Genomic DNA, 55,187 nt, shown 5'->3' with positions numbered 1-55,187 from the left:
ATCGACACGACCGGCTGGCGCTGACCGTCTACCTGGCGACCCTTTACGCCGAGGCCGGCGAACACCTCACCGACGTCGACCCGGCCCGCCTGACCGAACGCTTCCTCTCCTGGGCGCGCGCCCGCGCCTGATCGGCTTGCCGTGCTCGCGCGGGGTCGGGCTGGCGTGCCGGTGCCTGGCCGGGCTGCCGTGCCCGCGCCTGATTGGGCTGGCGTGCCCGCGCCTGATTGGGCCGGCGTGCCCGCGCCTGATTGGGCCGGCGTGCCCGCGCCTGATTGGGCCGGCGTGCCGGTGCCTGGCCGGGCTGCCGCGCCGGATGGTGCTGCCGCGCCCGCGCGGGATCGGGCTGCCGCCCGTGCCTGATCGGGCTGCGGCGCTCGCACCGGATGGGGCTGCTTCGCCTGGGTCCGCGCCTACCCTGTAGAGCTGCCCCATTTGTGGGGCTGCCCCAATTTTGGGGCAGCTCTACAGGCTGCACATCCTGGGCATGCTCCCTGCGGCCTGTGCGGCCTGTGCGGCCTGTGCGGCCTGTGCGGCGACTGCGGCGACCCCGCTGACCACGGCGACCGCGGCCACCGCAGATGTCAGGGTCGCCAGATTGCCACCTCGATGTCCCCTTGCCGCTCGGCGAAGCGGCCGTCTCGTGCTGCCTTCGTCAAGAGCTGGCGCAGATCCGCCGAGAAGGCCGGGAGCCGGTCGCCGAAAAGGTGCGGTGCCGAACTGGACAGCGAGAACACCGCCGAGGTGACCTCGTCCACGGAGCGTTCCACGACGGTCCCCTGTTCGACAGTGATCCGGGTGGGGCCGCTGAAGCCCGCCGCGCGCATGATTTCGGCCTCTCCGGAGGGGGTGCCCGCCGGCAACAACCCCTGGCCGGCCCGACGGATCGGCCCCAGGTAGCTCGCTACCAGGTCGTTGATCTGCTGCCAGGGTGCTCGGGGGTACGGCAGGGGGTCGTCTCCGGTCGCGCCCTGATGCGTGTTGGCGCCCACGTGGACCCAGGCCCCGTCGGGCGTGAGCATGTCGCGGACGCGACGAGCCACGAGCGGACGGTCCATCCAGTGGAACGACTGGGCGAACGTGGCCACCCGGAAGGTGCCCAGGTCGGCCGGCAGGGCCTCGGCGCGTAGGTGCCGCCACTCGACGCTGATCACACCGACCCCGACCCCGCCCCCGACACCGACCCCGACCCCGACAGCTCTGCGCCGCCCCTCCGCGAGCATGTCCTGGTCGGCGTCGACGCCCACCGCCGCCTCGAACAGCGGCGCGAGCAGCAGCGTCAACGATCCGGGTCCGCAGCCCACGTCCAGGAGTCGACCGGTGCCGTCGAGGTCGAGCGCGGTACGGATGGCATCGGCGAGGGCAGCCGGGTAGGGCCGCCGTCCGACGCTGTAGTGGCGGGCGCTGCCCGCGTACAAGGTCTCGTCCCACTGCCATGCCGCCTCGGTCACGAGGTCGATGAGACCACGGGACGGCGTCTGGCGTGGACCGTGACGTACGCCGGCGCATGTTAATCTCCCTCAGCTCACATGATCACGTTGAGCGACCGAGGGGACACCTGGCTGCCGAGGTCCCGTGCGCGGTGGGCGGCCCGGACGAGTAGCGCGGCCGGTGGTGAGCGTTTGATGAGCAGATACAAACGGACCGGCGGTGACGTCGTTCGGTGGCCGGACAACTCCGACGCTCGGGCAGCGCTCGCGGAGTGGCTCGCCGGCTCGGCGGCGTACCTCTCGGGTGATTCTCTTGATTTTCGCGGCGCGGACCTCAGCCGTCTCGATCTCCTTGACGCCTATCTCGCCGATTCCCAGCTGGTCGGCGTCCGGTTCGAGGAGGCCAACCTCGGTGCCGCCAACCTGGCAAATGCCGAGGCGCGGGGCGCGGATTTCTCCTCCGCCGACCTGGCCAAGGCGGACCTGGTCGGCTGCGCGGGGGGTGCGGCGCGGTTCCGTTCGGCCCGGTTGTTCGCGGTGCAACTCGATGACGCTGTGCTGGACGGTGCCGATTTCGGTCACGCGATCCTCAATTCCGCCACGCTCTACAAGACGGATCTGCGCGGCGCCAACCTGGAGTACGCCAGCCTGCGCTGGTGCAAGCTGGGCGGCACGAGCATGCCGACGGTGCTGAGCGGCGCGCGGATGTTCGGCTGCCAGCTCGACGGCGCGAAGGGGGCCGTCGTCGGCCCGGTCTTCGTCGACGAGGGCGCGACCCGGTCCCTCGGCGGCGGCGACCTCGAAGCGTGGCTCTCGGCGCAGGGCGCGGAGAGTGTTCGGGTGGTGGGCTGACGCCGAGACGAGTCAGGGCCGGTCCCCGTGAGGGCCGGCCCTGTCGTTGGTGCAGCTCAGGCGAGCGGAGGATACGAGATTCGAACTCGTGAGGGTGTAAACCCAACACGCTTTCCAAGCGTGCGCCCTAGGCCTCTAGGCGAATCCTCCGCGAGCCAGGATACAGGCCCCCGCCGGCCGGGCCACCCCACCACCCCCTGAAGATCGACGGGCGGTCGGGTAGGCTTGGCGGCACCTCCCGTGCGGCGGTATCTCGTGAACCTCCCCAGGGCCGGAAGGCAGCAAGGATAAGCGAGCTCTGCCGGGTGCACGGGAGGCCTTTTTGTCTGTGGGCCGGTTGATCCACTCGACATCCCTGATGTCGGGGCATCCCGGGGCTGCGGACACCCCGATTTCCAGGAAGCCGAGTCGATCAAGCGCGGCGGCCAGGTCGATCAAGCCCGAGAGCCCAGGTGCCCCGGCGGGGTGGGTGGTCACCCGCGCCCGACCGGCGCAGAATGGCTCGGTCGAGAGGAGGCGGGACGAGTGACGCTGGCGCTCTACCGCAAGTACCGGCCGCGTACCTTCGCTGAGGTCATCGGCCAGGAGCACGTGACCGAGCCGCTGTCGCAGGCGTTGCGCAGCGGGCGGCTCAACCACGCCTACCTCTTCTCCGGCCCTCGTGGCTGCGGCAAGACCACCAGCGCCCGGATCATGGCCCGCTCGCTCAACTGTGAGCAGGGCCCCACCCCCGAGCCGTGCGGCAAGTGTGCGTCCTGCCGCTCGCTGGCCACCGACGGTGCCGGCTCGATCGACGTGATCGAGATCGACGCGGCCAGCCACGGTGGTGTCGACGACGCCCGTGAGCTGCGCGAGCGTGCCTTCTTCGCGCCGGCCAACAGCCGCTTCAAGATCTATATCATCGACGAGGCGCACATGGTCTCGACCCAGGGCTTCAACGCCCTGCTCAAGCTGGTCGAGGAGCCCCCGGAGTACGTCAAGTTCATCTTCGCCACCACCGAGCCGGAGAAGGTCCTCGGCACGATCCGGTCGCGGACCCACCACTACCCGTTCCGGCTGTTTCCGCCGAAGGTGGTCCGCCCGTACCTGGAGCAACTCACCCAGGCCGAGGGCGTCGCCGTCGAGCCGGCGGTCTTTCCGCTGGTGGTCCGCGCCGGTGGCGGCAGCATGCGGGACAGCCTCTCCGTGCTCGACCAGCTCATCGCCGGCGCCGGCCCGGAGGGGGTCAGCTACGCCCGGGCCGTCGCGCTGCTCGGGGTCACCGACTCCGCGCTGATCGACGAGATGTGCGACGCGCTGGCCGCCGGTGACGGCGCGGCCGCGTACGCCACCGTCGACCGGGTCGCCGAGGCCGGCCACGACCTGCGCCGGTTCGCCGCGGACCTGCTCGAACGGCTCCGCGACCTCATCGTGATCCAGCAGGTGCCGGACGCCGCCGCGAAGGGCCTGATCGACGGCCCCGCCGACCAGATCGAGCGGATGGCCGCCCAGGCCGCGCAACTCGGGCCGGGCACGCTCTCCCGCTGTGCCGACATCGTGCACGACGGTCTGATCGAGATGCGTGGCACCACCGCGCCCCGCCTGCTGCTGGAGCTGATCTGCGCCCGGATGCTGCTGCCCGGCGCGGACGACTCCACAGGTGGCCTGCTCCAACGCCTCGAACGCATGGAACGCCGGCTCACCCTGACCGGCACCGACGCGCCGCCGGCCGCCGCCGGCTCCGCTCCGGCCGCCCACCCGGGAGTACGCCCACAGCCGAGCCCTCCGGTCCCGGCTGCCGCACACCCCGCACCCGTCAACGCCCCGACCTCCGCGCCGCCGTGGGCGGTCGACCCGGCCGCGTACCCGGCACAGAGCGCCGCGGGCCCGGGTGCTCCCGCGTCGGCTGCTGCGGTCTCCGGCGCACCCGCCTCGCACGGCCCGGTCGGTGGCGCATCTGCTCCGACCTCCGGCGCGTCTGCCGCGCATACCCTGACCTCTGGCGCGTCTGCCGCGCATACCCTGACCTCCGGCGCGTCTGCCGCGCATGCCCCGACCTCCGGTGCACCTGCCTCGCACGCTCCGACCTCCGGCGCGTCTGCCGCGCACGTCTCGGCCGCCGACTCGCCGATCCCGGCGTCACCCGGTGCGTCAGCCGTCGCCGGGCCGGCACCCGTTTCGCCCGCCGGGCCGGCCCCGCGTCGTGTGGTGCCACCGTCGGCGGTGCTGCCCGACCCGGCCACGCCCCAGCCGCCCCGACCGGGAGCGCCGGCCGCGGCGCTGGACGCCGTCGCGGTCCGCCGCGTCTGGCCCGATGTGGTGGGCAAGGTCAACCGGACCAACAAGCGGATCGCCGCCCTGATGCGCGACGCCGTGGTGCGTGAACTCGACGGCGACATGCTGGTGCTGACGGTGAAGTCCACCGTGCTGGCCAAGATGATGGCCGACCATGCGGCGGTGCTCACCGACGCGCTCTACGAGGAGTTGGGCGGGCGCTGGCAGATCCGCTGCGAGGTCGCCGGTGAGCGCGGTGGTGTCTCGTTGTCCGGTCCGCAGCGCGCGCAATCCGCCGCGCCGGCCCGACCCGCCGCCCCCGTGGCGAATCCGACCGCCGCGCCGAACGCTCCGAGCGGGAACGCCGTTGCCGGCCCGCCGAGCGGACCGTCCGCCGCGCCGAACCCGTCAGTCGCTGCCGCCCTGCCGGGTGGGCCGTCCAGCGTGCCCTATCCGAGCAGCGCCGCCAGTCCGGCGACTGCACCGGCCGCCGCGCCAAACCCGAGCAGCGCCGCCAGCCCGGCGACTGCACCGGCCGCCGCGCCAAACCCGAGCAGCGCCGCCAGCCCGGCGCCTGCGCCGGCCAGCGCGCCGAACTCGACAAGCGTTGCCGGCTCGGATGCCCGTGGCGGCCTGCCGGGAGGCGCGGTTGCGCGTGCCGGTGGAGGCGGGGAGGGCTACGGCGCGCACGGCTCGGGTCGGCAGGGCGGAGCGCAGCCCGCCGGGCCGGCGGACGCACAAGGCTCGGCCCGGCCGGGCACAGCACAGCCGGGCGCGTCGGCAGACGACGAGGACGACTGGCCGGAGGCGGCCCGTCCTGGCGGTGGCGAACCGGCCGCCGAGGCGACCGATGACGAGGACTGGCCGGAGGCCGCTCGTCCGGGTGGCGCGTCGGCGGGGAACGCCCCAGGCCCGGATGCTGGACCGGGTGGCCCCGGCTCAGCACCAACCCCGACCGGCCCGAACAGCGGCGGCCCGAACAGCAGCGGCGGGAACGGCAGTGGACCAGGCGGCAGCGGACCGGGCGCCGGCCCGAACGGCGGCCGACCAGGCGGTGGCGCGAACGGCGGTGGCGCGAACGGCGCCGGCCCGAACGGCGCCGGCCCGAACGGCGCCGGCCCGAACGGCGGTGGCGCACCGGTGAGCAGCGCCATCGCCGCGGCTCGTGCGGCGGCTGCGGGGCGCGGCGTGCGTACCGGATCGGCGGCCCGGCCCGTCGCGGACGCCGAGTGGGCCGGCGAACCGCCCTACGACCCTGACTTCGACGGCCCGGTGCGGGGTGGTCGACCAGGTGGCGCAGCGCCAGCGGCACCTGTCTACGAGGGGTTCGATCCGGGCGACGAGCCGTTGGACGAGGTCATCGACGAGAAGACCGCCCGGGAGTCCAGCGAGGAGCAGGCGGTACGGCTGCTGCGCGAGACGTTCGGCGCCGAGAAGATCGACGAGGTCGACGCCCGCTGACAACCGCGCCGGCTCGGCGATTCGCGCGGTTGCGGCTGCCGTCTCAGGTCGAGGCGGAATGTGCGAGATCGCGCACGGGACGCGTCTCGGCCAGCAGGACGCCCAGGCAGCAGGCCCAGAGGGGGAAGGGCAGCACGGCTACCCGTTCCATGCCGCCCACCCCGATCCCCATGCCCTGCTGGGCGAAGAACAGCACCGTCCCGACCAGCGCGATGATCCCGGCGGCGAGGGTGATCCGTCGCCACCGGCCGAGCGTCGTGGTGGCCGGTGCGAAGCCGGCGAGGAGCAGACCGACGTTGCCCACTCCCATGATCAGGAACGCGCCGAGGACGTGCAGGTTCTCGTCGACGTCGGCCGGGTAGAGAGCCGCCAGGGCGTACCCGACGGTGGCCAGCAGCAGGAGCGCCTGCGCGCAGCGCACGACGACGCCGCGACCGAGGAGCCGCCAGGTCAGCAGGAGCCCGGCCACGAGCAGCACGGCGGTGGCCAGCATCGCGGCGTTCATCAGCGGATGCCAGGGCGAGCACACGTAGCGGGGTCTGGTGGTGTCCCAGACGCCGCAGTGGGCGTTGCCGAGGTCGCTGATGTTGTGGGTGGCCCAGCTGTAGGCCGGCTGCCGCCAGCGCAGTCCGGTGATCAGGCTGGCGACGAGGAAGGCCGGTGCGGCTGCCACCCAGCACAGCGCGCCGGCCCGGCCGGTGCGGTTGAGATTCATGCCGTTGAGCACACCAGCGTGACGGGTCCCGGCGCACTACTGGTAGATGGCCGTTTCGGGGTAGTGACAGCCGTACCCGGAGGGCTCGCTGTGGGGCACGCACCGGACGGGGGCGTGGTCGGTCCCAGCGGATAGGCTGGGCGGCGGCCGAGCAGACGAGTGCGAGAAGGAGCCATCCGTGCGCCCAGGTGGACAGCCGAACATGCAGCAGATGCTGAAGCAGGCGCAGCAGATGCAGCAGCAGATCGCCGCCGCCCAGGCCGAGCTGGCCGAGGCCGAGCTGACCGGCACCGCCGGCGGTGGGCTGGTCACCGCGACCGTCTCCGGCGCCGGTGAGCTCAAGGCCATCAAGATCGACCCGAAGGCCGTCGACCCGGACGACGTGGAGACGCTTGAGGATCTGGTCGTCGCGGCCGTGCACAACGCCGCCGAGGCGGCACGGGAGCTGACCGAACGCAAGATGGGTCCGGTCGCCGGCGGCATGGGCGGCCTCGGCCTGCCCGGTTTCTGAGCCGGCAGATGTACGAAGGTGCCATCCAGGACCTGATCGACGAGTTGGGCCGGTTGCCGGGCGTGGGTCCGAAGAGCGCTCAGCGGATCGCGTTCCACGTCCTGTCGGCGGATCCGGCCGACGTCAACCGGTTGGCCGGCGCGCTGCGCAAGGTCAAGGAGCTGGTGCGGTTCTGCACGACCTGCTACAACGTGGCCGAGTCCGAACAGTGCCGGATCTGCCGAGACCCGCGACGCACCGACGAGGTGCTGTGCGTGGTGGAGGAGCCCAAGGACGTGGTCGCGATCGAGCGGACCGGTGAGTTCCGCGGTCGCTACCACGTGCTGGGCGGCGCGATCAATCCGCTGGAGGGGATCGGTCCGGACAGCCTGCGCATCCGGGAGCTGATGATCCGGCTCGGTGGTGGCGGCATCCGGGAGTTGATCCTGGCCACCGACCCGAACACCGAGGGCGAGGCGACCGCCACCTATCTGGCGCTGATGGTGAAGCCGATGGGGATCTCGGTGACCCGGCTGGCCAGTGGGTTGCCGGTCGGCGGCGACCTGGAGTACGCCGACGAGATCACCCTGGGCCGGGCCTTCGAGGGGCGCCGGGCCGTCTGAGTCGTACCGCGCGGGGGTGGTGCCGTCGACGACGGCGCCGCCCCCGTTCCGGTGTCCGGCCGAGCACGGATCGATGTGTCGCACCATGTCTGCGTCGTGCCGTTGACTGTCAGACCTTCTCGCAAGGTGTCGGCTTGGTAGCGATTGCCTAACGCCCGTTCCGCTTCACGTGTGACATGTCATAGCCTCCCGCACACGGACCGAGCCACAGCTCGGCGTGGTCATGCGCATGACAGAGGTGAGAGATGCAGGCGAGAAGGCTTAAAACGGCCGTGGCCATCGCGGCCGTTGCCGCTCTGGCGGTCGGCGCGGCCGGCTGCGCGGAGAGCGAGCGCGGCGACAGTGGCGAGGCCAAGACTGGCGGCACCTTCATCTTCGCGGGTGCCGGTGACCCGAAGAACTTCGACCCGATCTTCAACGATGACGGTGAGTCGTTCCGGCCGGTCCGGCAGATGTTCGACACCCTGGTGAGCCACAAGCCGGGCACCGCGGAGCTTCAGGGCGGCCTGGCGGAGAGTTGGGAGCACGACCCGGAGGGCAAGGTCTGGACGTTCAAGCTCCGCCAGGGCGTGAAGTTCCACGACGGTACGCCGTTCAACGCCGCCGCGGTCTGCTTCAACTTCGACCGCTGGTACAACATGAAGGGCGCTGCCGCCCAGTCCCAGATGATCTACTACACGGACGTCTTCGGGGGCTTCGCCAAGAACGAGAGCGAGTCCGCCGGCAAGCCGCTCTACAACAAGTGTGAGGCGCAGGGCGACGGCACCGCGGTCGTCACGCTGAACCAGTACAAGGGCGCCTTCCCGGGGGCCTTCGCGCTGACCTCGCTCTCGATCGCGAGCCCGGAGGCGCTGAAGAAGTACGACGCCAACACGGTGAAGCAGAACGGCGACTCGTTCGAGTACAGCGCCTTCGCGACCACCAACCCGGTCGGCACCGGCCCGTTCACCTTCGGTGGCTGGGACAAGGCCAAGAACGAGATCACCCTGAACCGCAACCCGGACTACTTTGGCGACAAGGCCAAGGTGGACAAGATGATCATCAAGATCATCAAGGACGAGAGCACCCGCAAGCAGGAGCTTCGTGCCGGCACCGTCCAGGGCATCGACTTCCCGGCCCCGGCCGACCGCAAGGCGCTCGAGGGTGAGGGCTTCCAGGTCGTCAACCGCCCGGCGTTCAACATCCTCTACCTCGGCCTCAACCAGAAGAACCCGAAGCTGAAGGACCTGCGGGTGCGCCAGGCGATCGCCTACGCCCTCAACCGCCAGCAGTTGGTGCAGACCAAGGGTCCGGGTGGCGCGAAGGTCGCCGACGAGTTCCTGCCGGACACCGTGCTCGGCTACGCCCCGGACGTGCAGAAGTACGAGTACAACCCGGAGAAGGCCAAGCAGCTCCTCAAGGACGCTGGCGCCGAGGGTCTGACGCTCAACTTCTACTACCCGCCGGACGTCACCCGGCCGTACATGCCGAACCCGCAGGAGATCTTCACCGTCCTCGCCAACGACCTGCAGGCCGTCGGCATCAAGGTCAACGGTGTTCCTCGCCCGTGGAACGGTGGCTTCAAGGACGACGTGCAGCAGTTCGGCAAGCACGACCTGCACATCCTCGGCTGGACGGGTGACTACAACGACCCGGGCAACTTCGTCGGCACGTTCTTCGGACGGGGCAAGATCGAGTTCGGCGACCAGTCGATGACCGAGATGTTCGACGCCATCACCAAGGCTGACGGCATCGTCGACGAGGCGGGCAAGAAGGCGGCCTGGGAGCAGGTCAACCGCGACATCGCCGCCAAGTGGCTGCCGGCCGTTCCGGTCTGGCACGCTCCGCCGGCCATCGTCGTCACCAAGGATGTCAAGGGCCTGGTGGCCAGCCCGTTGACCGACGAGCGATTCAACACGGTCAGCATCAGCAAGTGACGTCCCTCGGCTGAGGCCGTAGGCGTGATCGGCCCGGGTCCGGGGTTCCTCCCGGCCCGGGCCGATCCGCGATCTTTGAGAGTCTGGTGTGTGAGAGATGTTGCGAGTCATAGTTCGCCGCCTGTTGCAGCTGGTGGTGACCCTCATAGCGCTGTCGGCGCTGATCTTCATCTGGCTGCGGAACCTGCCCGGTGGCCCAATCGAGGCACTGCTCGGCGAGCGGGCGACGCCCGAACGTCGCGAGCTGCTGACCAAGGCGCTCGGCTACGACCAGCCGATCCTGGTGCAGTACGGCAAGTTCATGCAGCGGGTGTTGACGGGCGATTTCGGCAACTCGATCCGGACCGGTGACCCGGTCACCGAGGTGATCAGCCGCGCCTTCCCGGCCACCATCGAGCTGGCCGTCGCCGCGATGATCATCGCCGTCGGCCTCGGTGTGCCGCTCGGCTACCTCGCCGCCCGCTGGCGCGGACGGTGGCCGGACAACCTCACCATCGCCGGCACGCTGCTCGGCATCTCCATCCCGATCTTCTTCCTGGGCTACCTGCTCAAGGACGTCTTCACCCAGAACATCCACTGGTTCCCGCCGTCCGGGCGGCTCACCACCGGACTGGAAAACACGAACGTCACCGGGTTCTTCGTGCTCGACGGCCTGTTGACCCGCGAGTTCGACGCCAGCGCGGACGCGCTGTGGCACCTGATCCTGCCGGCGATCACCCTCGCCACCATTCCACTGGCGGTGATCGTGCGGATCACCCGCGCCAGCGTGCTCGACGTCCTGGACGAGGACTACGTACGGACCGCCGAGGCGAAGGGCCTGCGTCACCGGACGATCCGCGGCCGGCACATCCTGCGCAACGCCCTCCTGCCCGTGGTCACGACCATCGGCCTGCAGACCGGTGCGCTGCTCTCCGGCGCGGTGCTCACCGAGAAGGTCTACAACTGGGGCGGCATCGGCACCCTGATCACCGACTCGATCAGCGGCGGCCGCGACTACCCGGTGCTCCAGGCGATCATCCTGCTGGCCGCGCTGGTCTTCGTGGTGGTCAACCTGCTGGTCGACCTCTCCTACGCCTTCATCGACCCGAGGGTGCGTGTGCGATGAGTGACCCGATCACCCAGGCCGGCACTCCGGCTCCCCGTCCCGGGGAAGACAAGCCACGTCCCGGCATGAGCGAGCGCAGCATCGGCCTGCTCGGCGACCGCAAGAAGGCACGGCTCGACGAGCTGGCCCAGGCGAGTGCCTCCGACCGGGGCGGGATCAGTCTCGTCCGCGACGCCCTGCGCCGGCTGCGGCGCAACCCGGTCGCCGTCGTCGGGGCCGTGATCGTGGGGCTGTTCGTCCTGGTGGCGATCTTCGCCCCGCTGATCGCACCGCACGACCCGGTGCAGCGCTTCGACGAGTTGACCAAGGGCCTCACCGTGGACACCATCCCGGGGGCCAGCAGTGGGTTCCCGTTCGGCTCCGACCCGCTCGGCCGGGACTTCCTGTCCCGCATGATCTACGGCGCACGGCAGACGCTCTTCGTGGGCGTACTCGCGACTCTCATCGGTCTCGCGCTCGGGGTCCTGATCGGCGCGATCGCCGGCGCCTTCGGCGGCTGGGTCGACGTGGTCCTGATGCGACTCACCGACGTGATGCTGGCCCTGCCGAGCCTGCTGCTCGCGATCACCCTGGTCGCGATGGCCAGCCGGTCGAGCCAGTGGACTGTCATCTTCGCGGTGGCAATCGTGAGCGTGCCGATCTTCGCGCGGCTGCTGCGCGGCTCGATGCTGGCCCAGCGGGAGAGCGACCACGTGTTGGCCGCCCGCGCGCTCGGCGTCAAGGAGCGCAACATCGTGCTGCGGCACATGTTGCCCAACTCGTTGACCGCCGTGATCGTGCAGGCGACCCTGACCTTCGCGGTGGCCATTCTGGACGCCGCGGCGCTGTCCTTCCTGGGCCTCGGCGACCCGGACATCAACCGGGCCGAGTGGGGCCTGATGCTCGGCGTGGACGGCCAGCGCTACTTCGAGGTCCGCCCGGAGTTGGCGTACTACCCCGCGCTCGCGATCATCGTGGTCGCGCTCGGCTTCACCCTGCTGGGTGAGGCGATGCGCGATGCGATCGACCCGAAGAACCGGCGGTGACCACGGTGAGCGCTGTCAGGGCGCCCGGACCCCGTCTCGGGCGAGCGCGAGGAGTGAGCTTGCGAGCCCCGCAGTCGCGAGTGAAGGACCACAGCAGTGAGGAAGTGACTCGATGAGCCTGCTCGACGTCCGTGACCTGAGCGTCGTGTTCCAGCGGCGCGGCGAGCGGCCCTTCACCGCCGTGGACAAGGTCAGTTTCACGGTGGAGCCGGGGCAGACGGTCGGCCTGGTCGGCGAGTCCGGCTGCGGCAAGAGCGTGACCAGCCTGGCCATCATGGGCCTACTGCCCAAGCGCGGTAACAAGGTCACCGGGGAGGTGCTCTTCGACGGCACCGACCTGCTGAAACTGCGACCGGACGACATGCGCGACCGACGCGGTCGGGAGATCAGCATGATCTTCCAGGACCCGCTCTCCTCGCTGAATCCCGTCATCCCGATCGGGGTCCAGGTGGCCGAGGTGTTGGAGCGCCACCAGGGCCGGGACCGCAAGCAGGCGCTGCGGGAATCGCGGGACCTGCTCGACGCGGTCGGGATCCCCGACCCGCAGCGGCGGCTCAGCGAGTACCCGCACCAGATCTCCGGCGGGATGCGCCAGCGCGCGCTGATCGCCATCGCGCTGGCCTGCAAGCCCCGGCTGCTGATCGCCGACGAGCCGACCACCGCGCTCGACGTGACCATCCAGGCGCAGATCCTCACCCTGCTCAAGCAGTTGGTCGACGAGACCGGCACCGCGCTCGTCATGATCACGCACGATCTGGGCGTGGTGGCCGGGCTCTGCGACACCGTCAACGTCCTCTACGGCGGCAAGGTGGTCGAGCGGCAACAGCGGCACGAGCTGTTCGCGCACGCCCGGCACCCGTACACCCACGGGCTGCTCAATTCGGTGCCCCGGCTGGACTCACCGCGCGGTGAGCGACTGCACGCGATCCGCGGTTCGGTCTCCGACAACATCCCGTGGGTCGAGGGGTGCGCGTTCGCGCCGCGCTGCGACAACGTCGTGGACGCGTGTCTCGAGGGACCGCCGCCGCTCGAACCCACCGCAACCGGCGGCGACCTCCGCTGCAACAACCCCGTCTCCGAGGAGGTGGCGGTCCGATGACCGAACAGACCGGACCCCTGATCGAGCTGCGCGACGTCAAGGTCCACTTCCCGATCAAGAGCGGCCTGCTCTTCGACCGCACCATCGGGTACGTCTACGCGGTGGACGGGGTGTCGCTGAGCATCCGCAAGGGCGAGACGTACGGCCTGGTCGGCGAGTCGGGCTGCGGCAAGTCGACGTTGGGTCGTGGCCTGCTGCGGCTGGTCGAGCCGACCGAGGGCGAGATCGTCTTCGACGGCATCGACGTGCGCTCGCTCAAGGGCGAGGCCATGCGGCAGGCCCGCCGCCGGATGCAGATGATCTTCCAGGATCCGCTCTCCAGCCTCGACCCCCGACAGTCGGTGGAGTCGCTGTTGGTGGAGGGGCTCAAGGCGCACGGGTTGGCCGGCGACAAGGCCGAGACGAACCGGCGGCTGCGCGAGACGCTGGAGGCCGTCGGCCTGCCCGCGTCGGCCCTCGGCAAGTATCCGCACGAGTTCTCCGGCGGCCAGCGCCAGCGGATCGGCATCGCCCGCGCGTTGGTGCTCAACCCGGACCTGATCGTCGCCGACGAGCCGGTCTCCGCGCTCGACGTGTCGATCCAGGCCCAGGTGCTCAACCTGCTGGAGGACCTGCAGAACGAGCGTGGCCTGACGTATCTGATCATCGCGCACGACCTGGCGGTGGTGCGGCACATCGCCGACACGGTGGGCGTCATGTACCTCGGCGGGCTGGTGGAGGAGGCATCCAGCGACGACCTCTACCGCGAGCCGATGCACCCGTACACCCGGGCGCTGATGTCCGCGGTGCCGGTGCCCGACCCGCTGGTGGAGGACCGCCGGGAGCGGATCCTGCTCGCCGGTGACCTGCCGTCGCCGACCAACCCGCCGTCCGGCTGCCGGTTCCACACCCGGTGCCCGTGGGCGCAACCCACCCGGTGCGCCGACGAGCGGCCGGAACTGCGCGACGTCGTCGGCGGACACCGGGTGGCCTGCCACTTCGCCGAGGACATCGCTGCCGGCCGGATCCGGCCGCACGAGGTCGAGGTGGAGCTGGTCCGCCCGAGCGAGGGCACCGGCCCCGTCGACCCGCCGGGTGAGTTGATCCCCACCCCGTGACGCCGCCGGGGGCCGTCCGGGAACGGACGGCCCCCGGACAGCGCGTGCTCCGGGTGGTTCAGACGGACGGGTACGTCGCTCGGGTGGCTCAGCGGACGGTACGTCGCTCGGGTGGCTCAGCCCTCGGGGCGGTGCAGCAGGCCCACCGCGACGCCGTGTACCGCGTCCAGCCCCGCCGGGTCGGCCAACGCGACCGACGTGCCGGTCACCGTGTACCACTCGTCGGCGTCCTTGTACTGCACCCGCAGGGTGACCTTGCCGTCCGCGTACTCGGTGCGCAGCGTCAGGTCACCGGTGACGACGCCCACCTCGTCGGTCATCACGCCGCCGGGGCCGGGCACGATGTCGGTGGTGCGGCTCTGCGGGCCGGCGGCGCCCCCCGAATCCGCGACCATGCCGGCACCCGGCACGGCGGCGGGGGTCTCGGCGGCGCCGTCCGCGGTCATGCCGGCGGCGGCCGGGACGCCCTCCCCGGCGGCGGTCACGTGTCGCTCCCCACTCAACAGCCCTCCAACATGTCGGTCAGGGCGACCTTCTCGGCGCTTGTCACCGTCAGCCGCCAGTAGTGCTTGACCGTCACCCAGTCCTGGGCGTACTTGCACCAGTACGATCGGTTTGCCGGCTTCCACTGGGACGGGTCCTGGTCACCCTTTGCCCGATTGGACGACGCGGAAACCGCGAAGAGCTGCGGACGGGTGGTGTCGTTGGCGAAGTCACCGCGCTTCGCGTCGTCCCACTCGTCGGCACCGGAGCGCCACGCGTTGGCCAACGGCACCATGTGGTCGATGTCCACGTCGGAGGGATCGGAGAAGCTGCGACCGTCGTAAACGCTCTCCCAGCGCCCACCGACCACGTTGCAGCCGGAGAGCTTCACGTCCTTGCCGTCGCGCTGGAGGATGCTGTCCCGCACGTCGCAGTTCTTGCCGGTGTCCCGCCAGTGCGGGAAGTGGTCGCGGCTGTAGCCCTTCATCGAGCCGGCGGTGGCCACGGTGAGCTGGCTCAGCTGCTCTGCCGCGTTGCCGCCGTCGTTCGACGACGGTGGTGTGGTCGGCTCGTCCTGTGGGACACAACCGGCCACGCCGAGTGCCAGCGCCGCGGCGAGCGCGATCACCGCCGCTCGCGGTCCTGATCTGGTACGCACAGACGACACCTCTCCAGCTTGCGGTCTCCCGGCGATTGCGCACAGTACCCGGGAATGGTTTCGGCGTTTCGTGGCGTCTCCCACATGATGCAAGGCACATTGGTGGGATGACCGCACCCGTACCGGCGCCTGCCCTCCGGATGGGCACCACCGCCGGCCGGGGCACGCTGCTCGCCGCCGTGCTCGCCTCTGGCATGGTCTTCCTCGACAGCACCGTCGTCAACGTGGCCCTGCCGAAGCTCGGGCAGGATCTCGGCGCGAACGTGGCCGATCTGCAGTGGACCATCAACGGCTACCTGCTGATGCTGGCGGCGTTCGTGCTTCTCGGCGGCGCGCTCGGGGACCGCTTCGGTCGCCGGCGGATCTTCCTCATCGGGGTGGTCTGGTTCACCGCCGCCTCGGTGCTGTGCGGGCTGGCCCAGGACACCGGCATGCTGATCGCGGCCCGGTTCCTCCAGGGCGCCGGCGGCGCGCTGCTCACGCCCGGGTCGCTGTCGGTGCTCCAGGCCAGCTTCCACCCCGACGACCGGGGCCGGGCGATCGGTGCCTGGGCCGGGCTGTCCGGGGTGTCCACCGCGCTGGGACCGTTCATCGGGGGCTGGCTGATCGACACGCTGTCCTGGCGCTGGATCTTCTTCCTCAACCTGCCGATCGCCGTGCTCGTGGTGCTGGCCGCGCTGCGCTGGGTGCCGGAGAGCCGGGACGAGAGCGCCTCCCGGACCGCGGGGCCGGGTCGGACCCGCCGGCGCTTCGACGTCGGAGGAGCACTGCTCGGCGCGCTCGCGCTGGCCGGCGTCACGTACGCCCTGATCGACGCACCGGCGCGTGGCTTCGACTCCGCCCCGGTGCTGATCGCAGCGCTGGTCGGGGTCCTGTCCGCGGTGGCGTTCGTGCTGCTGGAACGACGGCGGGGCGACGCCGCGATGCTGCCCACCGGGCTGTTCAGCAGCCGGCTCTTCTCGGTGCTGAACATCTTCACCGTGGTCGTCTACGCGGCGCTCGGCGGCTTCACCTTCTTCTTCGCCGTCTACCTGCAGAACGTGGTGGAGTGGTCGGCCTTCCGCACCGGCATCGCGTTGCTGCCGATGACCCTGCTGCTGTTGGTCGGGTCGGCCCGAGCCGGAGCGTTGTCGGCGCGGATCGGACCCCGGCTGCCGTTGGCCATCGGGCCGGTGGTGGCCGCGGTCGGTCTGCTGCTGCTGCGCGGCGTCGGCCCGGGCGCCTCGTACTGGACCGACGTACTGCCCGGGGTGCTGCTCTTCGGCATCGGGCTGACCCTGGTGGTGGCACCGCTCACCGCGTCGGTGCTGGCCGCCGTGCAGGACCGGTTCTCCGGGGTGGCCAGCGGCTTCAACAACGCCGCGTCCCGGGCCGGCGGCCTGCTCGCGGTGGCGGCGCTGCCGCTGCTCGTCGGCCTGTCCGGCAGCGGCTACGCGCAGAAGGCCGAGCTGACCGACGCGTTCCGGGGCGCCATGGTCTGGTGTGCGGGGCTGTTGCTGGCCGGGGCCGTGCTGGCTCTCGTGCTCGTGCACCGGCCGCCCCGCGCGGCCCCACCGTCGCAGCCCTGCCACTCGATGCCCGCGGCCACACCCCCGAGGTAGGCAACCACCTCGGGGGCGCGGCACGGGGTCATCAGCTGCGGGCGCGGTTGACGGCGCTGGTGACCGCCTTGATCGAGGCGGTGACGATGTTGGCGTCGGTGCCGACACCCCAGACCGTCCGACCGTCGACCTCGCACTCCACGTATGCGGCGGCCTGCGCGTCCCCACCCGAGGAGAGCGCGTGCTCGTGGTAGTCGAGCACCCGCACGCCCACTCCGACCGACTGGAGCGCGTTGACGTACGCGTCGATCGGGCCGTTGCCGATCGCGGCCAGGGACCGCTGCTCGCCGCCCACACCGACCTGGGCCTCGATCTCGACCTTGCCGTCGGCGGTGCCGATCGTGTAGCTGCTCAGCCGGACCGCCGGGTCGGGCTGGTGGTCGAGCAGGTAGTGCGTCGCGAAGATCTCCCACATGGCGCTCGGGTCGACCTCGCCGCCGTCGTGGTCGGTGACGTGCTGCACCACCCCGGAGAACTCGATCTGGAGCCGGCGCGGCAGGTCCAGTTGGTGCTCGCTCTTCATGATGTACGCGATGCCACCCTTGCCGGACTGCGAGTTGACCCGGATGACCGCCTCGTAGGTGCGGCCCAGGTCCTTCGGGTCGATCGGCAGGTACGGCACGGCCCAGGTGTGCTCGTCCATCGGCACCCCGGCGGCCTTGGCGTCGGCGGCGAGGGCGTCGAAGCCCTTCTTGATGGCGTCCTGGTGGGAGCCGGAGAAGGCGGTGTAGACCAGGTCGCCCGCGTACGGGTGGCGCTCGTGCACCGGCAACTGGTTGCAGTATTCGACCGCGCGCCGGATCTCGTCGATGTTCGAGAAGTCGATCATCGGGTCGATGCCCTGGGAGAACAGGTTGAGCCCCAGGGTCACCAGGTCCACGTTGCCGGTGCGCTCGCCGTTGCCGAACAGGCAGCCCTCGATGCGGTCCGCGCCGGCGAGCAGGCCCAGCTCGGCGGCGGCGACCCCGGTGCCGCGGTCGTTGTGCGGGTGCAGGCTCAGCACCACGCTGTCGCGGCGCGGCAGGTGTCGGTGCATCCACTCGATCGAGTCGGCGTACACGTTGGGGGTGGCCATCTCGACGGTGGCCGGCAGGTTGATGATCAGCGGCCGGTCCGGCGTCGGGTCGATCACGTCGATCACCCGGGAGCAGACCTCCAGCGCGTACTCCAGCTCGGTGCCCGTGTACGACTCCGGCGAGTACTCGTAGTAGATCTCGGTGTCCGGGGTGTGGATCTCCGCGTACTTCTGGCAGAGCCGCGCGCCGGTCGTGGCGATGTCGGCGATGCCGTCCCGGTCCAGCCCGAAGACCACCCGCCGCTGGAGGGTGGAGGTCGAGTTGTAGAAGTGCACGATGGCCCGCTTCGCGCCGCGCAGCGACTCGAACGTCCGCTCGATCAGGTGCTCCCGGCACTGCGTGAGCACCTGGATCGTGACGTCGTCCGGGATCATGTCCTGCTCGATGAGCTGCCGGACGAAGTCGAAGTCGGTCTGGCTGGCCGACGGGAAGCCGACCTCGATCTCCTTGTAGCCCATCTGGACGAGCAGCTGGAACATCCGCCGCTTGCGCTCGGGCGACATCGGGTCGATCAGTGCCTGGTTGCCGTCGCGCAGGTCCACGGCGCACCAGCGGGGGGCGGCGTCGACGTGCCGGGTGGGCCAGGTGCGATCCGGCAGGTCGATCCGGAACTGCTCCCGGTACGGCTGGTAGCGGTGGTACGGCATCCGGCTCGGGCGTTGCCGAGCGATCGGATCGGTCTCGGCGTCGGTGACAGGTTGAGCCATCTCAGAGTGCTCCCTGGAACATGTGGCGTCAGCAGATCGGAAGGTGTCGGCGGAATGCCGGGCAACGGTGCGCGGCGGTGCCGAGAAGAAAATCGGATGTGCTGGACGGCGCGATGCGACTCCGCGACGAGGTGCCGGCCGGTCAGGCCTCGTCGCGGCGGCTAAGGAGGAGCAGCGCCCGCCACATGACCACGTCACCCTACGTGATGAAACGGAAGGGGGAAAGGCAGGTCCGGACTATGGGACCAGTGTTCCGGCCTGTTCCGGGGCCTCGGCACCCAGTCGTGGAGTCCGTTCGGCCCAGGCCACCACCGGTACGACAGCCAGCCCGACGAGCACGAAGATCGCTGCGGCCGGTAACCAGCCCCACCCGCCGGTGGTCACCCCGAGCGCGGTCAGACCGGCCGGGGCGATCAGGTACTGCACCTGGGAGCCGAGCCGGAACGCCCCCACGTACGCGCCGCGCTGGGCGGCCGGCGGCAGGGTGGCGGTGAGCCCCCAGGCGCCCGCCGACTCGATCAGCTCGGCCAGGATCAGCACCATGGCGGCGGCCACCAGCACCACCACGGTGAGCAGGCCCCGGGTCAGCCCGGAGAGCGGCAGGACCAGACAGAACAGGGCGATCAGCAGGGCACCCCGGCGGGAGGCTCGGGCGGCGCCCGGCGCGGTGTCGGCGCCCCGGCTCAGACGTACCTGGAGCAGCACGACCAGGACCGTGTTGAGCAGCACCAGCCCGGCGATCACCGTCTTCGGGGCATCGGTGTGGGTGAGGATCCAGAGCGGCATCACCGTCAGGTAGAGCGTCTGGTGCGCGGTGAGCAGCCCGGACAGCAGGGACACCGCCACGAACGGGCGGTCGCGGAGCACGGCGAGCCGACCCATCGGCTCCACCGGCCGGGTGACCTGCGGCAGCCGGGGCAGTCGCCGCACGAAGAGAGCCGTCACCAGGAAGACCGTCGCGATGAACCAGACCATTCCCCGGTACGCCGCCATCGTGTCCACCGTCAGCACCACGCCGCTGATCACCGCACCCAGCCCGAAGCCGACGTTCAGCGACGAGCGCTGGTACGCCATCGCGGTGACCCGTTCCGCCGGGGGCAGCGCGTTGATCGAGTAGACCTGCACGGCCACGCCGCTCGCGGCCTCCACGGCGGCCAGAGCCACCACCACGGCGAGGAACCCGGCGAAGCCGCCGACGAACGGGTACGTCGCGAAGAGCGCCGCGTTGAGCACCAGCCCGACCACCCAGACCCGCTGCGGTCCGTACCTGTCGGTGAGTCCGCCCAGCGGCACCGTGCCCAACAGCGACACCCCCGCCGCGATGGACAGCCCCAGCCCCACCTGGGCGGCGCTGAGCCCGAGCGCCCGGGTGAAGAAGACGGCGCTGCCGGCGTGGAACAGCCCGCTGCCGACGGCGTAGACCATGGCCTGCACGGCCAGTGCGCGGGTCAGCCCGGCCGGCGGTACGACGTCTCGGACGGCGGTGCGGATGGATTCTCTGGTCCCCATGGTCGGGAGTGAATCGGGTCCCCAGGACCTCGGTCGAATCTTTTAGGCTGGACCGAATCCTGCTCCTGGGGGGCGTGTGTCCGAGTTGCGGTTCAGTCTGGCCGACGTGGCGGGAGTACGGCTCGCCGTGTCACCGGTCAACGAGACGGTCATGAGCATGTGGGCGCTGGCCAGACCGGTCCGCTACGCGGTGCACCTGCCCTGGATCGACCGGGCCCGGGTGACGTTGCGTCGTCCCGAGGTGACCGACCGGGTCCGACCTCTGGTGGGGTTGGTCGTGCCGGGCCGCTGGCTGCCCGACTTCCTCACCCCGGCGGCCCGACCGAACGTGGAGATGGCCGAGCAGCTCGACCAGATCGCCGCGACGCCGCCGGCCGTGGTGGTCCAGGACCTGCTGGCGACCACCTGGCGAAAACCACTGAGCCCATTCGGGCGGGCGCTGCTCGCCGACCCCGGCGGGCTGCTGCCGCAGGTCGTCGATGCGGTCCGGGTCTGGTACGACGAGGCGATCGCTCCGGACTGGCCGCGGATGCGGGCGCTGCTCGACGCCGACGTGGCGTACCGGGCCGCCCAGCTCGCCGAGAGTGGCGCCGGTCGGTTCTTCGAGCAGCTCCACCCGAGCCTGCGCTGGCACGGCGACCGGGTGATCAGCGACGACACGTTCGAGCGGGACTTCGACCTCCGCGATCGTGGGCTGGCGCTGAACCCGACGGTGTTCACCGAACAGCACGTGCTGTGGAACCTGCTGGAAGATTCGCTGCCGGCCGGCGCGTACCCGGTCCGTGCCGTCGGGACGCTCTGGGAGGCGACCGGGCCAACGCCCGGCGACCCACTGGCCCGGGTGATCGGCCCCGGCCGGGCCGCGCTGCTGCACCTGCTGGTGACGGCGTCGACCACCACCGATCTGGCCCGACTCACCGGGATGTCCGCCGGTAACGTCTCCCAGCACCTGGCCGCGCTGCACGCCGCCGGCCTGGTCTCCCGGTCCCGCCAGGGTCGGCACGTCCTGTACCGCAACACCGAGGTCGCGGCGGTCCTGCTTCGCGCCAGCGGCGGCGAGTAGGCACGCCGACCGGTCAGCCGAGCAGGAGTTCGGCAAGCGGCCGACGGCGGCGCAGACCGGTCTCCTCGGCGACGAGGTCGGCCGGGAGGCTGAGTGGGTCACCGAGTTGCCCCACCGCGAGCGCCGCGTACGGCCGCACGTCGGCGGGGAGGTGCAGGTCGGCGCTGAGTCCGGCGCGATCCACGGTGAGGACCTGACGCACGTGCAGCCCGAGCGCGGTGGCCTGCACCGTGAGATGGGCGACCGCCTGACCCAGGTCGTACGCGATTCCGTCGGCTGGCGCGGCGTCGGGTGTGGTGTCGCCGTCGACGTGCGCGGCGAGCAGCAGGGCGGCGGCACGGTGTGCCCAGCGTTGGTCGCGCTCGGGCAGGTTGACCAGAATCCGCTTCCAGGTCTCGTCGTCGCGGTGGCCGAGGGTGAACCGCCAGGGCTGGCGGTTGCCCAGGGACGGTGCCCAGCGGGCCGCCTCCAGGAGGAGGGACGCGTCCGTGGCGTTCAACTCCTCGGTGGGGTGGAACGCCAGCGGACTCCAACGGTAGGCGAGCAGCGGAGTGAGATCGGCCATACCTAGATCGTCCCGTATGGGCGATTCGCCCCCTCAGGGCGGGGTGACAAATGTGGGCAAGGGCACCCGTAACGGGATGAAGATCAGGGCGTTCCTGCGCTCGGGCTGTCCGACGGATCAGGGGTTGGCGGCGCGGCGGTGTCCAGCGGGTCCCGGTCGACGACCACCGGGCCGGCCAACTGCACAGTGGCCGGCGCCGGGCCCGGCGGCGCGGCCAGCCGCAGCGTCCCCGCCCCGGTCCGCACCCCGGTCGGAGTGCCGTCCCGCTCGTAGCAGTAGATGCCCACCTCCACCGGAGCGTTGAGCGACGCCGAGGTGGAGTCCACCGAGTAGCAGGTACCGGTGAGGCCCTCGGGTGGGCTGGCTGGAGCCACCGCCAGCGGTGCGCGCCGGTCGGTGAGCACGTCCAGCCAGTCGGTGAGCGGATGCTGGACCCGGGGGTCCGACCGGCGGGGGATCGCGTCGTCGCGCTCACCGAGGCGTACGCAGCTCGCCGACTCCGGTCGCCCGGCCGACGGCAGGGCGCACTGGAACAGTCCGTCGCTCGTGGCGGCTATCGAGATGTCGGCGGTGCCACCCCACGCGCCACCCGGCACGTCGACCCGCCAACTGCCGTCGTTCGCGCTGGTGAACGTGATGGTGCGAGCCGGCTGACCGGTCTGGCTGTACGCGTACTGCGCCACCAGGTGGCGATCCTGGGCAGCCGCGGCCAGGGCGGCCAGGTCGTCCCGCGCGGTGTCCACCGCGACCGGCCCCGGATCGGCGGGCGGCGGGGCCGGAGGCCGCGCATCGGCGCAGGCGACCAGGAGAGCCGGCAGGGTGAACACGAGCGACCCGAGCACGCGGACGGCCGGGCGGATGAGGACGGGCACCGGCCCATTCTGGTGGGTGCGGACTGCTGGCGGGCGCCAGCGGGTGAAGGCTCGTGCCGGCGTGTCGGACGGGTCGTCGCCGCGTACCGCCGGGGCTGGTGGGGGCGGCCCGGCCGCCCCGCGCGGGCCGGATGGTGGGATCACCTGACCCGGCATCGTTACCCGCCGGATACCCTCAGGGGGACTGACATGCGCCGCCGGCCCCGGTTCCGGCGGCGTCGGCACGCTCAGGGTCGCTGGGAGGGAGTGCACCGTCGTGGCACTCGTGGTGCAGAAGTACGGCGGGTCCTCCGTCGCCAACGCCGAGCGGATCAAGCGGGTGGCCGAGCGCATCGTCGCCGCCCGCAAGGCCGGCGACGACGTGGTGGTGGTGGTCTCCGCGATGGGCGACACCACCGACGAGCTGCTGGACCTGGCCAACCAGGTCAGCCCGCTGCCTCCGGGCCGCGAGTTGGACATGCTCCTCACCGCCGGGGAGCGGATCTCCATGGCCCTGCTGGCCATGGCCATCCACAACCTGGGGTACGAAGCCCGCTCGTTCACCGGCTCGCAGGCCGGCGTCATCACCACCTCGGTGCACGGCCGCGCCCGGATCATCGACGTCACCCCGGGGCGGCTCAAGGGCGCGCTCGACGAGGGATCGGTGGTCATCGTCGCCGGCTTCCAGGGTGTCTCGCAGGACACCAAGGACGTCACCACGCTGGGCCGCGGCGGTTCGGACACCACCGCCGTGGCGCTCGCCGCCGCCCTGCACGCCGACGTCTGCGAGATCTACACCGACGTGGACGGCATCTTCACCGCAGACCCACGGATCGTGCCCAACGCCCGACACATCCGGCAGATCACCTACGAGGAGACGCTGGAGCTGGCCGCGTGCGGCGCGAAGGTGCTGCACCTGCGTAGCGTGGAGTATGCCCGTCGGGCGGGGTTGCCGATCCACGTCCGTTCGTCATACTCGACCAACACCGGCACGATGGTCACCGGATCGATGGAGGACCCTTCCGTGGAGCAGGCACTGATCACCGGCGTCGCGCACGACCGCAGCGAGGCCAAGATCACGATCGTCGGGGTGCCCGACGAGCCAGGTGCCGCCGCGCGGATCTTCGACACCGTTGCCGGCGCCGAGATCAACATCGACATGATCGTGCAGAACGTCTCCACCGAGGGCACCGGTCGGACGGACATCTCGTTCACCCTGCCCAAGGCCGACGGCCCCACCGCGATGGCCGCGCTCAGCAAGATCCAGGAGCCGGTCAAGTTCAAGGGCCTGCTGTACGACGACCACGTCGGCAAGGTCTCGCTGATCGGTGCCGGCATGCGCTCGCACCCGGGTGTGGCCGCCGGCTTCTTCGCCGCGCTCGGCGCCGCCGGGGTCAACATCGAGATGATCTCCACCTCCGAGATCCGGGTCTCCGTGGTCTGCCGGGACACCGACCTCGACGCCGCCGTCCGCGCCATCCACGACGCGTTCGAGCTGGGCGGCGACACCGAAGCCGTGGTCTACGCGGGGACGGGTAGGTAGCGCCGATGACGGCGCTGCCCACCCTCGCCGTGGTCGGAGCGACAGGTGCCGTCGGCACCGTGATGTGTGAGCTGCTCTCCGGTCGTCGCAACGTCTGGGGTGAGATCCGGCTGCTCGCCTCCGAACGCTCGGTCGGCAAGCGGGTGCGCTGCCGGGGTGAGGACGTCGTCGTCCAGGCGCTGACCCCGGAGGCGTTCGACGGGGTCGACGTGGCGATGTTCGACGTGCCCGACGAGGTCTCCGCCGAGTGGGCGCCGATCGCCGTCGAGCGCGGCGCGATCGCCGTCGACAACTCCGCCGCGTTCCGGATGGACCCTGACGTCCCGCTGGTCGTTCCGGAGATCAACCCCGAGCAGGTCCGCAACCGGCCCCGGGGCATCATCGCCAACGCCAACTGCACCACCCTCGCGATGATCGTCGCGGTCGCGCCCCTGCACCACGAGTACGGCCTGCGGGAGCTGGTGCTCGCCTCCTACCAGGCGGTCTCCGGTGCCGGCCAGGCCGGCGTGGACATCCTGCACGATCAGCTCACCAAGGTCGCCGGCGATCGCGCGCTCGGCTCGCGCACCGGCGACGTCCGCCAGGCCGTCGGCGACGACCTCGGTCCGTTCCCGGCCCCGCTGGCGCTCAACGTGGTGCCCTGGGCGGGTTCGCCCGCCGACGGTGGCTGGTCGTCGGAGGAGATGAAGATCCGCAACGAGTCGCGGAAGATTCTCGGCCTGCCCGACCTCAAGGTGTCCGCCACCTGCGTCCGGGTGCCGGTGGTCACCGCCCACTCGGTGGCCGTGCACGCGGTCTTCGGCACCGAGGTGGATGCCGAGGGCGCCCGCGAGGCGCTGCGCAACGCGCCCGGGGTCATCCTGGTCGACGATCCCGCCGCCGGGGAGTTCCCGATGCCGATCGACGCGGTCGGCACCGACCCGTCCTGGGTCGGCCGGATCCGCCGCGCCCTGGACGACCCACGCGCTCTGGACTTCTTCGTCACCGGCGACAACCTCCGCAAGGGCGCGGCCCTCAACACCGCCCAGATCGCCGAACTCCTGGCCAAGGAGTTCCGCACCCCCTGACCGCTGCCGTTGGCGATCGTGCGTACGGGGGGTTTCTCGTGCCTCTGCGGCCGGTGACTGTCGGTCACCTCCGTCGGGACGGATGCGGTGCTGAGCGGTATACCTCAGAGTCATAAATATGACTCACAGGTATACCGCTCGACAGCACATGGGCATGGCGGGCAGCCAAGGCCTTCGGCTTCTCGCCCGGCAGCAGGACGCCTGGAGCGGATGGCGGAGCGCCCTTCGCTGCGACCCAGCCCCGTCTTGAGGGAGGCCCTGGCCGTCTAGGTCCGAGCCTCGATTCGCGTCGACCAGGGAGGACGGCCCCGGGGAAGGCGCCCCTTGGCTACCGCCGGTTCTAGGCGGCGGAGAGGTGGACGCCGTCTCGGCCTTGGCGCTTCACCGCGTAGAGGGCCTGGTCGGCTCTGCGGAGCGTCCGGTCGGGGGTTTCGCCGGGGCGAGGCAGTGCGACGCCCACGCTGATCGTGCGGCCGATGCGCCGCGCCGCCTCGGCCAGCCGTTCGGCGATCCGGACCGCCTCCTCGGGGCGACTCACCTCGATCACCGCGACGAACTCGTCGCCACCGATCCGGTACAGCTCGTCGCCGTGCCGAAGCGCCTCCTCCAGAGCGCGGGCCAACCCGACGAGCACCCGGTCGCCGGCCTGGTGGCCGTACGTGTCGTTGACGATCTTGAAGCCGTCCACGTCGATCGCCAGCAGGGCCGTACGTCCCGGGGTGGCCGCCGCGATCCGCTGCCCGAACGGGCCGGTGTGCCGCAACCCGGTCAGCGGGTCGGAGCTGGCCTGCTCGCGCAGTCGGGCCAGCGTGCGGAGGCGGTCCAGGTTGGTCCAGGCCTGCCCGGCGAGCAGTTCCATCAGGCTGACCGTGGTCGGGTCCGGGCGCAGGGCGCGTTCGTCGGCGACCAGCAGCATCCCGCCGGCCTCCGGTGACCCGACCGGAACGGCGACCACGGTCTGCACCCCGGCCTGGGTCAGCGGCCGGTAGTCCTCGGTCGGGGGGTGCCCCGCCTCGCCCAGCGTGTACCCGGCGCCGTAGCGGTGTGCCCGGTCGACCATCCGGGCCAGGGCCGCCGGGCCAGCCTCGGTCAGCTCGGCGCGGATCCGGGTCTCCAGGTCGCTCGGCGTCGCCGGGGGAGGGCCGAGCTGGCCGGCGACGAGCAGGAGCGCGGTGGAGAGGGTGGAGACCTCCCGGGCGGCGCGGGCCGCCGCATCCATCAGCTCCGCTTCGGTGAGTGCGGAGGACAGCGCGGCGGTGTGCCGGAGCAGCTTCTCGCTGCGGCTCTCCTCGGGTGGGCCGCCGAGTGCGGCGATCCGCGCGCCGAGCCGGTCGGCCAGCCACTGCGCCGTCTCCCGCCACAGCTCCAGGTCGGCTGGCTCACTCCACTGCAGGTCGAGCACGCCGATCGCCCGTCCGGTCGGGTCCAGCACCGGCACGCACAACTCGGCGGTCACGTCCGGGCGTACCGGAAGGTAGTCCGGGTCGGCGGTGACGTCCGGGACGACGGCGGGGGCGCCGGTGGCGTGGACCCGCCCGACGATGCCGGTGCGCGCCGGCACGGTCGCGAAGACCTGCCAGGCTCCGGTCGCCGCGACGCAGCGCAGACGGTCGTGGGCCGCGAGCAGCACGGAGATCGTCGCGTGGGTGTGCCGGGACAGCGCGGTGACCGTCCACCGACAGGCCTCCGGCACGCTCGACGCCATCGGTAGGCGGGCGATGACGTCACGGCTGACTCGCTGATGATCCACTCGCACGTCGTTCCAGGTAGGGGAGGGGCCGGCCGGCGCCGAGCCGCGCGATCAAGCGTACTCACGGTGGCGGGAACCTCCGGGCTTCGTACACACGTGCTATCCACAGGCTGTGGACACAGCCTGTGGGCGGCGCCACCGGGTGTCGGAGTTGACGATCGCGTTTGCGCCTGCCAATAATAGTTGGCATGAGCCAAGGTGAGCTATGGGAGAGCTGAGCGGCGACCGCCTGGTCGAGGTCCTTGCCACGCTGGCCAGCCCGCACCGACTGCGGGTGCTCGCCGCGCTGACCGGTGGACGCGCGTACGTCTCGCAGCTCGCCCGCGATCTGGGCATCAGCCGCGCGCTGCTGCAGGTGCACCTCAAGAAGTTGGAGAAGGCCGGGCTGGTCACCGCGCATCTGGAGCTGTCCGAGGACGGCAAGGCGCTCAAGTACTACGAGACCGCGCCCTTCTCGTTGCACCTCACGCCCGACGTGGTGGCGGCCGCCGCCACCACCCTGAGCACCGCCGGAGACGGCGATGCCGTACCGAAAGGAACAAGTTAGATGGACGTCACCGCCTCGGTCTTCCTCGTCGTCGTCGCCGCCCTGCTCATCTCGGTCGTCTGGTACGCGGGCGTCCGCACGCGGACGGCGGTCGCCGGCGAACTGCAGCGGCAGTACGCCGAGCAGGCCGCCGAGACCCAGCGCCTGCTCACCGACGTGAGCGCGCAGTTGGCCGACCTGAACCGGCGCACCGCGGACATGCAACGCATCCTCAAGGACGCCGAGTGACAGCCGTCGGCCTCAGTCCGCCGGTCACACTCCTCAACGTCCCCAACGCCATCACCGCCGTACGCACTGCGGGTGCCGTCGGGCTCGCCGTGGCGGCGTTGACCCAGCGCAGCGCGCACCTGCTGGTCGCCGCCTACCTGCTCTACTGGATCGGAGACATCCTTGACGGTGCCGCCGCCCGGAGCCTGGGACAGGAGACGCGTACCGGCGCGGTCTTCGACATCGTCGCGGACCGTGCCTGCACGTCGGCCTGCGCCGCCGCACTCATCGTGCTGCGGCCCGCCACGGCCCTGCCGATCGCGGTGTTCCTGGTCCAGTTCATGGTCATCGACCAGTTGCTGAGCCTGATGTTCCTGCGCTGGCCGCTGCTCAGCCCGAACTACTTCGCCCGCGTCGACAGGCGCATCTACCTGTGGAACTGGTCGCCGCCGGCCAAGGCGCTGAACACCGCCGCGGTGGTGCTGCTGGCGATCTTCGCGCCGACGGCTGTGGCCGTCACGTTCGCCCTCGCGGTCGCCGCGGTGAAGATCGTCTCGTTGGTCTGCGCCGCCAGGCTGCCGGCGGGACTCCCGCCTGCCCGACCATGATCGCCGTTCTGGTGGCCGCCGGCGTCGGGCTGCTGTCGGCCTTCCTGCCGTTCACCCCGGCCGAGCCGTACCTGATCGCGACCGTGGCCACGACAAGCGCGCCGCCCGTGGCGCTCGGCATGGCCGCAGCTGCCGGGCAAACCGTCGGCAAGGTCCTGATCTTCCTCGGCGCGCGCGGCGCGATCCGCTCGACGTGGCTGCAACGGCGGCTCCGCGGACGTCCGCCCGCCGCGCCGGCCCGACCGGGTCGACTGGGCACGATGCTGGCGCGCCCGAAGGCGGCCGGCGCGCGACTCGTCGAGGTGCTGGAACGCCCCCACCAGTCGACCGGGATGCTGCTGGTCAGCGCGGTCAGCGGCCTGCCTCCGCTGCTGGCCGCCAGCGTCTACCTGGGACGCACACCCATGCGTCCGGTCACCTTCGCGGTGACGTGCCTGCTGGGCCGGGCGATCCGTTTCGTGACGGTCGCGCTGGCCCCGCAACTCGCCGGCTACTGAGACGGTGGCCGTCGGCCCCGACCTCGACGGCGGGCCGGAACGCGCCGGACTGCCCACCGGACCGGCCTCGCCAGGCACCTCGTTCAGGCACCTCGCTCAGGCACCCAGGAACACTGCGCCCAGCGATAGCGTGAAGCTCCCGACGCCGAGGAGGCGAGCCCATGCTCATCGCTCAGCTCAGCGACCCGCACCTGACCACCGGCCTGCTCGCCGCCGCACCGGCCGCCGGGCTGCACCGTGCGCTCGGCCGGGTGCTGGCCGTGCGGCCACGGCCGGACTGCGTCGTGATCACCGGCGACCTGGTCGACCACGGCCGACCCGACGAGTACGCGGCGCTGCGCGAGTTGATCGGCCGGTTCCCGGTGCCGGTGCACCTGGCCGCCGGCAACCACGACGACCGCGAGGCGCTGCTCGACGCCTTCGGCGGCACACCGTGGCTCGGGGGCGGGTTCTCGACCCATTACCACGTCGATCACGAGGCGGCGTCGGTCGTGGTGCTCGACTCGCTCGTCCCCGGCAGCAGCGGCGGCCAACTCGGCGAGGAACAACTCGGTTGGCTCGACGGGGTGCTGACCGGGCGTCCCGAGGTGCCCGCCGTGGTCTTTCTGCACCATCCGCCGGTCGCCGTCGGCATCCCCGCAGCCGATTCCCTCCGGCTTGCCGACTCCGACGCGTTCGCCGAGGTGATCCGTCGGCACCCGCACGTCGTCCGGGTCGCCGCCGGCCACCTGCACCGCCCGGTCACCGCGGCCTACGCGGGCACGGTGCTCACCGTGGCACCCAGCACCTGGAAGCAGAGCACGCTCACCATGAGCACCGACGAGCAGATCGGCTGGGTCGACGAGCCAACCGCCTTCCTGCTGCACCTGGTCGAGGCGGGCGGGTGCGTGACGCACACCGTGCAGGTGAGTCACTCGGCCGGTCAGACCTGCACCTCCTGAGGGAGCCCGTCGTGGTGCTCTGGTACGTCGCGTACGGCTCGAACATGCACGCCGCACGCCTCGGGTGGTACATCGGTGGTGGCTGCCCGCCCGGTGGGAGGCGCACGTACCCGGGCTGCCGGGATCGGCGCCCACCGAGCCGGTCGGTCCCGGTGTCGCTGCCCGGCGGGATCTACTTCGCCGGTGAGTCCCGGGCCTGGACCGGGGGCATGGCCTTCTACGACCCGCACCTGCCGGGTGAGGCCGCCGCCCGCGCCTATCTGGTCACCGAGGAGCAGTTCGCCGACATCGCCGCCCAGGAGATGTACCGCCCGGCGGGTGCCGCCGCCGACCTGATCCCCGCAACCGGGGCGGCGATCGAGGCGGCGATCACCGACGGAAGGGCGACGCTCGGCCCCGGCCGGTACGAGACGTTGGTCTGCCCCGGCAGCCGCAGCGGCGTCCCCCTGCTCACCTTCACCGCGCCCGAGGGGGCGTCGGCCACCCGGTGCCGGCCGCCCGCGCCGATCTACCTCGGCATGATCGCCCGCGGCCTGCGTGAGGCACACGGCTGGCCGGCCGAGCGGATCACCAGCTACCTGGCCGCCCGGCCCGGCGTGGCCGACGGATGGCACCCCGACGGCGTCGGCGCCCTGGTCAACGAGGTGCTGGTCGACGTGTGACCGCCGGCCGATCGCGGCCCGTAACTCGGCCCGGCACGTCGCCCGCTGGTGGGCAGGCCGTCAACCGAGCAGGAACTCCCGCAGCGCGGGAGCGAGCGTCGCCGGCGGCACGTCGTGGTAACCACCGTCGAGGCTGATGGATCGGCCACCCGGGACCGCCTCGGCCGCGGCCACACTCGCGTCCCTCAGCCACTGTGGACTGCCGGTGCTGTGCACCCCGAGAGTCGGCACCGTGATGGCCGCCAGCCGGTCGGCGGGCAGTCGCCCTCCGGCGGTGACGATCGAGTCGTACACCAGGGTGTGCGCGATTGCGGTGAGTCCGCCCCACATCGGCTGCGACCGCATCCCGGTGATCTGCTCGGCCGGCAGCCCCACCGAGTCGCTGAGGAAGAGCCCCACCGCGCCGTCCCGGTCGTCGGCGGCGATCAGCTCGATGAGCTGCGGGGTGATGTCCTTGCGGACGCCCACGTGCGGGCCGACCTGGAACGGTGGCTCGAACATGACCAACCTGCTCACCGGCAGGCCCTGCGCGGTGGCGAGCGCGGCCAGGACGGCCCCGGAGGAGATCCCGTAGACGGCGGCGGAACCACCCGCCGCGGCGATCAGGGCGGCCAGGTCGTCGATCTCTCGACCGATCTCGTACGGTGCGGTGTCGCCGCTGAAGCCGCGCCCCCGACGGTCGTAGCTGAAGGTGGTGAAATCCGTCGCCAGTGCCGCACCCAGGTCGCGGGTCGCGTTGCGATCGCTGAACGCGCCACCGACCAGGATGATCGCCGGGCCGGCACCTGACCGTTCAAACGCGATGGGTGTGCCGTCGGCCGACCGCACCTGCTCCGCCACCGGTGTCGTTCCGCTCACGATGTCGCCCCCAGTCCTCATTGGCTGTCCCGTCCTTTCTAGACCCTGCGTACGACGATGTCCGGCAGACCGCGGCAAACGACGCTCGATCCGGGGTGCGCGCATACCCGCAGCTCCGATCCGCCGCCTGGGTCGCCCCGGCGGCGTCCGGATGAGAGGCTGTCGGGGCAGGCGGCCATCCCCAACCGCCGCCAACCGCGACCCTGACGACGGTGACGCTCGACGGCCCGGTCGACCCAGAGGCCGGGCCCCGCGCGGGCGCCGATTCTTCCGAGGAGATCCATGTCCACAACCGGGATGCGACGGGCCGCTGTCGGCCTGACCGCGCTCGCGGTGGCCGCGTTCGGCGCGGTCACCACCAGCCCAGAACAAGCCGACGCGCGACCGAAGCCGGTCGACGTCACGCTGCTGGCCCTCAACGACTTCCACGGCAACCTCGAACCGCCGAGCGGGTCCAGCGGCACCATCGCCGGGCAGACCGCGGGCGGCGTCGAATACCTGGCGACCCACCTGGCCGAGCTGCGCGCCGCCGCCAAGAAGAAGAACACCATCACGGTCGCCGCCGGTGACCTGATCGGCGCGTCCCCGCTGCTCTCCGCCGCGTTCCACGACGAACCGACGATCGAGGCGCTGAGCATGGCCGGGCTGGACTACGCCAGCGTCGGCAACCACGAGTTCGACGAGGGCGCCGCCGAGCTGCTGCGGATCCAGAACGGCGGCTGCCACCCGGTGGACGGCTGCGCCGACGGCACCCCGTACCGGGGCGCCGGCTTCAAGTACCTGTCCGCGAACGCCTTCAAGACCGCGACCGGCAAGCCGCTGCTGGCACCGTACGCGATCCACAAGGTGCAGGGCGTCAAGGTCGGCTTCATCGGGATGACCCTGGAGGGCACCCCGCAGATCGTCAGCCAGCAGGGCGTCGCCGGCCTCACCTTCGCCGACGAGGCGGACACCGCCAACCGGTACGCTCGCGAGCTGCGCCGCAAGGGCGTGGAGACCATCGTCGTGCTGCTGCACGAGGGTGGCACCCAGGCGGCGACCGGTGGCATCAACGACTGCGTCGGCATGACCGGACCCATCGTGGACATCGCCAACCGGATGGACCCGTCGATCGACGTGGTGGTCAGCGGGCACACCCACCAGGCGTACAACTGCGACATCAACGGCAAGCTGGTCACCAGCGCCAGCTCGTTCGGTCGCCTAGTCACCGACATCGACCTGAAGATCGACCGCCGGAGCGGGGACGTCATCTCCGCCGCCGCGAACAACGTCGTGGTCACCCGCGACGTGGCCAAGGACCCGAAGCAGACCGCACTGATCAACCGCTACAAGACGGTGCTCGGCCCGGTCGCCGGCCGCGAGGTCGGCGTGACCAGCCAGGCGATCACCCGGAGCCAGGAAACCCTCTTCGGTACGAGTCTGGGTGAATCCCCGCTGGGCAACCTGATCGCCGACGCCCAGCTCGCCGCCACCGACGACGAAGAGGGCGCGGTCGCCGCCCTCATGAACCCGGGCGGGGTCCGCGCCGACCTCGACGCCGGCCCGGTCACCTACGAGGAGGCGTTCACGGTGCAACCGTTCGCCAACAACCTGGTGACGCTCGACCTGACCGGCGCGCAGCTCTACTGCGTGCTGGAACAGCAGTTCGTCACCAACCGGACGCTGTACCCGTCGGCCACCGTGGGCTATGTGGTCGACCCGAACGGCACCACCGGCACGGTCGCCGACCCGTGCGCCGGCACCCGGGTGGTCCGAGGCAGCCTCACCCTCGGCGGGACCGCCGTCGACACCGCCGCCACCTACCGGGTGACGGTGAACAACTTCCTGGCCGGCGGCGGCGACGGCTTCAGCGCCCTCACCGGCGGGACCAACCAGGTCACCGGCCAGATCGACCTGGACGCGTTCGTGGCGTACCTGACCGCGCAGTCGCCCGTCTCCGCCCCGACACTGGACCGCATCCGCACCACCGCCGAGGTCCCCGCCGCCTGACGGCCGACCTCGCGACATCGGGCCCCGGAGCACCCGCTCCGGGGCCCGACCCGTTCCCGACGTCCCGCGGCTCGCCCGGGTCCGTGCGTGCCCGTTCCCGACGTCCCCTGCGCGTGCCGCGGATCTTGGTGCGGAGAGGGAGAGCGGACGGGGCGGAGCCTCGGGCCTCGGGTCTCATGCCGTGTACCAGGGTGTGCGGGGTCAGGCGGCGACGGAGGCCTTGGCGGGCGACACCGCGACGGCTGTCGCGCGGCCGTCCTGCTCCGCGCTGAGCAGTCGGCGCAGGGAGAGCGCGATCAACGAGGCGACCAGGCAACCGCCGACCACCGTCGCCACCCAGACCCTGCCGTCGGCGGCTCCGATGAGCGGTCCCGCGGTCACCGGGCCGATCACACCACTGATTCCGAAGATCATCGAGCTCATCGCGTTGTACCGACCGCGAAGCTCGTCCGTCGCCAGGGCGTTCGTCAGGGCGGGCATCACCGGCGACAGCATCGTCTCGCCGAAGCCGAAGATCGCCGAGCAGGCGACCACGCAGAGGGCAGCCAGCACGGCGCTCTCCCCGGTGACCAGGCCGGCCGCGCCGAGGACCAACCAGGCTGCGGCGAACACCGCCCCCACCACCGCCAGTGCCCGGGTACGGCTGCGCCCCTCGATCCGGCGGATCACCAGCAGTTGCGCGAGCACGATCATCACGGTGTTGGCCGCGAGCGCCCAGGCCACCACGCGGGGGTTCACCTCGACCACCCGCACGGCGTACGCGGCGAAGCCCACCTCGATCTGCGCGTACCCGCAGGTGGTGAGGACCAGCCCGAAGATCACCAGCCGCCGGAACGGGCGGTCCCGCAGCACGGTCAGGTAGCCGCCGGGCGACGGCTCGTCAACGCCTCGACGGTTGCCGAGTCGGTGGCCCACGCCGGGCAGGGTGAGCAGGATCAGCGCCGGCAGCAGGTACGTCACCGCGTCCAGCAGGTAAATGACCTGGAAGGTGCCGGGTCGGGCGGTGTCGACGATCGCGCCGGAGGTCATGCCGCCGACGCCGATACCGAGGTTGAGCAGGGCGAAGTTCAGCCCGAACACGCGTTGCCGCTCGTCGTCGTCGGTCAACGACGCGAGGATCGTGTTCTGCCCGGACCAGATCGCCGAGCTGCCGATGGCGATCACCGTCATCACCAGCAGAGCCGAACCGGTCGAGTGGACCAGCGCGAGCGAACCCGTGCCGATCGCCTCCAGCACCAGGCAGGGCACCACCACCCAGCGGGCGCCGAACCGGTCGATGAGCGTCCCGCCCAGCGGTGACAGCGCCAGGGTGACCGCGCCGTACCAGCCGATCACGAGCCCGGCGCGGGCGTCGGTGAGCCCGCGTACGTCGGTCAGGTAGATGAACAGGAACGGCAGGGTCAGACCGCGCCCGATCGCCGACAGCAGAGTGCCGAGCATGATCCGGCGGGCGTCCGCTCGGCGGGGCAGGGCACGACGCAGCATGTCCGGCATTCTGATCCCCGGGTGTGACACCGCGCGAACCGTTTTGGCCGCGCTCCGCCGTCGCCGGGGCGCTCGGGTGACCAAGCCCACGATGATCCACTGGTCTCGGTGGCGGTCGGTCGTTGTCCGCCGGGTCTGCGATGCTGGCCCGATGACCGGCACCTGGCGACATCTGCCCGCTACCGCCCGCGCCATCGCGGTGACCGCCACCGCGGCCGTCGCCGCCGCGCAGGCACGCGACGGTCAGGCGTACGACGAGGCCGTCGGTGGCCTCGCCGCCGACGAGCGATCCGGCCTGGTGCTCGGCGCGGTGGTCCGACTGCTGTTGGAGGAGAGCCATCCGGAGGGGCTGACCGGTGACGACATCCGCCAGGTGTTGACCCGATGCGTGCAGAGCGCGACGCGGTGGCGGTCGGACGTGGACCCGCACGTGGTGCTCGTGCTGCTCGCCGGCGCGCTCGGTGTGTACGACCCCGAGGGCGACGAGTCCCGTCCGGACGCGTCGGCGCTGGCCCGGCATGCCCCGCTCCTGGTGGCCGACCTGTTGGCGACGACAGGCGTGTCGTTTGACGACTACCTGGCCGCCGCGTTCGCCGAGATCGAGCGCACCGAACGGCAGGACTGACCGGCGGGGCGGCCACCTCGGTGTGTGATGGCCGCCCCGGTGGCGTACGGCAGGGGCCGGGAACTGTGGGGTCAGTCGGTGAGCCGTTTCGCCACGACCTCCAGGTACTCGGCCGGGATCCGTACCGTGCCGTCGGTGGCCCGGTTGTGCGTACGCGCCAGCTCGACCAGGTCGGCGTGCAGGTGCGGTCGCCGTTCCTCGGGCAGCGCCTCGAACGCCTTGAGCGTGGGCCCGTAGTTGGCCCGGAAGAAGTTGGCAAACTCCTCGGGTGTGCCGAAGCGGAAGACGAACTCCCGGCGTACCGTCCGCAGGTCGCCCACCGCCTCGCCGAGCAACTCGCGGACCCGGGCCTCGTCGCCCCACTCGACGGGCGGGCGCAACCCCGGCGGCGGGGGCACGTGCCGGGCCACCGTGCGGAACAACTCGCCGATGAACCCCTGCGGTGTCCACGAGGCCAGCCCCACCGTGCCGCCGGGGCGGCAGACCCGGACCAGTTCGGCCGCCGCCCGCTGCTGGTCCGGGGCGAACATCACGCCGACGACGGAGAGCACCGCGTCGAAGGACCCGTCGGGGTGCGCCAGGCGCTCCGCGTCCCCGGTCACGAAGGTGACCGCGAGCCGTTCGGCCGCCGCGCGCTGACGGCCCCGTTCCAACAGTTCGGGTACGTAGTCGACGCCGGTCACGACGCAGCCGCAGCGGGCGGCGGCGATGGCGGCGTTGCCGGAGCCGGTCGCGACGTCCAGTACGCGGGCACCGGCCGACAGGTCGGCCGCCGTCACCAGCAACTCGGAGATCGGATGGATGAGTGCGGCGACCGCGCCGTAGTCGCCGCTGGCCCACGTCACCTGCTGGCGTGTCTTCACGGCGTCGAAGTCGAGTGCGGTGCTCATGGGCGTCCCCCTCGGACGGTAGTGGTGCCGTTGACGCTAGGTGACCCACCGCCTCGGGGGATCGGCTGAAGTACCTATGTTGGCGGCGGTTTCCGCAGGCAGCGTCACGATCAGTCCTCGTTCCAGGTGTCCGTCTCAAGTGTCGACGGCGCACCGTCGGTGGCCACCTCACCGGTGGCGAGCGTCCGGCCGGACGCGTCGAGCGCCTCGACGACGAGGTCCGTCATGGCGGGGGGCACGCGCACCACCGCCCCGGAGCCGCTCACCGCAGCCGTCGCCACCTCGCGGCCGTTCTGCGCCACCCGTACCTGGGTGGCTGCCGCAGGCGTCACCACGAGCAGGGACCGTTGGGCTCCTTCGCCGATGACGCCGTTGTCGATCGACACCGCCAGGACGCCTGCGGGGTCGGTCGGGTCCGCTGCGACGCTGAAGGAGGTGCCGGTGCCGACCACGCCGTTGGGCCGTGGTTGATCGAGGTCGATGTTCACCTCGCCGAGCCAGCCGCCGCCGGCTGCGGGAGCAGCCAGGATCATCGTCTTGCCGCTCTCCACCGAGGGCCGGCCGGTGGGCGGCGAGCCGTCGTCGGAACGGACGGGGAGGAGAGCGGAGTGCCCGCCCCACACCACGCTCGGCAGGGCGGTCAGTTGGTATCCCGACGACTGGGCGTACTGCGACACCAACAGTCGGGCACGCGGTTCCGGGACACTGCCGCGTACGCGGGACATCGCGGTCGCGAGCTGCGCGTCGGTGATCGGCTCGGCCGCCAGCGAACCCGGTCCGGCGGTGATCTTGCGCGTCACCCCACCGCAGTCCACCCGCCACCACTCCGGCCGCTGGGTCTTCGGGGTACGAATCAGGTAGGACCCGGTCGGCTCCGGTGCCCACTGGAACGCCCTGCCGTTGGGCAACGGTGATGTGAGGAAGACACACCCGGCGGGTGCGATCGCCACGTGGATGAGCTTTCCCGGGCCGGACGGGTCGTCCACGGCGAGGCTCTCGTAGGGTTCCAGCCCGTCGCCGACGCCCCGGTCGGCGGCGGTGCTGGTCAGCTTCTCGGCGCTGGCACCCTCCTCGGCGGCCAGCCAGATCGCGGCGCTCGGCCAGCCGGTGCCCGGATCGGGCTGGTCGCGGACGAAGGCAGCGAGGGCGATCCGCTGGCCACCGATGTCGTCGACGAACAGCACCTTCACCGCGGTCACCGGCACCCTCAGCCGGGGAAAGTCGCCTCGACGCTGCGCGGCCCACAGGAGGTCGGAGAGCTGGCGGACGTAGCCGCTGTCCTGGCCGACGACGCCGCGCGGTGGCGACTGGAGGAGCTTGTTCGACCAGACCAGCACGGGCGCGATGGACTCCGTCGCGTCCCCGGGTGGTGGTTGGGTGGTCCGGCCCGGGTCGGCGATCGCGAAGGCCGTTCCGCCCAGGGAGAGCACCAGAGCGAGGGCCAGTCCGCCGAGTCGGCGCTGCCGGTCCCGTCGGTAACGCGCCCTGGCCCGACCGTACGGATCCGGCTGTGGAGTCAGGGTCCTGCTCAGCTCGGCCAGCGCCCGACCCACTTCCTCGTCGGCAGTCATGGTTTTACCCCCGTCATCGTCGTCGTCCCGGTCGGTGCTGGATCGGTTGCCGCAGAGGTCGTCGTCGGCAACGGGTTCGCCGTCGGCGCGTCCGACGCCAGCGCCAGACGCAGGCGAGCCAGGCCTCTCGACGCGCGGCTCTTGACCGACCCCACGGAGCAGCCCAGAGCGGCCGCGACCGCCGCCTCCGGCAGGTCGACCACGTACCTGAGCACGATCACGGCCCGGGTTCGGGGCGTCAGCTCCCGCATCGCCTCGTACAGGGCGTGCCGTTCCGTCACCGCCTCCGTCATGTCCCGGCCGGACCGGTCCGGCAGGAACGACGTCACCACCTCGTGCACCCGGTGGCGACGCCAACTGCTGATGTGATGGTTGATCATGACCCGTCGCAGGTACGCCATCGGATCGTCGACCCGACGCCACCGACGCATCACCTTCACCAGCGCCGTCTGCACCAGATCCTCGGCGTCCTGCGCCGACCCGGTGAGGTGGTACGCCACGCGCAAGAGATCCATGTAGCGCGTCTCGACGAACTCGCGAAAATGCTCGTCGTCAACTGCCATAAGCCCCCGCCTCGATTGGTTACCCATCACGACTCTGGCGGGGCGGTGAAGGTTGAAGCCCTGCGTGCGGCAATCCGTACCTGATGCGGGCGACGGCCGTGACCGCCCGCGAACCCGTACCGGGTCGACGCAGAAGGAAGGCCAGGCGGGATATTCTCCCACCTGGCCTTCCTCAGGGAACCCTCGCGATCAGCGGCTTGCCACCCAGCGCACGCGTCGGGTGCGCCACAGCGCCAGGAGACCGCTCAGGATCAGCGCAGCCCCAACCCCGACGATCCCGTAGAGCGGGACTCCGGTGATCGGCAGGCCGCCACCCCCGCCACCCGGGTCACCCGGCTCGGCACCACCGGCGGTGCCGCCCGGCGACGGGCGTGCCGGGGGCTTTATCAGGGCCGGCACCTGGTCGGCGCCGCCGTTGAAGGCGTCCTTGTCGTCAGTCGTTCTGGTCACCTCGGTGAGCGACTTCTCCACGACGGACGGCAGGGCCGGGTACTGCTGCGCGAAGGTGCTGTCGGCGACCTTGTCCACCTTCACCGGCTGGGTGAAGTCCACACCGCCGGCCGTGACCACGAATCCGTCCGGAGTCTCGTAGACGACGCTGTTCAGTTGCTTCAGGTATTTGTTGTAGAGGGCCTTCGGGTCCCACGGCTCGATCGACTCGAGCGTGTCCACGTCGTTGCTGTCGATCCCGAAGTCCTCGGCCGTGCCGGCCTTCGCCAACCGGTTCCGATACCATTCGGCGGCGACCCGGCTGATGTAGACCCGACGCAACTCGGTGTACTCCGGCGAGTCGTTCACGAGGCGGGTGAGTTCCGGTACGACCACCGTCCGGTAGATGTCGGCGGCCGCCTTGGAGTCACCCGGGCAGGTGAAGTCACTGCCGGGCATCTGGAAGTCGGCACCCTCGCTCTTCACCTCGAGCGGCGCTTCCAGGATGTAGAGTTCCGAGCCGGATTCACGGATCGTGGCCTGCTTCGGGACGATCCAGTCCCGTTTGCAGAACTTGCTGAGGCCGGCGGCCCCCATCTTGTCCCAGAACTGCTTGCCCACCGCCGAGTTGGGATCGATCAGTTTGGTACCCGACTCCTTGAGCGTCAGGTCGGACTCCAGGAGCACACGGCCGACATCGGTCTGGGCCAGGTGAGAATCGATGATCCGATCCGGCTCGTCAGGGTTGAGGTTCACCCAGAACTTCGACGGCTGCACGGTCATCCACACGTTGAGAGCCGTGTACGCGTCGTAGATCGCTCCGGTCCCGTCGGTGGACGGTTTGCCGGGGGTGGTCGGCGCCTTGAACGAGTACGTGTTGCCGGAGGTGCCGTCGGACACGTACCTCAACTGCACGGAGGAAAAGTCGATACCGCCGGGCCGCCCCGGGCCGGCCTGACGCTGGGCCGCTCTGTTGATGCCGCTCTGTGCGTCCGGCGGGTCGTCGATCCGGCCCGCGCCGTTGTTGGCCTTCAACTGCCTCAGGGCCAGTGTCTTGAGCCCGGTCGTCCCGTGGTTGGACCGGTCCCGGAGTGCCTTGATGTCCTCTTTGGTCTCGCCGTCGCGGCCGTTCCACCGCCAGGACCAACTGAACCTGTCGCGAACGCCGGCGTCCCGGAGTTTCGGGCCGCACTTGTTGTCGCACGGTTCCAGTTCGGAGAAGCCTTCGGCGATTATCGAGGCCCTGGGCGCCTGGTATGAGACGCGCCCGGTGGCCGGATCGAACGTGATCCGCTGGGACTTGCCGTTCATCTGGTCGAGGAGGCGTTGCTCGGAGTGCAGTTTGTCGTCGCTGTACCCGATGATGTACTTGCCGTCGGCCAACCTCGCGATCGCGTAGTTGGAGCGGCCCGCGTTCTTGAAGAGCTTGTCGGTGGTGCCGGGCGGCGTGTTCTGTTGCAGCCACAGGCGAGCCCGCTGCAGGTTACGGCTCAATTCGTTGCACCCGTAGACCACCTGACCCTCGGCGGTGGCCGGCGGGCAACCTCGGTCGACGGTCGGCAGTGCGGTGACGGCCGGTCCGGCGAATGCCGGGGCGGCGGGCAGTGGGCCGACCATCGAGCAGAGCAGGAGCAGGACCGCCGTCAATCGTCCCCAGCGGGCGGCCCTGGCGTTTCTTTCCATCTATTCCGTCGTCCTTTCCGCTCGCACGACGTGGGATTCCCACTAGCATGGGAATCCCATCCGGTGCGAGTGATCGGCTCTGGAAGCCCTACTCCAAATTCGGGCAACCACAAACGTGACAGTCAATGTCACGGACGGAAGCGATCCTAGGTGCTCGTTATTAACGAGGTGTGCCCCGACGCCTTTTCCGGCATGTCACTCGAAGTCGGCATAGGTCCCGGCGGCCAGCTCGTAGTACAGGCTGTCCCAGTAGGTGTCGGTCTCATCGGCCGCCGCGTCGATCCGCGCGATGCCCGCCCGGATCTGTTCGGCCGCGTCGGCGCACGTATCGGCGTCGCCCTCGGTCAGGTCCCGCTCGTACCGCAACGTCAACCGCACCGACTGGCCGAACTGGCCCAGGGTCGAGTTCACGAAGTTCGGTGGAAGGTCCGAGCGGATCAGGTGGACCGCGCCCGTGGCGAAGGACAGGCAGAACTCACCCTCGAACAGTCCGGTGCCGTACCCGAATCGCAGAAGGTGCCCCAGCGGCGGCACGTCCTGCTCGGTCAGGGTTGGCCCGAGCAGGAAGTTGGCGCGGTCGTCCACCCTGAGCATCGCGGCAGGTAGGTCGGCCGTGCGGAATCGCTCGCGCAACTCTGGCGAGAGAGACTCCCATCCCGGCAGTTCCTCGACAGGCGCAGACATGCCGACCATCCTAGGCGTGCCCGTCGATCTCGTGGCGGCGTTCGGACCGCGGACGACGTGGCGCTTCCCGGAGCTGCGCGGGCGGGTGCCGACGTCGTAAGCTTCAATTTGAGCGACCGCTCAATCCGGCGACGGCGTCTGCCCAAGCGGGTGTTACTCCGGCGTACCAGCGGTGCACCGGAACAGGGAAGGCGGCCAGATGAGAGCCCCCCGATTGGTGAGCGTCGTCCAGCGCCGCCTCCTCGTGAACTACCGCACGGAGCCCGAGGTCACCGCACGGTTGCTGCCCGCCCCGCTGCGACCCCAGGTCGTCAACGGGTGGGCCGTGTCGGGCATCTGCCTGATCCGGTTGAGCGGAGTCCGTCTCCCCTCCGTGCCCGCACCCGTCGGCCTGCGTAGCGAAAATGGCGCGCACCGGATCGCGGTTGAGTGGGACACACCCGACGGCGTCGCACAGGGCGTCTACATCCCACGCCGTGACACCGGCTCCCGGCTCAACTCCTGGGTCGGCGGCAGGCTCTTTCCGGGGCGGCACCACCTCAGCCGCTTCGACGTCAGAGAGAGCGCGGACGAACTGCGGATCGCCCTTGCCGATCCGGTCGACAAGGTACGCGTCGGTGTCCACGTCCGCGTGGCAGCCGCCCTGTCGGGCAGCCACCTCTTCCAGGACGCCGACCAGGCCTCGGAGTTCTTCCGGCGCGGTGCCACCGGCTTCTCGACCACCCCCGATCCGAGCCGCCTCGACGGAGTGGAACTGCTCACCCAGGGCTGGCAGGTCACGCCGGTGGACCTGGCCTCGGTGCAGTCCACGTTCTTCGACGACCCGGCCCGGTTCCCTCCGGGATCCGCGATACCCGACTGCGGGCTGCTGATGCGCAACGTCCCCGCCACGTGGAATCCGCTGCCGCCGATGGCGGTGCGGCCCACCGGCGGCCCGGTCGCCACCCGCAGTCGATGAAGGTCGTCATCGCCGGCGGTTCCGGGGCGCTCGGGCAACGGATCGCCCGCGACCTGACCGCTCGCGGCGACGACGTGGTGGTGCTGAGCCGTTCGGCAACCCAGGTCCGGTGGGGCCGGCAGGTGCACTGGGACGGTCGGACCGTCGGCCCCTGGGCAGCCGAACTGTCCGACGCCGCCCTGGTGAACCTCTGCGGCGAACTGGTGTTCCGGCGGCCGACACCGGCCAACATCGCGTTGCTCACACGTTCCCGGACGGAACCCACCCGGGCGCTCGCCCACGCGTGCACCGGTCTGGACCGGCCGTTGCGGGTGCTCGTACAGATGAGCACACTGGCGATCTACGGCGATGCCGGCGAGGCGGTGCTCGACGAGTCGGCCCCGCCCGCCAGCGATCCACCGCAGATGGCCGGTGTCGCACGGGCGTGGGAAGAGGCCGCGGCGGAGATCACCGCGGCGCGCCACGTCACGCTGCGTACGAGCATCGTGTTCGACCGCGACACCCCGGCCTTCGATCGACTGACCGGATTCGTGCGGTGGGGTCTCGGTGGGCGCATGGGCAGCGGCCGACAGTGGATCAGTTGGTTGCACATCGACGACCTGTGCGCGATCGTGCGCCACTGCACGGACGACCCCATGCTGTCGGGGATCGTGCATGCGACCTCCCCCAACCCGGTACGCAACAGCGATCTCATGGCCGCGCTCCGCCGGACGATGGGTCGTACCGTCGGTGTTCCCACCCCTGCGCCTCTGGTCCGGGTCGGATCGGTGTTCCTGCGCGCCGATCCGCTGTTGGTGTTGACCGGCCGTCGGTGCGTCCCGAAGCGGCTGCGCGATGCCGGCTTCGAGTTCACTCATCCAGAGTTGGGACCCGCGGTCGCCGACCTGCTCAGCGGAGCGGCCCGCCGATGACCGCACCGGTGTGGAGGAACATCACCGGAGCACGACGTCCAGGCCCGCTGGGCACTCGCCCGGTACTATCGCGAGCTTGGTCGCAGCGCAGGGAGCCATGAGTCCGCGTGCGGCCGCCCCGGCAGTTCCACGTTGAGAGTAGGTTCCGTCAATGGCATGTCGTATCGGTGAACTCGTGCTCAAGTGCCGCGACCCCGAGGTGCTGGCCCGGTTCTGGTGCGAGGTCCTGGACTTCGTCGAGCTCGATCGCGAAGAAGGGGTCTACATCGAGGTAGGCCCGCGCGAAGGGTTCGGCGGCCCGCAGCCGACGATCTTCCTCATCCGCGACGACGAGTCGAAGAACGGGCATGCCCGGCTGCACATCGACGTCAACCCCACCGACCGCGATCAGGCCGCCGAACTCGAGCGCCTCCTGGCGGCCGGGGCCAAGCCCGTCGACATCGGTCAGCCCGCGGACGCGTCCTGGCACGTCCTCGCCGATCCGGAAGGCAACGAGTTCTGCCTGCTCAAGGGCCGCCTCGACCCACTCTGACGGCCCTCGCCCAAACGATCGACGCAGCCGCCACCGGCCTTATCTCGTCTAAGGCCTGTTTCTTAAGAACTGGCCGGCCTCCGGCGGGCCCGGACGACGACCGACGGCGTTGCGGTTTCGGTCGGATACAACACCGGTATCCGACCGAAACCGCGCCTTGCCGAATCGCCGCCCGGACTCCGCCTCGGCTCGACCGCCCTTATGAAACAGGCCTTACGGCTGGACGTCGTTGGAAAGGTTGATCCGGATCTCCGTGTTGCGGTAACCGGCGCGACCGAAAGCGGCCGCCATCGGCGCGTTGCCCATGTCGGTGGTGGCGGTGATGCACGACTCCCCGTTGGTCGCGTGAAGGCGGGTGATCTCGGCGAGCACCTCGTCCACGTAACCGCGTCCGCGGAACTCCGGCACCACCCCGAGATAGCCGACGTTCACGTTGTACGGGGTCGCGGAGGGAATCGCCATGCCCGCCACCTCGCCCTCGCGCGTGTAGGCGATCCGCCACCACTCCCGCTTGCCCGGCGCCCTGAGATAGAAGTCCATCTCCTCGCGCGCGGTCGCGTCCATGCCCTTGGCGGCCAGGTCCGCGCGGGTCTGGGCATCCAGGCTGCCCTCGGCGATTCTCCTGAACACCGCGAGGAACTCCTCGTCGGATGCCTCGGCGAATCGCAGCCTGCCGGCCGCGGCGGGCACCCCGTCGGCGGGTGCCCACTCGAACTGCAGCCGCTCCACCTCGCGGGTGAGGCCCGCCGCATGCGCCGCCGCCCGCCGCCACTCCACGGCCGCCAGGGTGGCCGGATCGTCACGCCAGCCGCCGGTGACCTTGATCACGTACTCCACCGGCTCCGGGAACCCGGCCAGCGCCGCCCTGATCAGCTCGGCGGCGACGGCGGCACGGTCGCCCACGGCTGGATCCACGTCGAGGCAGTCGAGCGCGACCGGATGCGGGCTGCCCTTCGGCCCCCACCACAATGCCCGTCCCACGACCTGGCCGTCGTGCTCGGCGATCCATGTCCATTCCGGCCGGTACATGTCCTCGGCCAGATCGGCCAGGTAACGGTCGGCGGGGATCCACCCAACGGGCTCGGTCACGATCCACGGGGTCACGCGGTCGAGGTCGGCGGGGGCGGTAGCACGGTAGGAGATCACGTGCAGAGGCTAGCGAAACTCAGCACCATGAATCGTCCGGGCCGAAGGGCTCCTCGGGGCTCATTCGCTGACTTTCCGAGGCTGATGAGGACGAGAGCGCCGATTAGGTGCGCGGGGGGAATGACAGAAGGCCAGGTGAGAGGCGATCTCACCTGGCCTTCTGGCCTCTGGTCGGGGTGGCCGGATTCGAACCGACGACCTCTTCGTCCCGAAAGAACTTCAAGGACGACGGGACCAGCGCCGACACGGCGGTGAACTGTAGAGACGGTCGACCCGAGCCTCGGACATCAGGGCTGGCTCGCGCGGAGGTACACCGTCACGGTGTCCTCCGCATCGAGGTCCACCAGCAGGCGACGGTAGGTGCCATTGGTTTCCGATGTCTCTTCGTCCAGTCCGGAGATTCGAACCGCCGTCTCGGGGTGCCAGTTGCTTCCTGCGCCGACGTCGTCCTGCTTGGTAACGGCGCGTAGCCCGGGGGTCAACTCGGCGGCGAAATCTCCGTCAGTAATGAAGGTGTTGAGGGCCTCGCGAGGAATCCGGAACCTCGCCGACAGGTGGGTCTCCAGTCCGTTGCTTTGGGCGGCCGAGAGGAACACCGTGCCAGGCGGGAAGGTCACGTGGGCGAAGGCTTCGACCTCCGACGCGCTCGCTGGCTGCGGCGGTGACTGAAGCGAATCATCCAAGTCCTCAAGCCCTGTAACGGCCACGAAGCCACACGAGACCAGGGACAGCACGAGGCTCAGGCTGGCCAGGACGAGAGCGATCGTGGCCCTGCGGCTCGGCTTCGGCGCCGGCTGGTCAGACACGGGCAGCACGATACGCGATTCTGGCGTGGTGTCGATCCAGCCAGTGGAGTCTCGCCATCCCGTCGCCGGAGGCGCAGCGACCACGACCCCACGACCGCCGTCAGCTCGCCGACGCGACCGGCGTCGGTTCTCCTACGCCGCGCGGGCTCGTGGCCGCGCGGTCCCGCCGGCTGCCGGTCCACTACACCACCGGTTAACGGCCTGTCGTTGTGCGGCGGCCTCCGAGCTTCCCGCTGGCCGCGCCAGCCGCCGGGCGTCAGGCCTGAGGTGCGGCACAGCTCGTGTCGCTGCTGTCCGACAGCGGGGTGAGCCTGGAGGACATCGCCGATCTGTGCGGGCACTCTGGCACCACCGGCACCGAACTGGTCTACCGTCACCAGCTCCGGCCGGTGCTGCTCCAGGGCGCAGCGGTCATGGATCGGATCTTCGCACCGACCAGTGAGGCGTAGTCACCCAGGAAGCACTAGAGGGCACATCCATGGATCGGATGTGCCCTCTGACCTGGTCGGGGTGGCCGGATTCGAACCGACGACCTCTTCGTCCCGAACGAAGCGCGCTACCAAGCTGCGCCACACCCCGAGGCGTGCCGACAAATAGTAGCCCACCCGCCCGGATGGTCAAACTCGGTACCCCCGCCGCCCGGCCTCGCTCCGGACCACCCAAGATCTGCACAACTTCCGCGATGGTGCTGCCTCCCGACGCGCTGAGGCAACAGGATCACCGATGTTGTCCAGATCTTGGGCCAGCGCCAGTGGTGGGGCGGCCAAGCGCGGGCGGGGGAGCCGGTCAGCGGGGGATGAGGGTGAGGATGCTGGCCTCCGGGGGGCAGGCGAAGCGGACCGGGGCGGTCGGGTGGGTGCCGAGGCCGGCGGAGACGTGCAGCCAGGAGTCCGAGCCCGGCCAGCGGTGTAGGCCACGCGCCATCGACCGGGGCAGGCCGCAGTTGGTCACCAGCGCTCCGTAGCCCGGTACGCAGACCTGACCGCCGTGGGTGTGCCCGGCGAGCAGCAGCCCGAAGCCGTCCGCGGCCATCTGGTCGAGCACCCGCGGCTCCGGGGAGTGCGTCAGCGCGATGGAGAGGTCCGCCGAGGACGAGACGGCGCCGGCCACCGTGGGGTAGTCGTCCCGCTCGATGTGGGGGTCGTCCACGCCGACCAGGTCGAGCTGCCGGCCGCCGGCCTTCAACGTGGTCCGGGCGTTGTTGAGATCCGCCCAGCCGGCGCCGGTGAACACCTGCCGGAGCTCCTCGTAGGGCAACTCGACGCCCTCGGTGTACTCCCGGTCGGGCAGGAAGTAGGTGAACGGGTTCTTCAGGACCGGCCCGGTGTAGTCGTTGGAGCCGAACACGAACGCCCCCGGGTAGTCCAGCAGCGGCTGCAGGGCCCGCAGCACTCCGGGCACCGCGCCCGGGTGGGCCATGTTGTCGCCGGTCACCACCACCAGGTCGGGGTCGAGAGCGGCCAGCGACCCCACCCACCGCTGCTTGCGCGCCTGGTCGGGCATCATGTGCAGGTCCGACAGGTGCAGGACCCGCAGCGGCTCCGCGTCGGCCGGCAGCACCGGCACGTCGTACCGCCGCAGGGTGAACATGTTGCGCTCGATGAGCGACGCGTACGCGAGGGTGGCCGCGCCGACCGTGGCGGTTCCGGCGGCAAGGCGGAATAGTGTGCGCTTTCGCATGGCGTTCAGGGTAGTTTGACCGTCCATGAGCACGCTGAAGGACCGCCTCACCGCCGACATGCGTTCCGCGCTCAAGGCGCGCGACGAGCTGACCACCTCCACGCTGCGGATGGCCCTGGCCGCCGTCGGCACCGCCGAGGTCGCCGGCAAGGCCAAGCGCGAGCTCACCGACGACGAGGTGCTCGCGGTGTTGACCAGGGAGGCCAAGAAGCGCCGGGAGGCGGCCACCGCCTTCGCCGACGCCGGCCGCGCCGAGCAGGCCGCGAAGGAGACCGCCGAGGGCGAGGTGCTGGACCGCTACCTGCCCCGGCAGCTCTCCGACGCCGACCTGGCCGAGCTGGTGTCGGGGGCGCTCGCCGCGGGCGGCTTCACCGGAAAGGCCCAGATGGGCCCGGCCATGAAGGCGGCCCAGGCCGCGGTGGCGGGCCAGGCCGAGGGTGGTCGGGTGGCCGCCGAGGTACGCCGACAGCTCGGCCTCTGATCCACCGGCATCCCGGTCGGCGCTCCCCGGAGCGTGGACGGGTGGCGGTGGTCCGGACAGACGGAAACGGGCGGGCACCCGTGGTGGGTGCCCGCCCGTCGTGTCCTGATCGTCGGCTCAGCCGCCGGGGCGACCACCGGGTCGACCGGTGTTGCCGGGCTGGCCGCCACCGGGGTTGCCCGGCGTGGCACCGCCGCCACCGTTGCTGACCTGGATGGTGACCACGCCGCCCTTGATGGTGCGCCCGTCCGGGCTGGTGCCGTGCGCGGTGCCCGGAGGACAGGACGACTTCACCTTGGTGTCGGAGACCAACGGCTCGAAGCCCGCATCCTTGAGCCGGGACTTCGCCTGATCCACCGCAATGCAGCTCACGCCCGGGATGCTCTTCTGGTCACCCTCGGAGATCTTCTGGCCCGGCGGCTCGAACTGGATGCGGTCCTTGCCAATCATGGCGTCCCGCAGCGTCTCGTACACCGGCGGGTTGATGCCGTTCTTCTCCTTGTGCAGCATCCTGACGTTGGTCTGCGGCCAGTCCGGGTCGGCCATGATGCCGGCCACCGCGTACTGCTTGGTCATCGCGACCAGGGCGGCGGTCTTCTCCGAGTCGGTGGTGCCGGACTTGCCGGCCACCGGCGCGTCGACGATGCCCTTCACGACGGCGGCGGTGCGGCTGCTGCCGCACTTGCTGGTGCTGGAGTTGTCGCCGACCGGGCAGCGGGCGGCGTCCACGGCGGCTCGGGCAACCTCGGTGCTGAACCGCTTCTCACAGCGCGGGTTGGCGATGTCCAGCTTGTTGCCGTCCGGGTCGCGGATCTCCTGCACCGGGATGGGCTCGCAGTATTTGCCGTCGGCGGCGAGCGTGGCGTACGAGTTGGCCAGGTCAAGCGGGGTGACGGCCGAGACTCCCAGGGTGAATGCCCCCCAGTCGTGGGCGGCTGCCTTGTCATTGGCCCAGTCGTTTTCCTTGCTGACCCGGAAGTTGATGCCGAGCCGCTTGGCGGCGTCCACCACGTTCTCCGCGCCCACCTGTTGCTGGAGCGGGACGAAGTAGGTGTTCACCGACTGGGCGAACGCGCTCCACATGGTCTGCACACCACCAGGCTTCAGGCCGGAGTTGGTCGGGCAGTACTTGTTGGTGCCCGGACAGGCGGCGTCGCTGCCCCGCTCGACGATGTATTCCGACTCGAACTTCTGCGGCGCGTTGATCGTGTAGCTGAGTGGGATGCCCTTCTCCAGCGCCGCCACGATGGTGAAGATCTTGAAGGTCGAGCCGGCCTGGTAGCCGGTGATGCCGTCACCACCGGTGAGCAGCGGGTTGACCGTCGCCGGGTAGTTGCCCCGGATGCCCTTCCTGCTCTTCGCCGGATCGCTGGAGATCTTGTTCTTCCCGTTCTTCGGGTCGTCCAGCTTGAACTGCCTGTTGACCGCGAGGGCCCGGACCCGGCCGGAGCCGGGCTCGACCACCGCGACCATTGCCGCTTCCTTGCTGTTCTCGCTCTTGGCCTTGCGGACCGCCTTGTCCGCGCCGCGCTGCGCCTGCACGTCGATCGAGGTCACCACCGTGTAGCCGCCGCTCTTCAGCCGCCGCTCCCGGTCGTACGTGGTGGAACCGAACGTCTCCTGCTGCATCCACCAGCGGTAGAAGTAGTCGCAGAAGAAGCCCCAGCTGTTGACGTTCGCGGCGACGCAGCCGTTCGGGGTGCGCTTGTCCAGCACCTTGAGCTCGACGGCCTTGGCGGCGTCCGCCTCCTGCTGGGTGATGGCCTTGATCTCGAACATGTTGTTGATGACGTAGTCACGTCGTTCCAGCGCGGCCGGGTAGCCCGACTCGGTGGTCGGGTCGTTAGTGGTGGGCGCCTTGACCATGCCGGCCAGCAGCGCCGCCTCCTCGATCTTGAGCTTGCTCGGCGGCTTACCGAAGTAGACCTGGCTGGCGGCGTAGATGCCGTACGCGCCGTTGCCGAACGCGGCGAGGTTGAGGTAGCGGGTGAGGATCTCGTCCTTGGAGAATTCCTTGTCGACCTGGAGGGCCAGCCGCATCTCGCGAAGCTTGCGTGCGCTGGTGTCCTCGGTGGCCGCGACCACGTCGGCCGGGTGGGTGGCCGAGTAGGCGATGGCCAGCCGGACGTACTGCATGGTCAGCGTCGAGGCGCCCTGCCGGCCGCCGTCGCTCTGGTTGTTGACGAACGCGCGGGCGACACCGTTGATGTCGACGCCGTTGTGCTTGTAGAAGTCGTGGTCCTCGGCCGCGATGATGGCCTTCTGCATGTACGGAGAGATGTCGGCGAGCTTCACGTCGCGCCGGTTCTCGTCGTACATGGTCGCGAGCGGTGTCTTGCCGTCCGACGCCAGTAGATAGCTGATCTGTGGCGCGCGGGCCACCGTCAACTCTGTGGGTAGGGCGCCGAACGTCTCGGCGCCGGCCTTCGCGGCCAGGCCGGACATCGCCACCGCGGGGAAGGCCGCCGCAGCGACCACCACGCCGGCCAGCAGGCCGCACACCAGCAGCGATGCGGCGTTGGTCAGCACATTGTGGTCACGTTTCCGCATCCAGGTCACCTCGGCATGGTACGCGAGTAGGGAACGAGGGGCGCCTGGGCATTCTTTCCCCATTTCCTGCGCGCGCTGCCCTCGTTGTGCTAAACGCACGACCCCCGGTGCTTGGTTGCGTGTGGCCTGGCGCGAGTCTCCTCCAATTTCCGGAGGTGGCGCAGCGTTATCGCCGACCTCGGCGGGGTAACCGGCGGTCGAAGGCCCGGGAAGCCGGGAGTGTCCGGAATGATGGATTTCGCCGACAACGTTGCGTAATCAGTCGACTACAGAGCATGATGGGGGCGGCGACAGCGCCACATGTCGTCCGTGCCGCCTTGGGGAAGGTGAGCCGGGCGATCGGGGGGAATTGCCGGCTGGCGTGCATCGACGAGGTCGGTAGGTACTGCAAGGGGGGACGTGTACACATGGGCATGATCACTGACTGGCCGTCGCTGGCGGCGTGTCAGAACGGGGACCCGGACGCGTTGTTCGTACAGGGCGCCGAACAGAACGTGGCGAAGCGGATCTGCCGGAGCTGCCCAGTTCGGTACGAGTGCCTGGCCGACGCGTTGGACAACCGGATCGAGTTCGGTGTGTGGGGCGGCATGACCGAACGCGAACGGCGGGCACTGCTGCGTCGACACCCGCAGGTGACGAGCTGGCGCAAGATGTTCGAGGCCGCGATGAAGAAGAACAGCAAGGAAAAGGCTGGAAAGGACAAGATCCTCGTCAGTGCGACCAACTGACGACGGTCACGGCCGGCTGATCGCCGCGCCGATCGTCCGCAGCCCGTCGACGTCGTGCACGTCGGCGGGCTGCGCCGTCACCGACACCGCCGGCACCGCCGGGAACGCTTCGGTGAACCGCGCGGCCACCTGCTGCTCGCGTACCGCCTGGCGAGCCAGCGCCGCGTGCGCCCGGAGCACGTCGGCGGTGGCCTCGTGCCCACCCAGGTCGGTCAGCCGCTCGGCGGCGACCCGGCTCTGCTCGGCGTCCAACTCCGGCGCCGCGAGTCGGTGTACCCGGTTGAGCACCAGGCCGGCCAGCGGCATCCGCTCTTCCCGCAGGCGGCCCGCGAAGTAGGCAGCCTCCCGGACCGCGTCCGGCTCTGGCGTCGCGACCAGCAGGAAGGCCGTCTCCCCTGCCTGCAGGATCCGGTACGTCTGCTCGGCTCGCTGCCGAAAACCGCCGAACATCGAGTCCAGTGCGGCCACGAAGCCGGACAGGTCGGTGAGCAGTTGCGCACCGAGGACCTTCTGCACCACCTTCGAGAACATCCCGAACGAGGCGGTGACCAGGCTGAACATGCTCCGTCCGCCGCTGCGCGCCGGGGCCAGCAACAGTCGCAGCATCCGGCCGTCGAGGAAACGGGAGAGCCGGGCCGGTGCGTCCAGGAAATCAAGTGCCGAGCGGGACGGTGGGGTGTCCACCACGATCAGGTCCCATTCGCCCCGGGCGTGCAGCTGGCCGAGCTTCTCCATCGCCATGTATTCCTGCGTGCCGGCGAAGGTCGAACTCATCGCCTGGTAGAACGGGTTCGCGAAGATCTCGGCGGCTTTTGCCGGATCGGTGTGCTGCAACACCACGTCGTCGAAGGTGCGCTTCATGTCCAGCATCATGGCGTGCAGTTCGCCGCCGCTGTCCTCGACGTCGATCCCCTTGACCTGGCGTGGTGTGTTGTCCAGCTCGGTCAGGCCCAGCGACTGGGCCAGCCGGCGGGCCGGGTCGATGGTGAGCACCACCGTGCGCCGGCCGTGGTGCTCGGCGGCCCGCAGCGCCAGCGCCGCGGCCGTGGTCGTCTTTCCCACCCCGCCGGCACCGCAGCACACGACGATCCGTACGCCGGGGTCGGCGAGAATCTGGTCGACGTCCAGCAGTGGCGCCGCGTCTTCGGAAGGCACCAATCGAGCGTATCGGGCTGGTGGGTCCGTGCGCCCGTGCTGCGCTCAGGTGTGAGTCAATCGGCGCGGACGAGGGCCTGGGCCAGCGTCGTGAGCCCCGCCCGGTCCACTCCGTCGGGCAGCAACGGCAGCTCGACCATCGGCAGCCCCAACTCCACCAGGTCGGCGCGGAGCGAATCCTCCAGTTCGCGCCGGATGTGCTGGTCACGTGCCTCGTCGTGCAAACCGGCCACGGTGTCCCGATCGGCCGGCAGCCCGGCGGCGACCAGCCCTCGCCGTAGCTCCCCGGCGGTGACCGGCTGGCCGGCGGGCAGCGCCGGTCGGGTGCCGTTGACGATCACCTTTCCGGTGCCGAAGCCGAGGGCGGTCAGGTCGGCGATGGCGTCCACCGTCTCCTGCACCGGCATCTCCTCCAACAGCGTGACCACGTGGACCGCGGTCATCGGGGAGCGCAGCAAGGCGGCGACCCCCTCGCTCTGGGTCTTGATCGGACCCACCTTGGCCAGCCGCGCCGTCTCCGCCGTGACGTTCAGGAACCGACCGATCCGCCCGGTCGGCGGGGCGTCCAGCACCACCGCGTCGTACGCGCGCCGCTGCCCGGTGGTGCGGGTGGTGGCCTCCTTCACCTTGCCGGTGAGCAGCACGTCCCGTAGGCCCGGTGCGATGGTGGTGGCGAAGTCGATGGCACCGAGCTTGCGCAGCGCCCGGCCCGCAGCGCCCAGCTTGTAGAACATGTCCAGGTATTCGAGCAGCGCCTCTTCGGCGTCCACCGCGAGGGCGCGCACCTCACCGCCGTCCGGCGCGTCGGCGAGGTGTCGCTCCTCGTAGGGCAGCGGGTCGATGCCGAAGAGTTGGGCGATGCCCTGCCGCCCCTCGACCTCGACCAGCAGGGTGCGCCGACCGCCGGCGGCGAGGGCGAGGGCCAGGGCGGCGGCCACGCTCGTCTTGCCGGTGCCACCCTTGCCGGTCACCACGTGGAGGCGGGCCGACCATCCGGTACCGGCCGGGTCGAACGGCCGCTCAGCTGCACACACCCGTCGAGCCTATCCACGCCTGGCGGTCAGGCGACCTCGCAGACCCACCAACCCGTCTTCTGCACCACGGTGAACCGCAGGTCCTGGTCGGCGACCTTCTCGTCAGCGGTGGTCATGGTGACCCGGGTGGAGACGGTGGCCCGGTCACCGGTCTGGTTGTCCACCTTCGGGGTGGTCCACCTGAACCGGGGGTTCTGGTACTCGGACGCGTACTTCTGCACCTCGGCCACCTTCGCGGCGATCTTTCCGTCGTCGCGGGAGGCGGCGCACACGCGGGTGGCCGCCTTGGTCGCGTCGCGATCCTTGTAGACCGCGGTGAGGAACTCGTCGACGGCGACCGCCGGCTCCTTGGCGCCCTCGCCGGTCTCGGTGTTGCGCAGGGTCAGGAACGCCAGCGCGCCACCGCCCACGCAGAGCACCATGATCACGACGAGTGTGATCGCCGCGATCAGCAGACCACGCTTCTTCTTCGGCGCGGCCGTCCCGGGATAGGGCGGATACGTCGGCGGGGGTGGCGGGATGGTCGACGGACCTGACGTACCGGGTGGCGGCGGCGTCGCGGCCGGCGTGCCGGCAGCCTCGGCCCCACCGGTCGGCGCGGGGAAGGCCTGCTGGACGGGGATCGTCGGTGCGGCGGGGAGCGCCGCCGGTGCGGGCGGCGCGGGGAGCGCGAGCTGCCCGGACGGCGCGGCGGGGGCCGCTGGGGCGGGGGCTGTCGAAACGCCGGGCTGATCGGTGGGTTCCGGCTGGGCCGGCGGGAGGGCGGGTGGACCGGCCTGGTCGCCGCTGGGCGGTTGGGTCATCGTCTTCCCCCGGGGGTCCGGCGCCCGCCGCCACCCCTGGCGTCGAGCGTGATCGAGCGGGCTGCCGGGCGCTGCGCGACCGCCCGACCGGAAGGGTAGCGGTCGATGAGGGAAGTGGTGTCGCCCGTGCCGCGCGGCCGGCCACCGATCCGGCCGGCGGGACCCCGCGTCCGGAGCGCCATCGGGTCTCTTACCTGCCAGGTGTCGCATATGTGACTGTAGGGGGCCATTCGGGCGCGTCTTGTTGGCGGGACTATGGCCCCGGACCTACCTTTCGTCCCGGCGCGGGGGCCGGAACGGACGAATGGGTCCGGACCGGAAGAGCGATCCGAGCGGTACGACCGGAGGCAGTGCATGCGCGACGTGGACAACATCCCTCGCACCCAGTTCCCGACCAACGAACGGCCGCACCGGTCCGGGTCCATGTCCACGGCCGGTGGGCAGATCGGTGGCCAGCCGATCAACGAACGGTCGTACCGCCGGATGCCGGAGCAGGCGGAGGCGGGCCGGGCGCCTGGTCACGCCGCCGAGCGGACCCGCGACGACGACGAGCCGGGCTTCGTCATCCACCTGCCGATCCGGGTGCCGAGTCTGGCGGCGGCGACCGTACTGGCCGGCCGGGTCGCGGTGTCGTTGGGCTTCCTGCCCGAGTTGGACGCGGGCGAGACCACCGTGTCCAACGCCGATGATCAGAACAACAGGCACCGGGTCTTCTGCGACCTGCTGCTGCCCGACCGGTCCCGCTGCCCGCAGGGGTACGGGCACGAAGGGCTCTGCGGGGAGGTGCCGGCCGCGCCGGAGCAGCGTCCCGCGCCTCGTCCGGCCAGCGGACCGTAGGCTGTCCCTCGAACAAATTCCGCACCGAGAGGGAGCCCTTCAGCGATGCAGAAGTGGGAATACTCCACGGTCCCGCTGCTGGTCCACGCGACCAAGCAGATCCTCGACAACTGGGGTGAGGACGGGTGGGAGCTCGTCGCCGTGGTCCCCGGGCCGAACCCCGACCAACTGGTCGCCTACCTGAAGCGACCGAAGGCGTGAGCAACGGTCCGCACGCGAAGCTCGCCGAGCTGGGGCTCGACCTGCCCGAGGTCGTGCCGCCGGTGGCCAGCTACGTGCCGGCGGTGCAGTCCGGGCAACACGTGTACGTCTCCGGCCAGTTGCCGATCGCCGAGGGCAAGCTGCTGGCGACCGGCAAGGTCGGTGCCGGGATCTCCGCCGAGCAGGC

At 70.7% G+C, this 55,187-nt stretch carries 52 protein-coding genes, 2 tRNA genes, 1 other RNA gene and 2 pseudogenes (2 of these 57 running past the window's edge); 32 read left to right on the top strand and 25 right to left on the bottom strand.

Features of this window, described 5'->3' with window-relative positions:
- On the top strand, positions 1 to 131 hold the 3' portion of the coding sequence (locus AB0C25_RS08690; RefSeq protein ID WP_357370967.1) for a flavin reductase. The gene continues 109 nt to the left of window position 1, outside the view; 131 of the gene's 240 nt are visible here — the last part of the coding sequence; the start codon falls outside the window, past its left edge; the stop codon is at positions 129 to 131.
- Positions 132 to 584: 453 nt separating this feature from the next.
- Here the strand turns inward: AB0C25_RS08690 and AB0C25_RS08685 are convergent, their stop codons facing one another.
- The gene (locus tag AB0C25_RS08685; RefSeq protein WP_357370965.1) at positions 585 to 1,451 is read right to left on the bottom strand and encodes a class I SAM-dependent methyltransferase; all 867 of its coding nucleotides are present in this window, start codon (positions 1,449 to 1,451) and stop codon (positions 585 to 587) included.
- A 174-nt stretch (positions 1,452 to 1,625) separates the two neighbouring features.
- Here AB0C25_RS08685 and AB0C25_RS08680 point away from each other — a divergent pair, with 174 nt between their 5' ends.
- A complete protein-coding gene (locus AB0C25_RS08680) occupies positions 1,626 to 2,282 on the top strand; it encodes a pentapeptide repeat-containing protein (RefSeq protein WP_357370962.1) in 657 nt (218 codons plus the stop codon).
- A gap of 65 nt (positions 2,283 to 2,347) precedes the next feature.
- Here AB0C25_RS08680 and AB0C25_RS08675 read toward each other — a convergent pair.
- Positions 2,348 to 2,432: transfer RNA gene (locus AB0C25_RS08675), tRNA-Ser, on the bottom strand.
- Positions 2,433 to 2,514: 82 nt separating this feature from the next.
- On the opposite strand from AB0C25_RS08675, the gene ffs reads away from it, so the two are divergent.
- Both ffs and AB0C25_RS08665 read left to right on the top strand, forming a co-directional pair.
- Positions 2,515 to 2,604, top strand: an RNA gene (ffs, locus tag AB0C25_RS08670) — signal recognition particle sRNA small type.
- 203 nt (positions 2,605 to 2,807) lie between these two features.
- Positions 2,808 to 5,996, top strand: a complete 3,189-nt coding sequence (locus AB0C25_RS08665) for a DNA polymerase III subunit gamma and tau (protein ID WP_357370960.1) — start codon at positions 2,808 to 2,810, stop codon at positions 5,994 to 5,996.
- A 43-nt stretch (positions 5,997 to 6,039) separates the two neighbouring features.
- Here AB0C25_RS08665 and AB0C25_RS08660 read toward each other — a convergent pair whose 3' ends face one another.
- A complete protein-coding gene (locus tag AB0C25_RS08660; RefSeq protein ID WP_357370958.1) occupies positions 6,040 to 6,711 on the bottom strand; it encodes a DUF998 domain-containing protein in 672 nt (223 codons plus the stop codon).
- Between the two features lie 202 nt (positions 6,712 to 6,913).
- Between AB0C25_RS08660 and AB0C25_RS08655 the strand changes: the two genes are divergently transcribed.
- The 7 genes from AB0C25_RS08655 (at position 6,914) to AB0C25_RS08625 (ending at position 14,066) form a co-directional block, all read left to right on the top strand.
- Complete coding sequence (locus AB0C25_RS08655; protein ID WP_357371082.1) at positions 6,914 to 7,222, top strand: YbaB/EbfC family nucleoid-associated protein; 309 nt, start codon at positions 6,914 to 6,916, stop codon at positions 7,220 to 7,222.
- A gap of 8 nt (positions 7,223 to 7,230) precedes the next feature.
- Positions 7,231 to 7,824, top strand: coding sequence for a recombination mediator RecR (gene recR, locus AB0C25_RS08650; protein ID WP_357255522.1), 594 nt, complete (start codon positions 7,231 to 7,233; stop codon positions 7,822 to 7,824).
- 245 nt (positions 7,825 to 8,069) lie between these two features.
- Positions 8,070 to 9,740: an ABC transporter substrate-binding protein gene (locus AB0C25_RS08645; RefSeq protein WP_357370956.1), complete on the top strand. Its 1,671-nt coding sequence runs from the start codon at positions 8,070 to 8,072 to the stop codon at positions 9,738 to 9,740.
- A 97-nt stretch (positions 9,741 to 9,837) separates the two neighbouring features.
- Positions 9,838 to 10,845, top strand: coding sequence for an ABC transporter permease (locus AB0C25_RS08640; protein ID WP_357255516.1), 1,008 nt, complete (start codon positions 9,838 to 9,840; stop codon positions 10,843 to 10,845).
- 65 nt (positions 10,846 to 10,910) lie between these two features.
- Positions 10,911 to 11,870: an ABC transporter permease gene (locus AB0C25_RS08635; RefSeq protein ID WP_357255591.1), complete on the top strand. Its 960-nt coding sequence runs from the start codon at positions 10,911 to 10,913 to the stop codon at positions 11,868 to 11,870.
- Positions 11,871 to 11,982: 112 nt separating this feature from the next.
- The gene (locus AB0C25_RS08630) at positions 11,983 to 12,969 is read left to right on the top strand and encodes an ABC transporter ATP-binding protein (RefSeq protein WP_357370954.1); all 987 of its coding nucleotides are present in this window, start codon (positions 11,983 to 11,985) and stop codon (positions 12,967 to 12,969) included.
- Positions 12,966 to 14,066 (top strand): oligopeptide/dipeptide ABC transporter ATP-binding protein, encoded by a 1,101-nt coding sequence (locus AB0C25_RS08625; protein ID WP_357255513.1) that lies wholly within the window; start codon positions 12,966 to 12,968, stop codon positions 14,064 to 14,066. Before AB0C25_RS08630 ends, AB0C25_RS08625 begins: the two co-directional genes overlap by 4 nt.
- Positions 14,067 to 14,182: 116 nt before the next feature.
- Here AB0C25_RS08625 and AB0C25_RS08620 read toward each other — a convergent pair whose 3' ends face one another.
- Positions 14,183 to 14,572, bottom strand: a complete 390-nt coding sequence (locus AB0C25_RS08620; RefSeq protein WP_357371080.1) for a hypothetical protein — start codon at positions 14,570 to 14,572, stop codon at positions 14,183 to 14,185.
- Complete coding sequence (locus AB0C25_RS08615) at positions 14,566 to 15,207, bottom strand: HNH endonuclease family protein (RefSeq protein ID WP_357370952.1); 642 nt, start codon at positions 15,205 to 15,207, stop codon at positions 14,566 to 14,568. The genes AB0C25_RS08620 and AB0C25_RS08615 overlap by 7 nt, the downstream gene beginning before the upstream one ends.
- A gap of 107 nt (positions 15,208 to 15,314) precedes the next feature.
- Here AB0C25_RS08615 and AB0C25_RS08610 point away from each other — a divergent pair, with 107 nt between their 5' ends.
- Positions 15,315 to 16,808: an MFS transporter gene (locus AB0C25_RS08610; RefSeq protein ID WP_357370950.1), complete on the top strand. Its 1,494-nt coding sequence runs from the start codon at positions 15,315 to 15,317 to the stop codon at positions 16,806 to 16,808.
- A 31-nt stretch (positions 16,809 to 16,839) separates the two neighbouring features.
- On the opposite strand, the gene leuA is transcribed toward AB0C25_RS08610, so the two are convergent.
- Both leuA and AB0C25_RS08600 read right to left on the bottom strand, forming a co-directional pair.
- Positions 16,840 to 18,591, bottom strand: a complete 1,752-nt coding sequence (leuA, locus tag AB0C25_RS08605) for a 2-isopropylmalate synthase (RefSeq protein WP_357370948.1) — start codon at positions 18,589 to 18,591, stop codon at positions 16,840 to 16,842.
- Positions 18,592 to 18,828: 237 nt separating this feature from the next.
- On the bottom strand, positions 18,829 to 20,100 hold the full coding sequence (locus AB0C25_RS08600; RefSeq protein ID WP_357370946.1) for an MFS transporter: 1,272 nt from the start codon (positions 20,098 to 20,100) through the stop codon (positions 18,829 to 18,831).
- Between the two features lie 76 nt (positions 20,101 to 20,176).
- On the opposite strand from AB0C25_RS08600, the gene AB0C25_RS08595 reads away from it, so the two are divergent.
- Positions 20,177 to 21,163 carry a DUF5937 family protein gene (locus AB0C25_RS08595; RefSeq protein ID WP_357370944.1) on the top strand — a complete coding sequence of 329 codons (987 nt, stop codon included), beginning with the start codon at positions 20,177 to 20,179 and terminating at the stop codon, positions 21,161 to 21,163.
- A 13-nt stretch (positions 21,164 to 21,176) separates the two neighbouring features.
- On the opposite strand, the gene AB0C25_RS08590 is transcribed toward AB0C25_RS08595, so the two are convergent.
- Both AB0C25_RS08590 and AB0C25_RS08585 read right to left on the bottom strand, forming a co-directional pair.
- Positions 21,177 to 21,728 (bottom strand): nitroreductase family protein, encoded by a 552-nt coding sequence (locus tag AB0C25_RS08590; protein WP_357370942.1) that lies wholly within the window; start codon positions 21,726 to 21,728, stop codon positions 21,177 to 21,179.
- 83 nt (positions 21,729 to 21,811) lie between these two features.
- Positions 21,812 to 22,600 carry a hypothetical protein gene (locus AB0C25_RS08585; RefSeq protein ID WP_357370940.1) on the bottom strand — a complete coding sequence of 263 codons (789 nt, stop codon included), beginning with the start codon at positions 22,598 to 22,600 and terminating at the stop codon, positions 21,812 to 21,814.
- A 256-nt stretch (positions 22,601 to 22,856) separates the two neighbouring features.
- Here AB0C25_RS08585 and AB0C25_RS08580 point away from each other — a divergent pair, with 256 nt between their 5' ends.
- Positions 22,857 to 24,122, top strand: coding sequence for an aspartate kinase (locus AB0C25_RS08580; RefSeq protein ID WP_357255498.1), 1,266 nt, complete (start codon positions 22,857 to 22,859; stop codon positions 24,120 to 24,122).
- A gap of 5 nt (positions 24,123 to 24,127) precedes the next feature.
- Positions 24,128 to 25,189 (top strand): aspartate-semialdehyde dehydrogenase, encoded by a 1,062-nt coding sequence (locus AB0C25_RS08575; protein ID WP_357370938.1) that lies wholly within the window; start codon positions 24,128 to 24,130, stop codon positions 25,187 to 25,189.
- A gap of 340 nt (positions 25,190 to 25,529) precedes the next feature.
- Here AB0C25_RS08575 and AB0C25_RS08570 read toward each other — a convergent pair whose 3' ends face one another.
- Positions 25,530 to 26,894: a sensor domain-containing diguanylate cyclase gene (locus AB0C25_RS08570; protein WP_357371078.1), complete on the bottom strand. Its 1,365-nt coding sequence runs from the start codon at positions 26,892 to 26,894 to the stop codon at positions 25,530 to 25,532.
- Between the two features lie 250 nt (positions 26,895 to 27,144).
- On the opposite strand from AB0C25_RS08570, the gene AB0C25_RS08565 reads away from it, so the two are divergent.
- From AB0C25_RS08565 to AB0C25_RS08540, 6 genes are all read left to right on the top strand, one after another.
- Positions 27,145 to 27,486: a helix-turn-helix domain-containing protein gene (locus AB0C25_RS08565; RefSeq protein WP_355029869.1), complete on the top strand. Its 342-nt coding sequence runs from the start codon at positions 27,145 to 27,147 to the stop codon at positions 27,484 to 27,486.
- Complete coding sequence (locus tag AB0C25_RS08560; protein ID WP_357255492.1) at positions 27,487 to 27,714, top strand: hypothetical protein; 228 nt, start codon at positions 27,487 to 27,489, stop codon at positions 27,712 to 27,714.
- The gene (locus tag AB0C25_RS08555; RefSeq protein WP_357370935.1) at positions 27,711 to 28,301 is read left to right on the top strand and encodes a CDP-alcohol phosphatidyltransferase family protein; all 591 of its coding nucleotides are present in this window, start codon (positions 27,711 to 27,713) and stop codon (positions 28,299 to 28,301) included. Before AB0C25_RS08560 ends, AB0C25_RS08555 begins: the two co-directional genes overlap by 4 nt.
- Positions 28,298 to 28,798 carry a hypothetical protein gene (locus tag AB0C25_RS08550; RefSeq protein WP_357370933.1) on the top strand — a complete coding sequence of 167 codons (501 nt, stop codon included), beginning with the start codon at positions 28,298 to 28,300 and terminating at the stop codon, positions 28,796 to 28,798. Before AB0C25_RS08555 ends, AB0C25_RS08550 begins: the two co-directional genes overlap by 4 nt.
- Before the next feature lie 161 nt (positions 28,799 to 28,959).
- Positions 28,960 to 29,739, top strand: a complete 780-nt coding sequence (locus AB0C25_RS08545; RefSeq protein WP_357370931.1) for a phosphodiesterase — start codon at positions 28,960 to 28,962, stop codon at positions 29,737 to 29,739.
- 11 nt (positions 29,740 to 29,750) lie between these two features.
- Positions 29,751 to 30,401, top strand: a complete 651-nt coding sequence (locus AB0C25_RS08540; protein ID WP_357370929.1) for a histone deacetylase — start codon at positions 29,751 to 29,753, stop codon at positions 30,399 to 30,401.
- Between the two features lie 60 nt (positions 30,402 to 30,461).
- Here the strand turns inward: AB0C25_RS08540 and AB0C25_RS08535 are convergent, their stop codons facing one another.
- Entirely contained in the window at positions 30,462 to 31,259 is a 798-nt protein-coding gene (locus tag AB0C25_RS08535; RefSeq protein ID WP_357370927.1) for an alpha/beta fold hydrolase, read from the bottom strand.
- 282 nt (positions 31,260 to 31,541) lie between these two features.
- On the opposite strand from AB0C25_RS08535, the gene AB0C25_RS08530 reads away from it, so the two are divergent.
- Positions 31,542 to 33,248: a bifunctional metallophosphatase/5'-nucleotidase gene (locus tag AB0C25_RS08530; RefSeq protein ID WP_357370925.1), complete on the top strand. Its 1,707-nt coding sequence runs from the start codon at positions 31,542 to 31,544 to the stop codon at positions 33,246 to 33,248.
- A gap of 201 nt (positions 33,249 to 33,449) precedes the next feature.
- Here the strand turns inward: AB0C25_RS08530 and AB0C25_RS08525 are convergent, their stop codons facing one another.
- On the bottom strand, positions 33,450 to 34,733 hold the full coding sequence (locus AB0C25_RS08525) for an MFS transporter (RefSeq protein WP_357370923.1): 1,284 nt from the start codon (positions 34,731 to 34,733) through the stop codon (positions 33,450 to 33,452).
- 151 nt (positions 34,734 to 34,884) lie between these two features.
- Here AB0C25_RS08525 and AB0C25_RS08520 point away from each other — a divergent pair, with 151 nt between their 5' ends.
- Positions 34,885 to 35,358: a hypothetical protein gene (locus AB0C25_RS08520; RefSeq protein WP_357253034.1), complete on the top strand. Its 474-nt coding sequence runs from the start codon at positions 34,885 to 34,887 to the stop codon at positions 35,356 to 35,358.
- Between the two features lie 71 nt (positions 35,359 to 35,429).
- On the opposite strand, the gene AB0C25_RS08515 is transcribed toward AB0C25_RS08520, so the two are convergent.
- The 5 genes from AB0C25_RS08515 to AB0C25_RS08495 all read right to left on the bottom strand — a co-directional run bounded on the left by AB0C25_RS08515 (position 35,430) and on the right by AB0C25_RS08495 (position 41,178).
- Entirely contained in the window at positions 35,430 to 36,248 is an 819-nt protein-coding gene (locus AB0C25_RS08515; RefSeq protein WP_357370921.1) for a class I SAM-dependent methyltransferase, read from the bottom strand.
- A 110-nt stretch (positions 36,249 to 36,358) separates the two neighbouring features.
- On the bottom strand, positions 36,359 to 37,819 hold the full coding sequence (locus tag AB0C25_RS08510; protein WP_357370919.1) for a hypothetical protein: 1,461 nt from the start codon (positions 37,817 to 37,819) through the stop codon (positions 36,359 to 36,361).
- On the bottom strand, positions 37,816 to 38,382 hold the full coding sequence (locus AB0C25_RS08505; protein WP_357370917.1) for a SigE family RNA polymerase sigma factor: 567 nt from the start codon (positions 38,380 to 38,382) through the stop codon (positions 37,816 to 37,818). The genes AB0C25_RS08510 and AB0C25_RS08505 overlap by 4 nt, the downstream gene beginning before the upstream one ends.
- 189 nt (positions 38,383 to 38,571) lie before the next feature.
- Positions 38,572 to 40,494: a hypothetical protein gene (locus AB0C25_RS08500; protein ID WP_357370915.1), complete on the bottom strand. Its 1,923-nt coding sequence runs from the start codon at positions 40,492 to 40,494 to the stop codon at positions 38,572 to 38,574.
- 195 nt (positions 40,495 to 40,689) lie between these two features.
- A complete protein-coding gene (locus AB0C25_RS08495; protein ID WP_357370913.1) occupies positions 40,690 to 41,178 on the bottom strand; it encodes an SUKH-4 family immunity protein in 489 nt (162 codons plus the stop codon).
- Between the two features lie 199 nt (positions 41,179 to 41,377).
- Between AB0C25_RS08495 and AB0C25_RS08490 the strand changes: the two genes are divergently transcribed.
- From AB0C25_RS08490 to AB0C25_RS08480, 3 genes are all read left to right on the top strand, one after another.
- Entirely contained in the window at positions 41,378 to 42,136 is a 759-nt protein-coding gene (locus AB0C25_RS08490) for a DUF2071 domain-containing protein (protein WP_357370911.1), read from the top strand.
- A complete protein-coding gene (locus AB0C25_RS08485) occupies positions 42,133 to 43,047 on the top strand; it encodes a TIGR01777 family oxidoreductase (protein ID WP_357370909.1) in 915 nt (304 codons plus the stop codon). Before AB0C25_RS08490 ends, AB0C25_RS08485 begins: the two co-directional genes overlap by 4 nt.
- 151 nt (positions 43,048 to 43,198) lie before the next feature.
- Complete coding sequence (locus AB0C25_RS08480; RefSeq protein WP_357370907.1) at positions 43,199 to 43,579, top strand: VOC family protein; 381 nt, start codon at positions 43,199 to 43,201, stop codon at positions 43,577 to 43,579.
- Positions 43,580 to 43,792: 213 nt separating this feature from the next.
- Here AB0C25_RS08480 and AB0C25_RS08475 read toward each other — a convergent pair whose 3' ends face one another.
- Together AB0C25_RS08475 and AB0C25_RS08470 are read right to left on the bottom strand one after the other, a co-directional pair.
- Positions 43,793 to 44,725, bottom strand: coding sequence for a GNAT family N-acetyltransferase (locus AB0C25_RS08475; protein WP_357370904.1), 933 nt, complete (start codon positions 44,723 to 44,725; stop codon positions 43,793 to 43,795).
- Between the two features lie 287 nt (positions 44,726 to 45,012).
- Complete coding sequence (locus tag AB0C25_RS08470) at positions 45,013 to 45,531, bottom strand: hypothetical protein (RefSeq protein WP_357370902.1); 519 nt, start codon at positions 45,529 to 45,531, stop codon at positions 45,013 to 45,015.
- A gap of 281 nt (positions 45,532 to 45,812) precedes the next feature.
- On the opposite strand from AB0C25_RS08470, the pseudogene AB0C25_RS08465 reads away from it, so the two are divergent.
- Positions 45,813 to 45,980: pseudogene (locus AB0C25_RS08465) on the top strand (site-specific integrase); the annotation flags it as partial.
- 53 nt (positions 45,981 to 46,033) lie between these two features.
- Here AB0C25_RS08465 and AB0C25_RS08460 read toward each other — a convergent pair.
- Together AB0C25_RS08460 and AB0C25_RS08455 are read right to left on the bottom strand one after the other, a co-directional pair.
- Positions 46,034 to 46,110 (bottom strand) — tRNA-Pro (locus AB0C25_RS08460).
- 207 nt (positions 46,111 to 46,317) lie between these two features.
- On the bottom strand, positions 46,318 to 47,211 hold the full coding sequence (locus tag AB0C25_RS08455; protein WP_357370900.1) for a metallophosphoesterase: 894 nt from the start codon (positions 47,209 to 47,211) through the stop codon (positions 46,318 to 46,320).
- 25 nt (positions 47,212 to 47,236) lie between these two features.
- On the opposite strand from AB0C25_RS08455, the gene AB0C25_RS08450 reads away from it, so the two are divergent.
- On the top strand, positions 47,237 to 47,692 hold the full coding sequence (locus AB0C25_RS08450) for a GatB/YqeY domain-containing protein (protein WP_357370898.1): 456 nt from the start codon (positions 47,237 to 47,239) through the stop codon (positions 47,690 to 47,692).
- A 117-nt stretch (positions 47,693 to 47,809) separates the two neighbouring features.
- On the opposite strand, the gene AB0C25_RS08445 is transcribed toward AB0C25_RS08450, so the two are convergent.
- Entirely contained in the window at positions 47,810 to 50,242 is a 2,433-nt protein-coding gene (locus AB0C25_RS08445) for a transglycosylase domain-containing protein (protein ID WP_357370896.1), read from the bottom strand.
- 407 nt (positions 50,243 to 50,649) lie between these two features.
- On the opposite strand from AB0C25_RS08445, the gene AB0C25_RS08440 reads away from it, so the two are divergent.
- On the top strand, positions 50,650 to 50,970 hold the full coding sequence (locus tag AB0C25_RS08440; protein WP_357253003.1) for a WhiB family transcriptional regulator: 321 nt from the start codon (positions 50,650 to 50,652) through the stop codon (positions 50,968 to 50,970).
- A gap of 6 nt (positions 50,971 to 50,976) precedes the next feature.
- On the opposite strand, the gene AB0C25_RS08435 is transcribed toward AB0C25_RS08440, so the two are convergent.
- From AB0C25_RS08435 to AB0C25_RS08425, 3 genes and pseudogenes are all read right to left on the bottom strand, one after another.
- Entirely contained in the window at positions 50,977 to 52,125 is a 1,149-nt protein-coding gene (locus AB0C25_RS08435; protein ID WP_357370893.1) for an ArsA-related P-loop ATPase, read from the bottom strand.
- A gap of 56 nt (positions 52,126 to 52,181) precedes the next feature.
- Positions 52,182 to 53,159, bottom strand: a complete 978-nt coding sequence (locus AB0C25_RS08430) for an ArsA-related P-loop ATPase (RefSeq protein WP_357370891.1) — start codon at positions 53,157 to 53,159, stop codon at positions 52,182 to 52,184.
- A gap of 26 nt (positions 53,160 to 53,185) precedes the next feature.
- Positions 53,186 to 53,638, bottom strand: a pseudogene (locus AB0C25_RS08425) (hypothetical protein); the annotation flags it as partial.
- 678 nt (positions 53,639 to 54,316) lie between these two features.
- Between AB0C25_RS08425 and AB0C25_RS08420 the strand changes: the two are divergent.
- The 3 genes in view from AB0C25_RS08420 to AB0C25_RS08410 are tightly spaced (at most 45 nt apart) and all read left to right on the top strand, a layout consistent with a single transcriptional unit that may run on beyond the window.
- Complete coding sequence (locus tag AB0C25_RS08420; protein WP_357370889.1) at positions 54,317 to 54,799, top strand: hypothetical protein; 483 nt, start codon at positions 54,317 to 54,319, stop codon at positions 54,797 to 54,799.
- 45 nt (positions 54,800 to 54,844) lie between these two features.
- The gene (locus tag AB0C25_RS08415) at positions 54,845 to 55,000 is read left to right on the top strand and encodes a DUF4177 domain-containing protein (RefSeq protein ID WP_007466198.1); all 156 of its coding nucleotides are present in this window, start codon (positions 54,845 to 54,847) and stop codon (positions 54,998 to 55,000) included.
- Positions 54,997 to 55,187, top strand: the 5' portion of a protein-coding gene (locus AB0C25_RS08410) for a RidA family protein (protein ID WP_357252990.1). It continues 271 nt past the right edge of the window; 191 of the gene's 462 nt are visible here — the first part of the coding sequence; it begins with the start codon at positions 54,997 to 54,999; its stop codon lies off the right edge, out of view. The genes AB0C25_RS08415 and AB0C25_RS08410 overlap by 4 nt, the downstream gene beginning before the upstream one ends.

Source organism: Micromonospora sp. NPDC048839, assembly GCF_040649915.1.
Classification (GTDB): domain Bacteria; phylum Actinomycetota; class Actinomycetes; order Mycobacteriales; family Micromonosporaceae; genus Micromonospora.
This window is presented reverse-complemented; position numbering and strand designations above follow the sequence as displayed.

Bases quoted from the DNA above. Each gene is read 5' to 3' on its own strand.
- AB0C25_RS08495 (WP_357370913.1), bottom strand. From the start codon at position 41,178: ATGTCTGCGCCTGTCGAGGAACTGCCGGGATGGGAGTCTCTCTCGCCA.
- AB0C25_RS08565 (WP_355029869.1), top strand. From the start codon at position 27,145: ATGGGAGAGCTGAGCGGCGACCGCCTGGTCGAGGTCCTTGCCACGCTG.
- AB0C25_RS08610 (WP_357370950.1), top strand. From the start codon at position 15,315: ATGACCGCACCCGTACCGGCGCCTGCCCTCCGGATGGGCACCACCGCC.
- leuA (WP_357370948.1), bottom strand. From the start codon at position 18,591: ATGGCTCAACCTGTCACCGACGCCGAGACCGATCCGATCGCTCGGCAA.
- AB0C25_RS08560 (WP_357255492.1), top strand. From the start codon at position 27,487: ATGGACGTCACCGCCTCGGTCTTCCTCGTCGTCGTCGCCGCCCTGCTC.
- AB0C25_RS08640 (WP_357255516.1), top strand. From the start codon at position 9,838: ATGTTGCGAGTCATAGTTCGCCGCCTGTTGCAGCTGGTGGTGACCCTC.
- AB0C25_RS08550 (WP_357370933.1), top strand. From the start codon at position 28,298: ATGATCGCCGTTCTGGTGGCCGCCGGCGTCGGGCTGCTGTCGGCCTTC.
- AB0C25_RS08485 (WP_357370909.1), top strand. From the start codon at position 42,133: ATGAAGGTCGTCATCGCCGGCGGTTCCGGGGCGCTCGGGCAACGGATC.
- AB0C25_RS08630 (WP_357370954.1), top strand. From the start codon at position 11,983: ATGAGCCTGCTCGACGTCCGTGACCTGAGCGTCGTGTTCCAGCGGCGC.
- AB0C25_RS08545 (WP_357370931.1), top strand. From the start codon at position 28,960: ATGCTCATCGCTCAGCTCAGCGACCCGCACCTGACCACCGGCCTGCTC.
- AB0C25_RS08660 (WP_357370958.1), bottom strand. From the start codon at position 6,711: ATGAATCTCAACCGCACCGGCCGGGCCGGCGCGCTGTGCTGGGTGGCA.
- AB0C25_RS08525 (WP_357370923.1), bottom strand. From the start codon at position 34,733: ATGCTGCGTCGTGCCCTGCCCCGCCGAGCGGACGCCCGCCGGATCATG.
- AB0C25_RS08655 (WP_357371082.1), top strand. From the start codon at position 6,914: ATGCAGCAGATGCTGAAGCAGGCGCAGCAGATGCAGCAGCAGATCGCC.
- recR (WP_357255522.1), top strand. From the start codon at position 7,231: ATGTACGAAGGTGCCATCCAGGACCTGATCGACGAGTTGGGCCGGTTG.
- AB0C25_RS08575 (WP_357370938.1), top strand. From the start codon at position 24,128: ATGACGGCGCTGCCCACCCTCGCCGTGGTCGGAGCGACAGGTGCCGTC.
- AB0C25_RS08440 (WP_357253003.1), top strand. From the start codon at position 50,650: ATGGGCATGATCACTGACTGGCCGTCGCTGGCGGCGTGTCAGAACGGG.
- AB0C25_RS08490 (WP_357370911.1), top strand. From the start codon at position 41,378: ATGAGAGCCCCCCGATTGGTGAGCGTCGTCCAGCGCCGCCTCCTCGTG.
- AB0C25_RS08530 (WP_357370925.1), top strand. From the start codon at position 31,542: ATGTCCACAACCGGGATGCGACGGGCCGCTGTCGGCCTGACCGCGCTC.
- AB0C25_RS08600 (WP_357370946.1), bottom strand. From the start codon at position 20,100: ATGGGGACCAGAGAATCCATCCGCACCGCCGTCCGAGACGTCGTACCG.
- AB0C25_RS08590 (WP_357370942.1), bottom strand. From the start codon at position 21,728: ATGGCCGATCTCACTCCGCTGCTCGCCTACCGTTGGAGTCCGCTGGCG.
- AB0C25_RS08520 (WP_357253034.1), top strand. From the start codon at position 34,885: ATGACCGGCACCTGGCGACATCTGCCCGCTACCGCCCGCGCCATCGCG.
- AB0C25_RS08510 (WP_357370919.1), bottom strand. From the start codon at position 37,819: ATGACTGCCGACGAGGAAGTGGGTCGGGCGCTGGCCGAGCTGAGCAGG.
- AB0C25_RS08450 (WP_357370898.1), top strand. From the start codon at position 47,237: ATGAGCACGCTGAAGGACCGCCTCACCGCCGACATGCGTTCCGCGCTC.
- AB0C25_RS08415 (WP_007466198.1), top strand. From the start codon at position 54,845: ATGCAGAAGTGGGAATACTCCACGGTCCCGCTGCTGGTCCACGCGACC.
- AB0C25_RS08500 (WP_357370915.1), bottom strand. From the start codon at position 40,494: ATGGAAAGAAACGCCAGGGCCGCCCGCTGGGGACGATTGACGGCGGTC.
- AB0C25_RS08680 (WP_357370962.1), top strand. From the start codon at position 1,626: ATGAGCAGATACAAACGGACCGGCGGTGACGTCGTTCGGTGGCCGGAC.
- AB0C25_RS08645 (WP_357370956.1), top strand. From the start codon at position 8,070: ATGCAGGCGAGAAGGCTTAAAACGGCCGTGGCCATCGCGGCCGTTGCC.
- AB0C25_RS08625 (WP_357255513.1), top strand. From the start codon at position 12,966: ATGACCGAACAGACCGGACCCCTGATCGAGCTGCGCGACGTCAAGGTC.
- AB0C25_RS08480 (WP_357370907.1), top strand. From the start codon at position 43,199: ATGGCATGTCGTATCGGTGAACTCGTGCTCAAGTGCCGCGACCCCGAG.
- AB0C25_RS08570 (WP_357371078.1), bottom strand. From the start codon at position 26,894: ATGGCGTCGAGCGTGCCGGAGGCCTGTCGGTGGACGGTCACCGCGCTG.
- AB0C25_RS08445 (WP_357370896.1), bottom strand. From the start codon at position 50,242: ATGCGGAAACGTGACCACAATGTGCTGACCAACGCCGCATCGCTGCTG.
- AB0C25_RS08505 (WP_357370917.1), bottom strand. From the start codon at position 38,382: ATGGCAGTTGACGACGAGCATTTTCGCGAGTTCGTCGAGACGCGCTAC.
- AB0C25_RS08635 (WP_357255591.1), top strand. From the start codon at position 10,911: ATGAGCGAGCGCAGCATCGGCCTGCTCGGCGACCGCAAGAAGGCACGG.
- AB0C25_RS08420 (WP_357370889.1), top strand. From the start codon at position 54,317: ATGCGCGACGTGGACAACATCCCTCGCACCCAGTTCCCGACCAACGAA.
- AB0C25_RS08515 (WP_357370921.1), bottom strand. From the start codon at position 36,248: ATGAGCACCGCACTCGACTTCGACGCCGTGAAGACACGCCAGCAGGTG.
- AB0C25_RS08455 (WP_357370900.1), bottom strand. From the start codon at position 47,211: ATGCGAAAGCGCACACTATTCCGCCTTGCCGCCGGAACCGCCACGGTC.